General features: G+C 61.6%; 49 protein-coding genes and 3 tRNA genes (1 of these 52 running past the window's edge). 27 read left to right on the top strand and 25 right to left on the bottom strand.

The annotated features are described in order from the left end of the window. The 7 genes from lon to FBY03_RS13920 all read right to left on the bottom strand — a co-directional run. On the bottom strand, positions 1–499 hold the beginning of the coding sequence (gene lon, locus FBY03_RS13950; RefSeq protein ID WP_147172975.1) for an endopeptidase La. The gene continues 1,898 nt to the left of window position 1, outside the view; 499 of the gene's 2,397 nt are visible here — the first part of the coding sequence; its start codon is at positions 497–499; the stop codon falls past the left edge of the window. Positions 500–649: 150 nt separating this feature from the next. Next, the gene (clpX, locus tag FBY03_RS13945; RefSeq protein ID WP_147172974.1) at positions 650–1,930 is read right to left on the bottom strand and encodes an ATP-dependent Clp protease ATP-binding subunit ClpX; all 1,281 of its coding nucleotides are present in this window, start codon (positions 1,928–1,930) and stop codon (positions 650–652) included. Between the two features lie 109 nt (positions 1,931–2,039). Further along, on the bottom strand, positions 2,040–2,681 hold the full coding sequence (clpP, locus tag FBY03_RS13940) for an ATP-dependent Clp endopeptidase proteolytic subunit ClpP (RefSeq protein ID WP_147172973.1): 642 nt from the start codon (positions 2,679–2,681) through the stop codon (positions 2,040–2,042). 92 nt (positions 2,682–2,773) lie between these two features. Beyond that, the gene (tig, locus tag FBY03_RS13935; protein WP_147172972.1) at positions 2,774–4,084 is read right to left on the bottom strand and encodes a trigger factor; all 1,311 of its coding nucleotides are present in this window, start codon (positions 4,082–4,084) and stop codon (positions 2,774–2,776) included. Between the two features lie 127 nt (positions 4,085–4,211). Beyond that, a tRNA-Leu gene (locus FBY03_RS13930) sits at positions 4,212–4,296 on the bottom strand. 54 nt (positions 4,297–4,350) lie between these two features. Then, positions 4,351–4,426 (bottom strand) — tRNA-His (locus FBY03_RS13925). 33 nt (positions 4,427–4,459) lie between these two features. Beyond that, a tRNA-Arg gene (locus FBY03_RS13920) sits at positions 4,460–4,536 on the bottom strand. Between the two features lie 269 nt (positions 4,537–4,805). On the opposite strand from FBY03_RS13920, the gene folD reads away from it, so the two are divergent. After that, entirely contained in the window at positions 4,806–5,660 is an 855-nt protein-coding gene (gene folD, locus FBY03_RS13915) for a bifunctional methylenetetrahydrofolate dehydrogenase/methenyltetrahydrofolate cyclohydrolase FolD (protein WP_147172971.1), read from the top strand. Positions 5,661–5,723: 63 nt separating this feature from the next. Here the strand turns inward: folD and FBY03_RS13910 are convergent, their stop codons facing one another. From FBY03_RS13910 to FBY03_RS13885, 6 genes are all read right to left on the bottom strand, one after another. After that, entirely contained in the window at positions 5,724–7,466 is a 1,743-nt protein-coding gene (locus FBY03_RS13910; protein WP_147172970.1) for an ABC transporter substrate-binding protein, read from the bottom strand. Positions 7,467–7,564: 98 nt separating this feature from the next. Then, positions 7,565–7,837 carry a DUF2160 domain-containing protein gene (locus FBY03_RS13905; protein ID WP_147172969.1) on the bottom strand — a complete coding sequence of 91 codons (273 nt, stop codon included), beginning with the start codon at positions 7,835–7,837 and terminating at the stop codon, positions 7,565–7,567. 12 nt (positions 7,838–7,849) lie between these two features. Continuing rightward, entirely contained in the window at positions 7,850–8,650 is an 801-nt protein-coding gene (locus tag FBY03_RS13900) for a carbohydrate ABC transporter permease (protein ID WP_147172968.1), read from the bottom strand. 10 nt (positions 8,651–8,660) lie between these two features. Next, positions 8,661–9,527, bottom strand: a complete 867-nt coding sequence (locus FBY03_RS13895; protein ID WP_147172967.1) for a carbohydrate ABC transporter permease — start codon at positions 9,525–9,527, stop codon at positions 8,661–8,663. Beyond that, a complete protein-coding gene (locus FBY03_RS13890; protein WP_147172966.1) occupies positions 9,524–10,621 on the bottom strand; it encodes an ABC transporter ATP-binding protein in 1,098 nt (365 codons plus the stop codon). The genes FBY03_RS13895 and FBY03_RS13890 overlap by 4 nt, the downstream gene beginning before the upstream one ends. After that, entirely contained in the window at positions 10,621–11,715 is a 1,095-nt protein-coding gene (locus tag FBY03_RS13885) for an ABC transporter ATP-binding protein (protein ID WP_147172965.1), read from the bottom strand. Before FBY03_RS13885 ends, FBY03_RS13890 begins: the two co-directional genes overlap by 1 nt. 318 nt (positions 11,716–12,033) lie before the next feature. Here FBY03_RS13885 and FBY03_RS13880 point away from each other — a divergent pair, with 318 nt between their 5' ends. Next, the gene (locus tag FBY03_RS13880; protein ID WP_147172964.1) at positions 12,034–13,899 is read left to right on the top strand and encodes a sigma-54-dependent Fis family transcriptional regulator; all 1,866 of its coding nucleotides are present in this window, start codon (positions 12,034–12,036) and stop codon (positions 13,897–13,899) included. Positions 13,900–14,013: 114 nt separating this feature from the next. On the opposite strand, the gene cysS is transcribed toward FBY03_RS13880, so the two are convergent. Both cysS and FBY03_RS13870 read right to left on the bottom strand, forming a co-directional pair. Beyond that, positions 14,014–15,396: a cysteine--tRNA ligase gene (cysS, locus tag FBY03_RS13875; protein WP_178090661.1), complete on the bottom strand. Its 1,383-nt coding sequence runs from the start codon at positions 15,394–15,396 to the stop codon at positions 14,014–14,016. Positions 15,397–15,458: 62 nt separating this feature from the next. Continuing rightward, positions 15,459–17,123, bottom strand: coding sequence for a glutamine--tRNA ligase/YqeY domain fusion protein (locus FBY03_RS13870; RefSeq protein WP_147173028.1), 1,665 nt, complete (start codon positions 17,121–17,123; stop codon positions 15,459–15,461). A gap of 122 nt (positions 17,124–17,245) precedes the next feature. Between FBY03_RS13870 and FBY03_RS13865 the strand changes: the two genes are divergently transcribed. Together FBY03_RS13865 and lpxH are read left to right on the top strand one after the other, a co-directional pair. Then, positions 17,246–17,740 (top strand): peptidylprolyl isomerase, encoded by a 495-nt coding sequence (locus tag FBY03_RS13865; RefSeq protein WP_147172962.1) that lies wholly within the window; start codon positions 17,246–17,248, stop codon positions 17,738–17,740. Beyond that, positions 17,737–18,459 (top strand): UDP-2,3-diacylglucosamine diphosphatase, encoded by a 723-nt coding sequence (lpxH, locus tag FBY03_RS13860; protein WP_147172961.1) that lies wholly within the window; start codon positions 17,737–17,739, stop codon positions 18,457–18,459. The genes FBY03_RS13865 and lpxH overlap by 4 nt, the downstream gene beginning before the upstream one ends. 66 nt (positions 18,460–18,525) lie before the next feature. On the opposite strand, the gene FBY03_RS13855 is transcribed toward lpxH, so the two are convergent. Beyond that, positions 18,526–19,377 carry a LysR substrate-binding domain-containing protein gene (locus FBY03_RS13855; RefSeq protein ID WP_147172960.1) on the bottom strand — a complete coding sequence of 284 codons (852 nt, stop codon included), beginning with the start codon at positions 19,375–19,377 and terminating at the stop codon, positions 18,526–18,528. Between the two features lie 130 nt (positions 19,378–19,507). Here FBY03_RS13855 and FBY03_RS13850 point away from each other — a divergent pair, with 130 nt between their 5' ends. Continuing rightward, positions 19,508–20,713: an MFS transporter gene (locus FBY03_RS13850; RefSeq protein ID WP_147172959.1), complete on the top strand. Its 1,206-nt coding sequence runs from the start codon at positions 19,508–19,510 to the stop codon at positions 20,711–20,713. Between the two features lie 51 nt (positions 20,714–20,764). Here the strand turns inward: FBY03_RS13850 and FBY03_RS13845 are convergent, their stop codons facing one another. Next, the gene (locus FBY03_RS13845) at positions 20,765–21,367 is read right to left on the bottom strand and encodes a tRNA-(ms[2]io[6]A)-hydroxylase (protein ID WP_147172958.1); all 603 of its coding nucleotides are present in this window, start codon (positions 21,365–21,367) and stop codon (positions 20,765–20,767) included. A 164-nt stretch (positions 21,368–21,531) separates the two neighbouring features. Between FBY03_RS13845 and FBY03_RS13840 the strand changes: the two genes are divergently transcribed. From FBY03_RS13840 to FBY03_RS13830, 3 genes are all read left to right on the top strand, one after another. Continuing rightward, complete coding sequence (locus FBY03_RS13840; protein ID WP_147172957.1) at positions 21,532–22,395, top strand: universal stress protein; 864 nt, start codon at positions 21,532–21,534, stop codon at positions 22,393–22,395. A 564-nt stretch (positions 22,396–22,959) separates the two neighbouring features. Beyond that, positions 22,960–23,892 carry a universal stress protein gene (locus FBY03_RS13835; RefSeq protein ID WP_147172956.1) on the top strand — a complete coding sequence of 311 codons (933 nt, stop codon included), beginning with the start codon at positions 22,960–22,962 and terminating at the stop codon, positions 23,890–23,892. Positions 23,893–24,054: 162 nt separating this feature from the next. Further along, positions 24,055–24,924: a universal stress protein gene (locus FBY03_RS13830; RefSeq protein WP_147172955.1), complete on the top strand. Its 870-nt coding sequence runs from the start codon at positions 24,055–24,057 to the stop codon at positions 24,922–24,924. A 53-nt stretch (positions 24,925–24,977) separates the two neighbouring features. On the opposite strand, the gene FBY03_RS13825 is transcribed toward FBY03_RS13830, so the two are convergent. Further along, positions 24,978–25,454 carry a DUF1289 domain-containing protein gene (locus FBY03_RS13825; RefSeq protein WP_147172954.1) on the bottom strand — a complete coding sequence of 159 codons (477 nt, stop codon included), beginning with the start codon at positions 25,452–25,454 and terminating at the stop codon, positions 24,978–24,980. Positions 25,455–25,859: 405 nt separating this feature from the next. On the opposite strand from FBY03_RS13825, the gene acnB reads away from it, so the two are divergent. The 5 genes from acnB (at position 25,860) to alaC (ending at position 33,509) form a co-directional block, all read left to right on the top strand. Continuing rightward, complete coding sequence (acnB, locus tag FBY03_RS13820; protein ID WP_147173027.1) at positions 25,860–28,469, top strand: bifunctional aconitate hydratase 2/2-methylisocitrate dehydratase; 2,610 nt, start codon at positions 25,860–25,862, stop codon at positions 28,467–28,469. 287 nt (positions 28,470–28,756) lie between these two features. Next, on the top strand, positions 28,757–29,971 hold the full coding sequence (locus tag FBY03_RS13815; RefSeq protein ID WP_147172953.1) for a CmpA/NrtA family ABC transporter substrate-binding protein: 1,215 nt from the start codon (positions 28,757–28,759) through the stop codon (positions 29,969–29,971). 22 nt (positions 29,972–29,993) lie between these two features. After that, complete coding sequence (locus FBY03_RS13810) at positions 29,994–30,572, top strand: ANTAR domain-containing response regulator (RefSeq protein ID WP_147172952.1); 579 nt, start codon at positions 29,994–29,996, stop codon at positions 30,570–30,572. Positions 30,573–30,765: 193 nt separating this feature from the next. Next, a complete protein-coding gene (locus FBY03_RS13805) occupies positions 30,766–32,130 on the top strand; it encodes a pyridoxal-dependent decarboxylase (RefSeq protein ID WP_147172951.1) in 1,365 nt (454 codons plus the stop codon). Positions 32,131–32,267: 137 nt separating this feature from the next. Continuing rightward, complete coding sequence (gene alaC / locus FBY03_RS13800) at positions 32,268–33,509, top strand: alanine transaminase (protein WP_147172950.1); 1,242 nt, start codon at positions 32,268–32,270, stop codon at positions 33,507–33,509. A gap of 210 nt (positions 33,510–33,719) precedes the next feature. Here the strand turns inward: alaC and FBY03_RS13795 are convergent, their stop codons facing one another. Next, the gene (locus FBY03_RS13795) at positions 33,720–34,112 is read right to left on the bottom strand and encodes a hypothetical protein (protein WP_025165723.1); all 393 of its coding nucleotides are present in this window, start codon (positions 34,110–34,112) and stop codon (positions 33,720–33,722) included. A 212-nt stretch (positions 34,113–34,324) separates the two neighbouring features. Between FBY03_RS13795 and FBY03_RS13790 the strand changes: the two genes are divergently transcribed. Then, entirely contained in the window at positions 34,325–34,645 is a 321-nt protein-coding gene (locus FBY03_RS13790; protein ID WP_025165724.1) for a hypothetical protein, read from the top strand. 171 nt (positions 34,646–34,816) lie between these two features. On the opposite strand, the gene FBY03_RS13785 is transcribed toward FBY03_RS13790, so the two are convergent. The 6 genes from FBY03_RS13785 to FBY03_RS13760 form a co-directional block, all read right to left on the bottom strand. Next, positions 34,817–36,622 (bottom strand): monovalent cation:proton antiporter-2 (CPA2) family protein, encoded by a 1,806-nt coding sequence (locus FBY03_RS13785; RefSeq protein WP_147172949.1) that lies wholly within the window; start codon positions 36,620–36,622, stop codon positions 34,817–34,819. 264 nt (positions 36,623–36,886) lie between these two features. Continuing rightward, complete coding sequence (locus FBY03_RS13780) at positions 36,887–37,447, bottom strand: NADPH-dependent FMN reductase (RefSeq protein WP_147172948.1); 561 nt, start codon at positions 37,445–37,447, stop codon at positions 36,887–36,889. An 11-nt stretch (positions 37,448–37,458) separates the two neighbouring features. Next, entirely contained in the window at positions 37,459–37,866 is a 408-nt protein-coding gene (locus FBY03_RS13775; protein ID WP_147172947.1) for an OsmC family protein, read from the bottom strand. A 101-nt stretch (positions 37,867–37,967) separates the two neighbouring features. Beyond that, positions 37,968–38,594 carry an isochorismate family cysteine hydrolase YcaC gene (gene ycaC, locus FBY03_RS13770; protein WP_025165727.1) on the bottom strand — a complete coding sequence of 209 codons (627 nt, stop codon included), beginning with the start codon at positions 38,592–38,594 and terminating at the stop codon, positions 37,968–37,970. Between the two features lie 66 nt (positions 38,595–38,660). After that, the gene (locus FBY03_RS13765; protein ID WP_147172946.1) at positions 38,661–39,347 is read right to left on the bottom strand and encodes a hydrolase; all 687 of its coding nucleotides are present in this window, start codon (positions 39,345–39,347) and stop codon (positions 38,661–38,663) included. Between the two features lie 132 nt (positions 39,348–39,479). Next, a complete protein-coding gene (locus tag FBY03_RS13760) occupies positions 39,480–40,346 on the bottom strand; it encodes a pirin family protein (protein WP_147172945.1) in 867 nt (288 codons plus the stop codon). Between the two features lie 98 nt (positions 40,347–40,444). On the opposite strand from FBY03_RS13760, the gene FBY03_RS13755 reads away from it, so the two are divergent. The 13 genes from FBY03_RS13755 to cobA all read left to right on the top strand — a co-directional run bounded on the left by FBY03_RS13755 (position 40,445) and on the right by cobA (position 57,525). Then, the gene (locus FBY03_RS13755; RefSeq protein WP_147172944.1) at positions 40,445–41,335 is read left to right on the top strand and encodes a LysR family transcriptional regulator; all 891 of its coding nucleotides are present in this window, start codon (positions 40,445–40,447) and stop codon (positions 41,333–41,335) included. A 540-nt stretch (positions 41,336–41,875) separates the two neighbouring features. After that, complete coding sequence (locus FBY03_RS13750) at positions 41,876–43,264, top strand: CmpA/NrtA family ABC transporter substrate-binding protein (protein WP_147172943.1); 1,389 nt, start codon at positions 41,876–41,878, stop codon at positions 43,262–43,264. A 60-nt stretch (positions 43,265–43,324) separates the two neighbouring features. Continuing rightward, on the top strand, positions 43,325–44,314 hold the full coding sequence (locus FBY03_RS13745; RefSeq protein ID WP_147172942.1) for an ABC transporter permease: 990 nt from the start codon (positions 43,325–43,327) through the stop codon (positions 44,312–44,314). Positions 44,315–44,386: 72 nt separating this feature from the next. Further along, positions 44,387–45,181, top strand: coding sequence for an ABC transporter ATP-binding protein (locus FBY03_RS13740; RefSeq protein ID WP_147172941.1), 795 nt, complete (start codon positions 44,387–44,389; stop codon positions 45,179–45,181). A gap of 225 nt (positions 45,182–45,406) precedes the next feature. Continuing rightward, the gene (locus FBY03_RS13735) at positions 45,407–46,096 is read left to right on the top strand and encodes a polysaccharide lyase family 7 protein (RefSeq protein WP_147172940.1); all 690 of its coding nucleotides are present in this window, start codon (positions 45,407–45,409) and stop codon (positions 46,094–46,096) included. A 150-nt stretch (positions 46,097–46,246) separates the two neighbouring features. Further along, positions 46,247–46,690 carry a thioesterase family protein gene (locus tag FBY03_RS13730; protein WP_147172939.1) on the top strand — a complete coding sequence of 148 codons (444 nt, stop codon included), beginning with the start codon at positions 46,247–46,249 and terminating at the stop codon, positions 46,688–46,690. Between the two features lie 95 nt (positions 46,691–46,785). Beyond that, positions 46,786–47,271 carry a cytochrome C gene (locus FBY03_RS13725; RefSeq protein WP_147172938.1) on the top strand — a complete coding sequence of 162 codons (486 nt, stop codon included), beginning with the start codon at positions 46,786–46,788 and terminating at the stop codon, positions 47,269–47,271. A 503-nt stretch (positions 47,272–47,774) separates the two neighbouring features. Continuing rightward, positions 47,775–48,986: a NarK/NasA family nitrate transporter gene (locus FBY03_RS13720; protein ID WP_147172937.1), complete on the top strand. Its 1,212-nt coding sequence runs from the start codon at positions 47,775–47,777 to the stop codon at positions 48,984–48,986. A gap of 214 nt (positions 48,987–49,200) precedes the next feature. Then, on the top strand, positions 49,201–50,868 hold the full coding sequence (locus FBY03_RS13715; protein ID WP_147172936.1) for a bifunctional protein-serine/threonine kinase/phosphatase: 1,668 nt from the start codon (positions 49,201–49,203) through the stop codon (positions 50,866–50,868). Positions 50,869–51,177: 309 nt separating this feature from the next. After that, positions 51,178–53,634 (top strand): nitrite reductase large subunit NirB, encoded by a 2,457-nt coding sequence (gene nirB, locus FBY03_RS13710; RefSeq protein ID WP_147172935.1) that lies wholly within the window; start codon positions 51,178–51,180, stop codon positions 53,632–53,634. Beyond that, positions 53,631–53,960 carry a nitrite reductase small subunit NirD gene (gene nirD, locus FBY03_RS13705; RefSeq protein ID WP_025165741.1) on the top strand — a complete coding sequence of 110 codons (330 nt, stop codon included), beginning with the start codon at positions 53,631–53,633 and terminating at the stop codon, positions 53,958–53,960. The genes nirB and nirD overlap by 4 nt, the downstream gene beginning before the upstream one ends. 96 nt (positions 53,961–54,056) lie before the next feature. Next, entirely contained in the window at positions 54,057–56,777 is a 2,721-nt protein-coding gene (locus FBY03_RS13700; RefSeq protein ID WP_147172934.1) for a nitrate reductase, read from the top strand. Positions 56,778–56,787: 10 nt separating this feature from the next. Continuing rightward, entirely contained in the window at positions 56,788–57,525 is a 738-nt protein-coding gene (cobA, locus tag FBY03_RS13695) for a uroporphyrinogen-III C-methyltransferase (RefSeq protein ID WP_147172933.1), read from the top strand. Positions 57,526–57,671 lie beyond the last annotated feature (146 nt).

Genomic DNA, 57,671 nt, shown 5'->3' with positions numbered 1-57,671 from the left:
CCGCCATGGTATCGACCAGGCGACTCGGGTCATCGATGCCGTTAAGCGAAGACAACACCTCAGCAGGAACTTTCTTACCCAGCTGTACATATTGCTCGAACTGGCTGAGCAGCGTACGCACAAAGACCTCGGCCTCGCGCCCGACAGCATCGGACTCATCGATCAGCTGCACTTCAGCGCGACAATGTCCCTCCACCTCGATAAAACGTTCGATTTCGCCACGCTGCTCGCCTTCGACCAGCACCTTGACTGTGCCATCTGGCAGCTTGAGCAGTTGCAATACCGTTGCGACTGTACCGACACGATAGAGCTCTTCTTCGCCAGGATCGTCGTCCGCAGGGTTTTTCTGGGCGAGCAGCAGAATCTGCTTCTCACCTTTCATCGCCGCCTCCAGGGCTTCGATGGATTTCTCGCGCCCAACAAACAACGGGATGACCATGTGCGGATAGACCACGACATCGCGCAGCGGCAGGAGAGGTAACTCGATGGTTGTCTTCATGATTTCGGCTCTACTGCGGCCTTACGGCCGTAAACAGATGGGATGACCCTTGCCCCTAAGATGGGGGTAGCCTCCGCAAAAAACAAGCACTACAACTGGAAATGCAAAGGGGCCCGCAGGCCCCTTGCTTTAACCATGTAACGAACGTGTTTACGCGTCAGGCGCAGCCTTGGCTGGCGGCTCGCTGTTTTCGTAAATGAACAACGGCTTGGATGTGCCATCGATAACACTCTCATCGATGACCACTTTACTGACTTCCGACTGCGAAGGAATCTCGTACATGGTGTCGAGCAAGATCCCCTCGAGGATCGAGCGCAAACCACGCGCGCCAGTCTTGCGCTCCAGAGCCTTGTTCGCCACGGACTTCAGGGCATCTGGACGGAATTCCAAATCGACACCTTCCATCTCGAATAACTTGGCATATTGCTTGGTCAAGGCATTCTTCGGCTCAGTGAGGATTTGCACGAGCGCAGCCTCATCCAGCTCATCGAGGGTGGCAATCACCGGCAGACGCCCGACAAACTCGGGAATCAGGCCAAACTTGACCAGATCATCCGGCTCCACTTCGCGCAGCGATTCGCCAATCTTTTTGCCGAGGTCCTTGCTGCGGACTTCAGCATTGAAACCGATGCCGCCCTTGGTCGAACGTCCCTGAATGACCTTCTCCAGGCCGGAGAACGCACCGCCACAAATAAACAGGATGTTGCGCGTGTCGACCTGCAGGAACTCCTGCTGCGGATGCTTACGACCACCCTGCGGCGGAACGGAAGCCACAGTACCTTCAATCAGCTTCAACAAGGCCTGCTGCACGCCCTCGCCCGAGACATCACGGGTAATCGACGGATTGTCGGACTTGCGCGAAATCTTATCGATTTCATCGATATAGACGATACCCATCTGGGCCTTTTCTACATCGTAATCGCACTTCTGCAGCAGCTTCTGAATGATGTTCTCGACATCCTCCCCCACATAACCGGCCTCGGTCAGCGTGGTGGCATCTGCGATGGTGAAAGGCACATTGAGTAGGCGCGCGAGCGTTTCGGCCAACAAGGTCTTACCTGAACCAGTAGGCCCCATCAGCAGGATATTGCTCTTACCCAGTTCGACGTCGTCTTTCTTTTCACGCTGATTGAGGCGCTTGTAATGGTTGTATACCGCTACCGCCAGAACCTTCTTCGCACGCTCCTGACCAATCACATACTGATCCAGGATGGTGCTGATTTCCTTGGGCGAAGGGAGCTTGTGCGCACTGCTTTCGGCCTGAGCTTCCTGCACCTCCTCGCGGATGATGTCATTGCACAGGTCGACGCACTCGTCGCAGATAAAGACCGAGGGGCCGGCAATCAATTTGCGCACTTCATGCTGGCTTTTGCCGCAGAAGGAGCAATAAAGCAACTTGCCGTTGTCCTCGCCGTTGCGGGTGTCAGTCATTCGATAAATCCAATACGGTAGGCTTGAAACACAAGATGAAGGCAAATGCGGGCATTTTCAAGCCCACACCGTGACCGACAGCCTGTCGGTCACGCGCGATCAGCGCTGATTAGCTGGATGCTTGGCGCTTATCGAGAACCTTGTCGATAAGCCCGTAGGCCACTGCCGTCTCACCACTCATGAAATTATCGCGATCGGTGTCTCTAGCAATCACATCAAGCGGCTGGCCAGTATGGTCAGCCAGTACTTTGTTTAGGCGTTCGCGGATAGTCAGGATTTCACGGGCATGAATCTCGATATCCGAGGCCTGCCCCTGGAAACCACCCAGCGGCTGATGAATCATCATCCGCGAATGCGGCAGACAGAAGCGCTTACCCGCGGCGCCAGCGGTCAGAAGCAGCGCACCCATACTGCAGGCCTGGCCGATACAGATGGTGGATACGTCGGGCCTGATGAACTGCATGGTGTCGTAGATCGACATACCCGCAGTGACCGAGCCTCCCGGCGAGTTGATGTACAGATGAATATCCTTATCGGGATTCTCTGCCTCGAGGAACAACAGCTGAGCGGCTACCAGATTGGCCATATAGTCTTCGACCGGACCGATCAGGAAGATCACTCGCTCCTTGAGCAAACGCGAATAAATGTCGTAGGCGCGCTCACCACGGGCCGTTTGCTCGATAACCATGGGCACCAAGCCGCCAGCGGCTTGGATGTCAGGCATTTGCTGCATCAGAGGATTACGGGACATGTCTTGCAGTTGCTCCCTAAATAGTCACGTCTCAAATACGCATAAGCCAGCGCGGAGGCTGGCTTATGGCATGTTCGAACGAGGTAAAGAAATCAGGCGGCGGGCGGTGCTTCTACCGGCTTGACAGCTTCTTCGTAAGAGACCGCTTTATCGGTCACATTGGCCTTCTGCAAAACAGTATCTACAACTTGCTCTTCCAGCACAACCGAACGCACTTCGCTCATCTGCTGGTCGTTTTTGTAGTACCAGGCCACAACCTGCTCAGGTTCTTGGTAAGCGGATGCCATTTCCTTGATCATCTCACGTACGCGGTCTTCATTCGGCTTCAGCTCGAATTGCTTGACCACTTCAGCGACGATCAAACCCAGCACCACACGACGCTTAGCCTGCTCTTCGAACAGTTCTGCTGGCAGCTGCTCTGGCTTGATGTTGCCACCGAACTGCTGAACAGCCTGAACTCGTAGGCGGTTGACTTCGTTAGTCAGCAGCGCCTTTGGCACTTCGATCGGATTGGCTGCCAGCAGACCATCCATTACCTGGTTTTTCACCTTAGAGGTAATGGCCTGACGCAGCTCGCGCTCCATGTTCTTACGCACTTCGGCACGGAAGCCTTCCAGACCGCTTTCCTTGATGCCAAACAACGCAAAGAACTCTTCGTTCAGCTCCGGCAACTGCGGGGCGGAAACGCTGTTAACCGTCACGTTGAACTCAGCCGTCTTACCGGCCAGATCGAGATTCTGGTAGTCAGCCGGGAACGTTGGATTGATCACCCGCGCCTCGCCTGCCTTGGCACCTACCAGGGCATCCTCGAAGCCTGGAATCATACGGCCGGAGCCGAGAACCAGCTGAGTCGCCTTAGCCGAACCGCCAGCGAAGACTTCGCCGTCGATCTTACCTTCGAAGTCGATGTTCAGCTGATCGCCATCTTCGGCAGCGCGCTCAACAGCTTCAAAGCGCGTATTCTGCTTGCGCAGAATTTCCAGCATGTTGTCGAGGTCTGCATCAACCACTTCAGCCTGCAGGCGCTCGATGGCAATGGACTCGAAACCCGTCACCTGGAACTCAGGGAACACTTCGAATGTAGCGACGTACTCCAGATCCTTGCCCTTCTCGAAGGATTTAGGCTCAACAGCCGGAGCACCGGCTGGGTTGAGCTTCTGCTCGACAACGGCTTCATAGAAAGTCGACTGGATCAGATCGCTCAGGGCTTCCTGACGAGCGGCGTCTTCGTAGCGCTGGCGAATGACGCTCATTGGCACCTTGCCAGGACGGAAACCAGGAACCTTGGCGCGACGGGCGGTCTGCTGCAGACGCTTGTTGACTTCAGTCTCGATGCGCTCGACGGGAACGCCGACGGTCATGCGACGCTCAAGAGCAGAAGTGTTTTCAACAGAAACTTGCATTGATAATCCTCGTTGCACAGACATTAAGCCGGCCGTTTTCGGCCCCAGATCAAGGGCATGCATTCTAGAGGGTCAATTTACAGAAGTCACCCTAGATGCAAGCGGCAAACGGGAGAGAAGATAAAGATGGTGCGGACGGAGAGACTCGAACTCTCACACCTTGCGGCGCTGGAACCTAAATCCAGTGTGTCTACCAATTCCACCACGTCCGCAGGGTAAGGCGTTGAAACATAAGCGCCAGGCCTTAGGCCTGGCACTTTGGAATATGGGGTGGACGATGGGGATCGAACCCACGACAACAGGAGTCACAATCCTGTGCTCTACCAACTGAGCTACGCCCACCATATTGCATTTGCTTGTGCCAAAGCTGCCAAATGGCACGCCCGGCAGGACTCGAACCTGCGACCATCCGCTTAGAAGGCGGATGCTCTATCCAGCTGAGCTACGGGCGCCTATCCATCTGCAAGTGCAGATTTAAAGCGTTCGACATCTGCAGGAGCCTTGAGCCTCTGCGTTTGCCGTCTTACCCAGTGTTTGGCTGTACTCGACAAGCGGGGCGAATCTTATAGAGGCACTTACCAGCCGTCAACACTAAAAGTTAAAAAAATCAGCGAGATAAAGGAGTTACGCGAAATTACCGGGCTCGCGCCTTTGCCCACCCGCCTCACCATGCGAGAATGCGCGTCCTTTTTCAGTCCTTTCCAATGGTTAACCAAGCGCAATGACCGCACAACTGATCGACGGTAAAACGATCGCCGCCAACCTCCGCCAACAGATAGCCCAGCGCGTCGCCGGGCGACGCCAGCAGGGCAAACGCGCGCCGGGTCTGGCGGTAATCCTGGTCGGCAACGACCCTGCCTCTCAGGTCTACGTCTCGCACAAGCGAAAAGATTGCGAAGAAGTTGGCTTTCTCTCTCAGGCTTACGACCTTCCCGCCAGCACCAGCCAAGCGGAGCTACTGGCCCTGATCGACCGTTTGAATGAAGACCCGAACATAGATGGCATCCTCGTTCAACTGCCACTGCCGCAGCACCTGGATGCCTCGCTGCTCCTGGAGCACATTCGCCCAGATAAAGATGTCGACGGCTTTCACCCCTATAACATCGGCCGCCTGGCCCAACGCATGCCGCTCCTGCGCCCTTGTACCCCGAAAGGCATCATCACCTTGCTGCAGAGTACTGGTGTCGACCTTTATGGGATGCATGCCGTGGTGGTAGGCGCCTCGAACATCGTCGGGCGCCCCATGGCCATGGAGCTACTGCTCGCTGGTTGCACTGTGACCATTACCCACCGCTTCACCAAGGACTTGCCCGGCCATGTTGCGGCCGCAGATATCCTGGTGGTTGCCGCCGGTAAGCCAGGCCTGGTCAAGGGCGAATGGATCAAGGAAGGCGCTATCGTTATCGACGTCGGCATCAATCGCCAGCAAGACGGCAAGCTGATCGGCGACGTCGTCTATGAAACCGCCCTACCCCGCGCGGGATGGATTACCCCGGTGCCTGGCGGGGTCGGCCCGATGACCCGCGCCTGCCTGCTGGAAAACACCTTGCATGCAGCCGAACACCTGCACAGCTAAGCCTGTTCGCGCCCAACAAAAAACGGCACCCGAAGGTGCCGTTTTTTATGCCGGGCAGAACACTTACTTACGCGCCTGCTCCCAGGACTTCAGCAGTTCGTTGTAGTTGATGGTTTCACCCTTAGGTTTCTCGTTGGCCAGTTTCGGCTTAGGAGCACCCGGCTGATCCAACCAGTATTGCGGGTCTCGTGGCTCGTTCAACTTCGGACCACAGTCACCCTGCACCCCGGCACGCTCCAGACGCCCCATCATGGTGTCCTGCGCCGCTGCCAGGCCATCCAGCGCCTCTTGCGGTGTTTTATCCCCGCTCGCTGCTTCGGCAATAAACTGCCACCACAACTGAGCCAAGCGTGGGTAATCCGGCACGTTGGTGCCTGTCGGCGTCCACTGCACCCGCGCCGGGCTGCGATAGAACTCAACCAAACCGCCCAGCTTCGGCGCCGCATCGGTCATGGCCTGGGAGTTGATATCTGACTCACGAATCGGCGTCAGCCCAACCAGGGTCTTCTTCAGCGAGACGGTCTTGGAGACCACGAACTGTGCATACAACCAGGCAGCCAGACGCTGTTTTTCCGGAGTGGACTTGAGGAAGGTCCAGGAGCCGGTGTCCTGATAGCCCAGCTTCATGCCCTCCTCCCAATACGGACCTTTCGGCGATGGCGCCATGCGCCACTTCGGCGTGCCATCCTGGTTAACCACCGGCAGCCCAGGCTTGGTCATGTCTGCAGTGAAGGCGGTGTACCAGAAAATCTGCTGGGCGATATTGCCCTGAGCAGGCACCGGGCCCGACTCCGAGAAGGTCATACCCTGAGCTTCCGGCGGCGCGAACTTGCGCATCCAGTCGACATATTTAGCGGTGGCGAAAACTGCCGCCGGGCCGTTGGTATCACCACCACGGGCAACGCTGGAACCCACAGGGCGGCAACCTTCGACGCGAATACCCCACTCGTCGACCGGCAGGCCATTAGGCAGACCTTTGTCGCCGGCACCGGCCATGGAGAACCAAGCATCGGTGAAGCGCCAACCGAGCGATGGATCCTTTTTACCGTAATCCATATGACCGTAAATACGTTGACCGTCGATCTCCTTGACCTTCTCGGAGAAGAATTCGGCGATGTCTTCGTAGGCGGACCAGTTGACCGGCACGCCCAACTCGTAGCCATAGATTTCCTTGAACTTGGCTTTCAGCTCGGGGCGCTCGAACCAGTCGGCGCGGAACCAGTAGAGGTTGGCGAACTGCTGATCGGGCAGCTGGTACAACTTACCATCCGGCCCCGTGGTAAAGGACAAGCCGATAAAATCCTTCAGGTCCAGGGTCGGCAGGGTGTAGTCCTTGCCATCGCCGGCGATCATGTCGCTGATCGGTACCACCTTGCCATAACGGAAGTGCGTGCCGATCAGGTCCGAGTCATTGATATAGCCGTCATAGATGTTCTTGTCCGACTGCATCTGGGTCTGCAGCTTTTCGACGACGTCGCCCTCCTGGATCAGGTCGTGCTTGATCTTGATCCCGGTGATCTCGGTGAAGGCCTTGGCCAGCACCTTGGACTCATATTCATGAGTGGCAATGGTTTCCGAGGCGACATTGATGTCCATGCCGCGAAACGGCTCGGCCGCCTTGATGAACCATTGCAATTCCTGCAATTGCTGCTCTGGCGTCAGGGTCGACGGCGCGAACTCCGAACCGATCCATTTCTTCGCCGCATCCTCGTAAGCATCGGCCCAGGCAGAGCCACTCAAGCCCGACAAGGCGAGCAAAGCCGCCAACGCCGCACTATGTCGTGTCTTGTTGTTATTGTTGAACATAGACATCTCCTTTCTGATTGTTAGATCGGCAACCGACAGATCGAAACAGCCATCGGCGCCCTTGCAGCAGCACACATCCTCGCCAGCTGATTTCTGCCTCAGCCCCAACGCATCACAGCAAACAACCACAACATGGACAGCAGCGACGCTATCCAGATCGACCAATCGGTTACGCCCAGTATCAGCAGATGCCAATAGGCGCTTCCGAGCAGCCCGATAAACAGCCGATCACCGCGCGTCGTCGCGATCGGCAGGAAACCCCGCCGCTCGGCGCAGGGTGAGCGAATTTCCCACACGGTCATGCCCACCAGTACCAACGCGATGGCGCCGAAAAAAGCTGCTGTGGGTAAGGTCCAAGCCATCCATTCCATAGTCTTATCTCCTCAAACCCGGCCAAGGGCGAAGCCCTTCGCCACATGATTGCGGACGAACCAGATCACCAGCATGCCCGGCAGGATGGTCAGCACCCCGGCCGCTGCGAGCACCCCCCAATCGATTCCCGACGCCGATACGGTGCGGGTCATGACCGCCACGATCGGCTTGGCATTCACCGAGGTCAGCGTGCGCGCCAGCAGCAGCTCGACCCAGGAGAACATGAAGCAGAAGAACGCGGTGACGCCGATGCCCGAGCCGATCAACGGGATGAAGATCTTCACGAAGAACTTCGGGAAGCTGTAGCCGTCGATATAGGCCGTCTCATCGATTTCCTTCGGCACCCCGGACATGAAGCCTTCCAGGATCCACACCGCCAACGGCACGCTGAACAGGCAATGGGCCAACGCCACGGCGATATGGGTGTCGAACAGGCCGATAGAGGAATACAGCTGAAAGAACGGCAGCAGGAACACCGCCGGCGGCGCCATGCGGTTGGTCAGCAGCCAGAAAAACAGGTGCTTGTCGCCGAGAAAACTGTAGCGCGAGAACGCATAGGCAGCCGGCAAGGCCACGGTCAGCGAAATCAGGGTGTTCAGGCACACGTAGTACAGCGAGTTGAGATAGCCCTCGTACCAACTGGGGTCGGTGAAGATCACCTTGTAATTGGCCAGGGTGAAGTCCTGCGGCCAGAGCGTCAGGCTGCCGAGAATCTCGGTATTGCTCTTGAACGACATGTTCAACAGCCAATAGATCGGCACCAGCAGAAACAGGATATACAGCGCCAGCACCATTTTCTTACGTAGGGTCATGGTCGAGGCCTCAGCGGTTCTTGTCGGCGTGGGTCATGGCGGTATAGAACAGCCAGGACAACAGCAGAATGATCAGGAAATACACCAGCGAGAAGGCCGCCGCGGGACCCAGGTCGAATTGTCCGATGGCCATCTTGGTCAACGTCTGACTGAGGAAGGTCGTCGCATTGCCCGGCCCGCCCCCGGTAAGCACGAAGGGCTCGGTGTAGATCATGAAGCTGTCCATAAAGCGCAGCAGTACCGCGATCAGCAGCACGCTTTTCATTTTCGGCAATTGGATATGACGAAACACCGCCCAGGCAGACGCGCGATCGATCCGCGCGGCCTGATAGTAGACATCGGGAATCGCTCGCAACCCGGAATAGCACAGCAGCGCCACCAGCGACGTCCAATGCCAGACGTCCATGACCAGCACCGTCACCCAGGCGTCCATGGTGTTGGAAGCGTAGTTATAGTCGACCCCCGCTTCGTTCAGGCTCCAACCGAGCAGGCCGATGTCGGCGCGACCGAAGATCTGCCAGATGGTGCCAACCACGTTCCACGGAATCAGCAGCGGAATGGCCATCACGATTAAGCACGCCGAGGCCCAGCGCCCTTTAGTCGGCATGGTCAAGGCGATGGCAATGCCCAGGGGAATCTCGATCAGCAGCACACAACCCGAATAAATGAACTGACGTAACAGCGAGTCGTGCAGGCGCGGATCCTGCAGCACCTGCTTGTACCAATCGAAGCCGACGAAAATACGCGTCGAGGGGTCGAAAATGTCCTGCACCGAGTAGTTGACCACCGTCATCATCGGCACGATGGCACTGAATGCCACCAGCAGAAACACCGGCAGCACCAGCCACCAGGCTTTATTGTTATGCACCTTGTTCATGGCGCCACCTCCACCAGGTAGTCATCGGCATAGAGCATCAGCCACTGCGCCGGAAAGCTCAGGTAGACCTGCTGCTGCGGCACCGGCTGGTCCTCTTGCAGGCGCACCTTGAGCAACTGGCCATCGAGGCGCAGGGTGAGGATCTTGTAGGTGCCCAGGTCCTCGACATGCACCACCTCGCCACACAGGGCGTCCTCGTAGGGGCCATCCCAGACATGCACGAACTCGGGGCGGATGCCGACTTTCAAGGTCTGCCAATTCATGCCGGCGAGGCGCTTGTTCAGCGCCGGGCTCAGCGGCAGGCGAGTGTCGGCGAAGCGCACCCCGCCGTCACAGGGGCTGACGTCGATCAGGTTCATTCCCGGACTGCCGATGAAATAGCCGACGAAGGTGTGACTGGGCCGCTCGAACAGCTCACGCGGCGTACCGAACTGCACGATCTGCCCGCCGTACATCACCGCGATCTTGTCGGCGAAGGTGGAAGCCTCCAACTGATCGTGGGTGACGTAGACCATGGTGATGTTGAACTGCTCATGGATCTGCTTGAGCTTGCGCCGCAGCTTCCACTTGAGGTGCGGGTCGATCACCGTCAGCGGCTCATCGAAGAGAATCGCCGACACATCGTCACGTACCAGGCCACGGCCCATGGAGACCTTCTGCTTCTCGTCGGCGGTCAGGTTGCTGGCCTTCTTGTGCAACAGCGGGTGCAGGTCGAGCACCTCGGCGATCTCGTGCACCTTGCTCATCACCCGCGGCTCGGCCATGCCTTGATTGCGCAAAGGAAACGCCAGGTTGTCGAACACCGTCATGGTGTCGTAGACCACCGGAAACTGGAAAACCTGGGCGATATTGCGCTCCTGCGGCGACAGCTCGTTGACCTCGCGCATGTCGAACATCACCTGGCCCTCGGACGGCACCAGCAAGCCGGAAATGATGTTGAGCAGGGTTGACTTGCCGCAACCCGAGGGGCCCAGCAAGGCATAGGCACCGCCCTGCTCCCAGACATGGGTCATCTCACGGATCGCGTAATCTTCCGGCCCTTGTGGTTCACGGCTGTAGCTGTGCGCCAGGTTCTGCAAACGAATCTCGGCCATCAGGCACTCCTCCCTACGCGGCGGCTCGGTGCCTGCACCAGCTGACCTTGAGTGTCGAACGCGAACAGTTTGTGCGTGGGGATATAGATCAGAATCGGCGTGTCGACGTCGTACTCATGCACCCCCGGCAGGTGCAGCACCAGGACGAACTGATCGTTGCTCACGTGCAGAAAGGTTTCCGAACCGCTGATTTCGGCCAGATCGACCGTCACCGCCAACTCAAGATCGTCGTCGTTCGACGGCACCAGGCCAATGTGGCTAGGACGCACGCCAAAGCGGTACTCCCCTTCGGCAATATCCTGCAGATCCGGGTTGAGCGGAAAATGCACGGCACCGGCGAAACTCACTTCGGTGCCCGTGATCCGCCCCGGCATCAAATTGATCGGCGGCTCGGAGAACAACTCGGCGGCCAATACCCGTTGCGGGCGGTGATACACCTCGGCAGTTTTACCGCTCTGAATCACCCGCCCCTCATGCAGCACCGTGGTGGTGCCGCCCAAGGCAAGGGCCTCGTTAGGCTCCGTCGTCGCATAAATAGCGATGGTCTGACGGGTCTTGAACAACTCGCGCATTTCCTGACGCAGCTCTTCGCGCAGCTTGTAGTCGAGGTTGACCAAGGGCTCGTCGAACAGCACCACCTCGGCATCCTTGACCAGTGCGCGGGCCATCGCCGTACGCTGCTGCTGACCGCCGGACAGCTCCAGCGGATGGCGCTGCAGTAATGCTTCTATATGCAGCATCCGCGCAGTCTCCAGCACTTTGCTGGCAATCTCGTCTTTACCGATGCCGGCCTGACGCAGCGGCGAGGCGATGTTCTCGAACACCGTCATAGTCGGGTAATTGATGAACTGCTGATAGACCATCGAGACGTTGCGCTTGCGCACCGGCACTCCGGTCACGTCCGCGCCATTCATCAGAATGCGCCCACTGGTTGGCCTGTCCAGGCCAGCCAACAGACGCATCAGGCTGGTCTTTCCAGACAAGGTGCGGCCTAGTAAGACATTGAAAGAACCAGGTTCGAAACTCAGACAGGCGTCGTCGATATACAGCTGGTTATCGACGACTCGAGTGACATGCTCGAGGGTAAGCGACATGGCGTGCCCTTATTATTGTTGTGCCCTGCGGTCGAAAAAACCGCGTTGCATTCCTTTAAGCGACTTCTGTGCCAGCCTGCCTACAGCACCATGAAAAACAACTTAACTTATTGATATAAAATACTTTTTTACAAAAACAAGACAATCGAACGGCACCTGCAACGCAGACTGTTCAGTGTTCAATCTGAACAACTGAACACTTTCAACATTGACAGTGAACACATCTGAACAACACTCTGTAGGCTGCGCTGGTTGCCGAGTACTCGCCCAGCGACTGATAAAAACAAAAGATACGCAGACTAACGGAACACCCTTCTTATGGCTGAAGCTGCCCAAGCGCCGTCCCACGAAACCGTCATTCAAGACTCCTGGGCGCGCTGCCGCGAGTTTGGCCTGACTCACCACAGCGCCCCCAGCTTTGTCCGCCCCGGCCAGGGCGAAGTGTCCGCGTTACTGGAGAGCCAACACGCCCTGGTGCAGACCACGCACAAGGAGGTGCTGCCTTACTACGGCAACATAATGGCCAACTCCAACTGCCTGATCATGCTGGCCGACAGCCAGGGGCAGTTGCTGCAATCCTGGGGCGATCAACGCTTCATCGAACCGGCGCACGCCCCCGGCTTCGTCGCCGGTGCCAACTGGCTGGAACGCTACACCGGCACCAACGCCATCGGCACCGCGCTGACCTGCGGCCAGGCCGTGCATATCGAACATGACGAGCACTTCCTCAAGGCCAACCGCTTCATGACGGGCTCGGCCTCGCCGATTTTCGATGAGCAGCGACAGATGATCGCGGTGCTGGACGTCTCCAGCGACAGTTACCTGCCGCCCTCCCATACCCTTGGCATGGTCAAGATGATGAGCCAGTCGGTGGAGAACCGGCTGATTCTCAATCTGTTCAGGCAGCACTATTTCCAGTTGACCTTCAACACCAGCCTGAACAACCTCAACAGCCCCTGGGCCGGGCTGCTGGTATTCGACGAGACGGGCCAGATCGTTTCGGCTAACCGCCGCGCCGACAGCCTGCTCGGTGTCGGCCTGGCGCGAATGAATATCGAAAGCCTGTTCGATGTACCGCTGCAGCAGCTGCTCAACCAGCCCGAAGCGCAACCCTTCAACTTGCGTGCGAGTGGGCGCTTTCGCTTTCATGCCCAGGTCAATCGTCCGCAGCAACCGGCGCCGATCCAGGCCCGAGATTTTCGTCCGAGCGCATCAGCGGAGCAGGCCGGCAAAGACTTTACCCTGGCCTCGATCAATCTGGGCGACCCGCGGGTCGATAAAGCCGTGCGTCAGGCCGAACGCCTGCTGGAAAAAGACATTCCGATCCTGGTGCATGGCGAAACCGGGGTCGGCAAAGAAGTCTTCGTCAAAGCCCTGCACCACGCCAGCTCGCGTAGTAAACAGGCGTTCATTGCAGTGAATTGTGCGGCCATCCCCGCCGAACTAGTGGAGTCCGAGCTGTTCGGTTACGAAAAAGGCGCGTTTACCGGCGCCAACCAGAAAGGCAGCATCGGCCTGATCCGCAAGGCGCATAAAGGCACGCTGTTTCTCGATGAAATCGGCGACATGCCCCTGCGGGTCCAGGCCCGCCTGCTGCGCGTATTGCAGGAACGCTGCGTGCAACCGCTGGGCAGCAGCGAGCTGTACCCGGTAGATATCCGCCTGATCTCGGCCACCAACCGCCCGCTACGCCAGGACGTCGACAGCGGCCTGTTTCGCCAGGACCTGTACTACCGCATCAGCGGTCTGAACCTGGAACTGCCGCCTCTGCGCGAACGCACGGACAAGGCGGCGATGTTCCAACGCATCTGGGATTACCACCGCGAGGCGCAACAAGCCGCCGGGCTCAGCCGCGAAGTCGTGACCCTGTTCCAGCGCCACCCCTGGCCCGGCAACCTGCGGCAACTCAGCAGCGTACTGCAGGTCGCCCTGGCCATGGCCGACGAACAACAGATTCGGCCCGAGCATTTACCGGATGATTTTTTTGCAGACCTGCAGGAGATGGCCACAGCGCCCGAACCAATCAGCCAAGCCCCACAGCCGGCACTAACGGCGACCTGCGAGGAGGATTTGGCCAGCCAGTTTCAGGCCTGCGGTGGGAATATTTCCTATTTATCCAGGAGCCTGGGCGTGAGTCGTAACACCTTGTACAAGCGCCTGCGCGAGCAAGGTTTGAAGGTATAAAAGCTTCATCAACCCTGCCAAGCAGCCTGGTACTCGACATTGGCGGGCAACCGCAGATGTCGAGTACCAATGAACAGGCCGCTCGAAAGCGGCCCGTTCAATTTAGCGAGTAACTTACTCAGCCAGGCGCCAGGTTGTACCGCCTTTGCCGTCTTCCAGTACCACGCCCATGGCGCTTAGCTGGTCGCGGATGCGGTCTGACTCGGCCCAGTTCTTCTCGGCGCGGGCTTGCAGGCGCGCGGCGATCAGAGCGTCCACTTCGGCGGCATCGACCTTGCCTGCGGCGCCGGCCTGGAGGAAGGCATCGGGCTGCAGTTGCAACACGCCGAGCACGCCAGCCAACTCTTTCAAGCGCGCCGCCAGACCGGCCGCCGCCTGCTGATCGGTTTCGCGCAGGCGATTGATCTCGCGGGCCAGCTCGAACAGCACGGCGCAGGCTTCGGGCGAGTTGAAGTCGTCGTCCATCGCCGCACCGAAACGTTCGACGAAGGCTTCGCCGCCGGCTGCCGGCACTTCGGGCAAGCCGCGCAGCGCGTGGTAAAACCGCTCCAGGGCGCCCTTGGCTTCCTTGAGGCTGTCTTCGGAGTAGTTGATCGGACTGCGGTAGTGGCTGGAGACCAGCAGGTAACGCACTACTTCCGGATGGTACTTTTCCAGCACCTCGCGGATAGTGAAGAAGTTGCCCAGGGATTTGGACATCTTCTCGCCGTCCACGCGGACCGCACCGGCGTGCATCCAGGCGTTGGCGTAGAGCTTGCCGGTGGCCGCCTCGCTCTGGGCGATTTCGTTCTCGTGGTGCGGGAACACCAGATCCGGGCCGCCGCCGTGGATGTCGAAGGTCTCGCCCAGGCAGCAGGTCGACATCACCGAGCATTCGATGTGCCAGCCCGGCCGGCCGACGCCCCAGGGCGACTGCCAACTCGGCTCGCCGGGCTTGGCGCCCTTCCACAGGACGAAGTCCAACGGATCCTGCTTGGACTCGTCGACTTCGATACGCGCACCGACGCGCAGGTCTTCGATCTTCTTCCTCGACAACTTGCCGTAGCCGACAAACTTGCCGACCCGGTAATAGACGTCGCCGTTGCCCGGGGCGTAGGCGAAGCCCTTGTCGATCAGGCTCTGGATCATCGTGTGCATGCCGGGGATGTGCCCGGTGGCGCGCGGTTCCTGATCCGGACGCAGCACACTGAGGCGCGCTTCGTCTTCGTGCATCGCGGCGATCATCCGCTCGACCAGCGCCTCGAAGGGCTCGCCATTTTCCTGGGCACGCTTGATGATCTTGTCGTCGATGTCGGTAATGTTGCGCACGTAGTTCACGTCGTAGCCGCGATGGCGCAGCCAGCGGGTAACTACGTCGAAGGCCACCATCACCCGCGCATGACCGATATGGCAGAAGTCATAGACCGTCATGCCACATACATAAAGGCGCACCTGGTTGCCCACCAGCGGTGTGAAGAGGTCTTTGCTTTTGGTCAGAGTGTTGTAGATCGAGAGCATCAGGATTCCTTGGCAATCACGGGCCAGCGCGCTGGCCCGGTTTCAATCAGTCCTCCAGGGCGTCAGGCCCAGGAGTCGCGCAGGGTCACGGTGCGGTTGAACACCGGCGCGCCCGGCTTGCTGTCCTTGATGTCGGCGCAGAAGTAGCCCTCGCGCTCGAACTGGAAGCGTTCCTCAGGCTGGGCCTGGGCCAGCGATGGCTCGGCGCGACAGCCCTTGAGCACCACCAGCGACTCGGGATTGATATTGTCGAGGAAGCTGGCGCCCTCTTCGGCCTTCTCCGGGTTGGCCGAGCGGAACAAACGGTCGTACAAACGCACTTCGCACTCGACGCTCTCGGCAGCCGGCACCCAGTGGATCACGCCCTTGACCTTGCGCCCTTCGGGGTTCTTGCCGAGGGTGTCCGGGTCATAGGAGCAGCGCAGTTCGACTATGTTGCCGTCGGCATCCTTGATCGCCTCGTCGGCGCGGATCACGTAGCTGCCACGCAGGCGCGCCTCGCCGCCCGGGACCAGACGCTTGAAGCCGGCCGGCGGCACTTCCTCGAAGTCGCCGGCGTCGATGTAGATCTCGCGGGCGAAGGGCAGCTGACGCACGCCCATGTCCTGTTTCGGATGACGCGGCAGCTCGAGGTTTTCGACCTGGCCTTCCGGGTAATTGGTGATCACCACCTTGAGCGGCTTGAGCACGCACATGGCGCGCGCGGCGTTGGCGTCCAGGTCATCGCGGATACTGAACTCCAGCATGCCGACATCGACCACACCGCCGGCCCGGTTGACGCCGATCATGTCGCAGAACTTGCGGATCGACTGCGGGGTGTAACCGCGACGACGATAGCCGGTCAGGGTCGACATGCGCGGGTCGTCCCAGCCCTGCACGTGGCCTTCATCGACCAGCTGTTTGAGCTTGCGCTTGCTGGTGATGGTGTAGTTCAGGTTGAGGCGGGCGAATTCATACTGGCGCGGCTTGGCCGGCACCGGCAGGTTGTCGAGGAACCACTCGTACAGCGGGCGGTGATCCTCGAACTCCAGGGTGCAGACCGAGTGAGTGATGCCTTCGATGGCATCCGATTGACCGTGGGTGAAGTCATAGCTCGGGTAGATGCACCACTTGTCACCGGTCTGGTGATGGTGGGCATGGCGGATGCGATAGAGGATCGGGTCGCGCAGGTTCATGTTCGGCGAGGCCATGTCGATCTTCGCCCGCAGCGCGCGCGCGCCATCGGGAAACTCGCCGGCCTTCATGCGCGCAAACAGGTCAAGGTTTTCCTCGACGCTACGCTCGCGGAACGGGCTGTTCTTGCCCGGCTCGGTGAGGTTGCCGCGGTACTCGCGTGCTTCGTCAGGAGACAAGTCATCGACGTAGGCCTTGCCAGCCTTGATCAGCTCCACGGCCCAGTCATGCAACTGGTCGAAGTAGTTGGAGGCATAGCGCTCCTCCCCGGCCCACTGAAAGCCCAGCCAGAGCAGGTCGTTCTTGATCGCCTCGATGTATTCCTGGTCTTCCTTGGCCGGATTGGTGTCGTCGAAGCGCAGGTTGCACTCGCCACCGAATTCCTTGGCCAGGCCGAAATTCAGGCAGATCGACTTGGCGTGACCGATGTGCAGGTAACCATTGGGCTCCGGCGGAAAACGGGTAATGATCTTCGCATGCTTACCGCTCTCCAGGTCGGCCTGGACGATGGGACGAAGAAAGTTCGTAGCGGCGGCAGTCTCTGGCTTGCTCATGGGGTCCTTGATCATGCTGGTGCGCGGCGCGGGGTAGGCCGGCTAAAACAAAGCGCTTATCATAGCCGAAGCGGTCAATCCCCTGACAGACCTTCGACTTTCTCGACAGAGCGATTATTTCAATGATCAAGCTGCACACCAACCACGGCGTCATCACCCTGAACCTGTTCGAAGACAAAGCCCCGGAAACCGTGGCCAACTTCAAGGCCTACGTGAAAGACGGCCATTACGACAACACCGTGTTCCACCGCGTGATCAGCAACTTCATGGTCCAGGGCGGCGGTTTCGAGCCGGGCATGAAGCAGAAGACCACCCGCGCAACGATCAAGAACGAAGCCAACAACGGCCTCTCCAACAAAGTCGGCACCGTCGCCATGGCCCGCACCATGGAGCCACACTCGGCTTCCGCGCAGTTCTTCATCAACGTGGCCGATAACACCTTCCTCGACCACAGCGCACCGACCGTACAAGGTTGGGGCTATGCGGTATTTGGCGAAGTGGTTGAAGGCATGGACGTGGTCGAGAAGATCAAAGGCGTTGCCACCACCATGAAGTCCGGCCACCAGGACGTACCGGTCGACGATGTGATCATCGAGCGTGCCGAGATCGTTGAGTGATTCTACTGATCTCCGATCTGCATCTTGAACAGGAGCGCCCGGACATTAGCCGGGCGTTCTTGCATTTCCTGCATAGCCGCGCACACCAGGCCGAGGCGCTGTACATCCTCGGCGACTTCTTCGAGGTGTGGGTCGGCGATGATGCCATCACCCCCTTTCAGCGCACCATCGCCCAGGCCCTGCGGCAACTGAGCGACAGCGGCACGAAGATTTACCTGATGCATGGCAACCGTGACTTCATGATCGGCAAGGCGTTTTGCCGCGAAGCCGGCTGCATCCTGCTGAGCGACCCCAGCCTGGTCGAACTGGCGGGCGAGAAAGTCCTGCTGATGCATGGCGACAGCCTGTGCACCCAGGATCGGGCGTACATGCGCATGCGCCGCTGGCTGCGTAACCCGTTGAGCCTGTTCATCCTGCGCAACCTGCCACTGACCACCCGCCATAAACTGGCGCGCAAGCTGCGCAACGAAAGCCGCGCACAGACCCGCATGAAGGCCAGCGACATCGTCGATGTCACCCCGGCAGAAGTACCGCGCATCATGGCCGCGCACGGCGTGCATACGCTGATACACGGCCACACCCATCGCCCCGCCACTCACCAGTTGCAGATCAACGGCTCAGCGGCGCGACGCATCGTCCTCGGCGATTGGGACCAGCAGGGCTGGGCGCTGCAAATCGACGGTTCGCACTGGCAGTTGGCACCCTTCCCCCTCGGCTGACCCGCTCCACCGGTTCTACCCTTACCGCCGGAACCACCCTTAGCGCTGCATCGCGGCGTGCTGCTCCTAACGCCGGTATTGCGGGCTCGCCTCGATGGTCTGCGCCAGACGCTGGGTCGCCTCGTTGACCTGATCGGCGACGAACAGAGTGATGTCCGTGCCCGGCAGCGGCGGCAATCCGTCCTCGATCACCTGCAGGCCAGGCTCCAGAGTCGAACGCGGAATGATGCCGACACCTATCCCGGCGCGCACGGCTGCCAGCACCCCGGCCCGACTCTGACTAGTGAAGGCAATGCGGTACGGAATCTGCGCCTCGACCAGCGCCTTGCGCGCGGAATCTCGGTGATAACAGCCCTCGACAAACACCGCCAACGGCAAGGGCTCGCGCTCGTGGGTCGAGTGCGCCTCGGTGCGCACCCAGACCAGCTCATCACGAAACAGACGGCGGCCACCCTCCGACAAGGCCGGCATCTCGACCAGGGCCAGGTCCAGCTTGCCCTCGGCCACCAGCGACGCCAGGTGAAAGGGCCGATGGTCGCAGACCACCTCCAGACTGGCTTCTGGATAACTCAACACGAACGTTTCCAGCAGCGGAGTGAGGCTGCGCGTGGCGTACTGATCATGGGTGCCGAAGCGCACCTGACCGCCTACGTCGGCATGCTGGAAGCTGCCGAGGATGCGGTCATGCAGGTTGAGCAGCTGCTGCGCGTGGCTCTTCAGCTGCTCACCGGCTTGGCTCAGCCTGACGCCATATTGGCCGCGCTGCAGCAGCTCGGCCGACACCAGAGCCTCCAGCCGGCTGAGCTGCATGCTCACGGTCGATGGCGCACGATGCAGTCGCACGGCCGCACTGGTCAGGTTGAGCGTCTCGGCGACCACGACGAAGGTACGCAGCAGGGCTATCGGCAGGTCGCGCATGGCAGAATTCAACCTTCTTGAATGAGGTGATCAATATTTATCGTTTTGCTGAATTCTGGCAAGCCACTATGTTAGCCAGCATCGAGCTCACCCCATGTGGATTCCCGGCGAGCTGTCACGGAGCGAAAAGATGCGGATGCCCACCACCTTCGGCCTCAACCAGATTGTCAGCCACGGCTTTGGCATGTTTCTGTTCGCCGCCCTGATGCCGCACATGCGCGAAGCCATCGACATCAGCCCCTGGCAGCTGGCGACCATCGGTGCCCTGACCCAGCTGTCCTATCTGGCCGGGGCCATGCTCCTCGGCCTGCTCGGCCATCGCCTCGGCACCGGCCGCCTGGCCCTGATCACCGGCGTCACCACCAGCAGCCTGCTGTTCAGCATGTCGCAGCTGCGCGACCCCGTGCTGATCACGCTGGTACTGACCTGCCTGGCCGCCAGTGCGGCGATCAGCTGGGGCTGCATAGTCGAGATCATCAGCCGCTGCGCTCGCGCCGAATTGCGCTCGACCTACCTGTCCTGCGCCTCGAGCGGTACGGCCTGGGGCTATGCCATCAACGGTCTGCTGATTCTTCTGGTAGTACCGTTACTCGGCTGGCAGAGCAGCTGGCAGCTGGCCAGCCTGTTCGGTGCCCTGGTGGTGGGCTTGACCTGGCACTTGCTGAGGAATCTGCAGAGCCTGCCGGTCACTCAAATCGACACCCGCGAGGCGGTGATCCCGACGTCCCGCCTGTTCGCCACCATCATCGGCGAGCGCACCGCGCTATTCGCCTGTCTGATCTGCCTGCTGGTGGGCTTCACCAGCATGCCCTTTTCCTACTGGCTCAATAGCTATCTGGATGAACTCAGTCTGCCGGCGGCACTGGGCGGCTACACCTGGGCGACGGTCGGTGGCACGGGCATGGTCGCCGGTTTCGTCACCGGCAAGCTGGCCGATCGCAAAGGTCATGGCACGGCCTTGATGGTGATCTTCAGCGGCTTTGCCCTGGGACTGCTGGCGTTCGTCTACGACCCGAGCAAATACGCGCTGTTCGCCGGTTTCGGCTATGGCTTGATGTACTTCCCCATGTGGGGCATCGTCGCCGGCTGGGTCAATCAGCAGTATTCGTCGACCGCAACCATGCAGATCAGCGGTATCTGCATGGTCGCCTTCGGTCTGGGCGGAACCCTGGGTAACCTGCTGGCCGGCTACATCCGCGAAACCAGCGGCTCGCTGCAGCCAGTGTTCTTGGTGCTGAGCATTGCTGCCCTGCTGCTGGTAGCGCTGGCCATGGTCATCCTGCGCAGCAATCGCAAATCGTCGCCGGCCATCCCGCCAACGGTAAATGCCTGCTGATCGAGAGGAACGGCTGCCTCAGCCCAACTCGCGGCAGCCGCTGCGGGCCGATTAGGCCGCCGCACCGCTGTGAAAGCGGAATTCCGTGTCAGGGGTGAGAATCGCATCGCGCTCGATCTCAGCGAAGAAGGCGATCCGTCCATCGATCGACTCTCCAGCATAGTCCCGGGCCATTTTCAGGTAGCCCTGATAATGCCGCGCCTCGGACTTGAGCAACGAGCGATAAAACTGCCCCAGTTCCTCGTCGAGGTGCGGTGCCAGGCGAAAGAAGCGCTCACAGGAACGCGCCTCGATAAAGGCACCGACGATCAAGGTGTCGACCAGCTTATGCGGCTCGGAGGTGCGCATGTGCTTGTGCAGACGCTGGGCATACAGCGCAGCGCTGACCGGACGATAGGTAATCCCGCGTTTCTTCATCAGCGCCGCGACCTGTTCGAAATGGCGCAGTTCCTCACGCGCCAAACGTGACAAGTTGTGCTGCAAATCGGCCTTCTCGATATAGCGAAAAAGCAGAGTCAAGGCGGTAGAAGCGGCCTTCTTCTCGCAATTGGCATGATCGATCAACATCACGTCCTGATTTTGCAACGCCTGGGCGATCCAGGTGTCAGGTGTAGGACAGAGCAAGAAGGCTTCTATTTCGGGTAGCAGTTGCATAGGCTCACAAGGTTTGATGGCAGCAGTGGCTGACGCGCTGGGCGGGCCATTATACGAATGACCGCGGGAACAACCAGCCATGCCGTTGATACCGGTCAAGAACACGTTTTACTGGGTGCATCTATAGTTGTTTGCAGTACAACTCATTTCGTATGGAGTCGATCATGCAAGCTATACGCAGCATTTTGGTGGTAATGGAACCCGGTCAGCAGGAGGGCCTTGCACTCAAACGCGCCAAGTTGATCGCGGGGGTCACCCAGTCGCAACTCCACCTACTGGTCTGCGATAAAAAAAATGATCACTCGACCTACCTCAGCGACCTGTGCGCCACCCTCAACCAAGAGGGCTTCAATACCTCCAGCCAGCAGGCTTGGCATGAAAACCTGCACCAGACCATCATCAGCGTGCAACAAGCCGAAGGCTGCGGCTTGGTGATCAAGCAGCACTTCCCTGACAACCCACTGAAGAAAGCCATCCTCACACCGGATGACTGGAAACTGCTGCGTTACTGCCCCAGCCCGGTATTGATGGTCAAGACGGATAAACCCTGGAACGCTGGCGTTATCCTCGCCGCTGTAGACGTCGGCAACGCCGATGGCGAGCATCGCACGCTGCACGCCAGCATCATCAGCCACGGCTACGACATCGCCGCCCTGGCCAAGGCCAACCTGCATGTAATCAGCGCCCACCCCGCACCCATGCTGTCAGCCGCCGACCCGACCTTTCAGTTGAAAGAAACCATCGAGGCGCGCTACCGCGAGCAGTGCAAAGCATTCCAGGCCGAATTTGACGTACCCGACGAGCGCTTGCATGTAGTCGAAGGCCCAGCCGACTCATTGATTCCGCAAGTTGCGCATCAATTGAATGCCGCAGTCACGGTGATTGGCACTGTCGCCCGTACAGGCCTCTCCGGCGCACTGATTGGCAATACCGCCGAGGTGATCCTCGATTCCCTGGAGAGTGATGTCCTGGTGCTCAAGCCGGATGACATCATCGGCCACCTTGAGGAGCTGGTTGCCCAGCGCTGAGCGCCATTCCAGCGGCGGGCACACAAACGCCCGCCTCTTCATATAACAGACAGCTACATACTCAAGGCGTAAAGAGAATACTCAAGCCGACCGAATACCTTGGCATATTGATCGACGGCAACCAGACTCTCGCTGGCCCTCACGACTTACCCCCGCCATCCCAGGCCCGATGCTTATCGCAAAGCGGTCATGAGCGCCCTGTATAGCCACAGAGTGCCCCGTTAGCTACGGAAAGCATGCTCAAGACAGCGACCACCACGCGCCCGCTGATTGACCCGCATACGAAATGAAGGGAATTGCCTCTTTGGAGATTGTTGCCAGAGGGCGACTTGTTGCCCGCCCTTGATCCAGACGCACTAGAACAACGCATGCCGCTCCCGTGTGAACACGACGTGCAGCTGCCTGTGTTTTTGCCCGCTATGTGGGCGATGCCCTTCGAGGAACCTTCAGCCATGCAGGCACACGTCTTAGCTCATGCCGCACCTTCGGTGCCGAACAGGCATAAAGCCCTTGGCTGCTTGATTTCATTTGTCAGAACCTCGCAAAAAAACTATCGAGATAAAAATGAAAACTATCCACAGAACACTTGTGGTAATCGATCCCCTGCAATCCGAAGCGCAAATATTGGAGAGGGCCAAGTCGATTGCCGACCTGACCCAATCACACCTGCACCTTTTAACCTGTAACAAGAAGTCTGATCCTTCATCCCACCTGTTCGACATGCAGGACGCCCTTATTGAGCAAGGTTTCAGCGTCAGCGCTCAACAGGCCTGGAATGGCAACCCGCACAAAACCATCATCGCCGTTCAACAAGAGCAAGGCTGCAGTCTTGTCATCAAACAACACCAGCCGGACAACCCACTGACTAAATCCTTTCTCTCGCCAGATGATTGGGCGCTTCTGCGTTATTGCCCCTGCCCCATTCTGATCGTCAAAGCAGCTGTTTCCTGGACCGGCGGCGCCATTCTCGCAGCCGTCGATGCGGGTAGCAGTGATATCGAACACCGTATTCTGCAGACCGGGATCGTCAGCCATGGCTTCGATCTCACTCAGCTAACCGGTGGCAGTTTGCACCTGGTCAGCGCCTGTCCCTCCCCCACGCAGTCCTCTGCCGACCCGGTGTTCCAACTCAGGGAAAGTATCCAGTCCTATTACCGCGAACAGTGCCAAGCCTTCCAGGATGAGTTCAACATCGACGAGCAACATCTTCACATCGAGGAAGGTCCGGCCGAACTCCTGATCCCGCAGCTCGCACACCGGCTCAAGGCCGCAGTTACGGTGATTGGTAGCGTTGCCCGAACCGGTCTAGCCGGTGCGCTGTATGGCAACACCTCAGAGATGATCCTCGACGCCATGGAAAGCGACGTACTGGTACTCAAAGCAAACGACGTCATCACTCATCTGGAAGAATTGACTGCACCCCCCTTAAGAAACGCATCGATAGACGCCCAAGCCCACACTTGGCCGTACAACCATCCAATACGGGCTTCTAACTAAATCGACTGCGGTAGCCGACTGATTGTCTTGGTTAAGTAATCTAGCCGATGAGTCGGTCGGCTCATCCACCCCCTAGGCTAGGCCTGCTGTCTTTTTAATCAATGCACAGAAGTAAGACAGGCCAGCCCGCAATCACGCCTCCATTCGTTGAAGGAGATTGTCATGCGTACGATTGAGAAAATCCTGGTCATGCTGCATGTCGACCCTGCCGAAGACTTGGCCCTGGCACGCGGCAAACAACTCGCACAGACCTTAGGTGCCGAACTGCAGTTATTACTCTGCGATCCACACGAGGGGCATACCCAATACCTCGAAGGGCTGCTGACCACGCTGCGCAGTGAAGGCTTCCGGGTCCAGGGCGAGCAGGTCAAGGGGCAATCGCACCACGCCTGCGCCGCTATTCTCGCGGCGCACCAGCGTCACGCGTGCGACCTGGTGATCAAGCAGCACCATCCCGACTCCACTTTGACCCAGCTGTTCACGCTCCCGGACGACTGGCAACTATCGCGTGAACTGCCGACGCCCTTGTTGCTGGTCAAAACACCGCGCGCATGGGCAGGCAATACCGTCCTGGCCGCCATGGATGTCGATCATCAGGATTCGGAGCACCAGGCGCTGCAGGGCCATGTCATCGACTACACCGCCGAATTGTGTCGTCTGTTCCAGGCTGAGCTACATGTGGTCAGCGCCTACGCTGCCCCAGCCCTGGCCGATCCGACTATTCACATCGACCAAGCCATTGCCCAACATTGTCACGACCAGTGCCAGTGGTTCCAGCATGAATACGAACTCGCCGAGCACCACTTGCATATCGGCGAAGGCCCCGCCAAAACTTTGATCCCACGGATCGCCAGCGATCAGGGGGCGGTACTGACCGTGCTGGGCACGATTGGTCGCAGCGGACTGAGCGGCATCCTGGTCGGCAATACCGCGGAAACGGTGCTTGAGCGGCTGAACTGCGACGTGCTGATACTCAAACCCCATGAAATGCCGGCAAAACGGGTTGAGCCCAGAGGCCACCGGGCAGCGTGAGACGTGAGACGTGAGACGTGAGGGTATCCCTCAAGACTACAGCTGCCGGGTGGCTAAACGCGCAGCTGCATGCCCTCGAGCAGAAAGCGAGGGGCTATATAGCGCTCGTAGTGCGCCTCTGACAGCAGGAAGAACTCGCGATCGATGGCGTCTCGCAGCTCCGGCAGGCCCCAGTCACGGAATTCGGGGAGCAAGACCATGCCATAGGCGTCCAACTGATTGATCACCCGGGCACCTCGAGCGATCAGCTGGTATGCCCAGCAATAGGGCGACTGCTGGGGCACGAAACGAATCTTGCGCTGTTCCAACTGGTTGCGCAGACGAACGGCATCGAAAACTTCCAGCTTGGCCGCCATCACCTGCACCAGGAGCACCTCGAGACGCAGCCAGACGGCGCGTTTTTCCTCGTCGTTGTAACGGTTCCAGCTGATGACTTCATGGTGGAAACGCTTGCAGCCACGGCAGACCAAATCACCGTAAACAGTGGAGCAAAGACCGACACAAGGTGTTTTGATGCGCTGATTGGACATAGCGAGGACAGATACATGCAAGCGAACAGCCTGGCATCTTAGCCCTTTGTCTATATCAGTTCACCCCTACATACCTCAGGGCTTTGGCTTAACTTTATCCGAGCTTTGCAGTAGAATCGGCCCGCCTTTTATAGGCGCCAATGTCCGTTGGAAGCTGTTTTCAAAGCGTCACGAGCACAGTTAATCCTGCAGGTACGATGTTGGCGCAGGCCCCTGGAGCACTCCAGGAGCCCGCGCCAGCCCTCATCTACCTCGTCCTGCCGGCGTAAAACTTTGAAAACAGCTTCTGGAAGAAATCCCTGAAACCTTGGCTAAGTGGCTCATAAAGCCACCAAGCGCATGGTTCAGTGTTTTCTGGATCGCGTCCCGGACAACCCTTTGGGACCACTGATGAGGGTAATAACTGTGCTTGAAGCCTATCGCAAACATGTAGCAGAGCGTGCCGCTCAGGGTATCGTGCCCCAGCCGCTGAACGCCGAACAAACCGCAGGCCTGATCGAACTGCTGAAAAACCCGCCAGCTGGCGAAGAAGCCTTTCTGCTCGACCTGATCACCAACCGTGTGCCGCCGGGCGTCGATGAAGCCGCCTACGTCAAGGCCGGTTTTCTCTCTGCCATTGCCAAAGGCGAAGCCTCTTCCCCACTGATCGACAAGCAACACGCTGTTGAACTACTGGGCACCATGCAAGGCGGTTACAACATCGCCACCATGGTCGAGCTGCTCGACGACAGCGAACTGGCTGGCGTGACCGCCGAGCAACTGAAGCACACCCTGCTGATGTTCGACGCCTTCCACGACGTCGCCGAGAAAGCCAAGAATGGCAACGTTCACGCCCAAGGCGTACTGCAGTCCTGGGCCGATGGCGAGTGGTTCAAGAACCGCCCGACCCTGGCTGACAAGATCAGCCTGCGCGTGTTCAAGGTGACTGGCGAAACCAACACCGACGACCTGTCCCCTGCACCCGATGCCTGGTCGCGCCCGGACATCCCGCTGCACGCCCTGGCCATGCTGAAAATGGCCCGCGACGGCATCGTGCCGGACGAGCAAGGCGTCACCGGTCCGATGAAGCAGATCGAAACCATGCGTGGCGAAGGCTTCCCTATCGCTTATGTGGGTGACGTGGTCGGTACCGGCTCCTCGCGCAAGTCCGCCACCAACTCGGTGCTGTGGTTCTTCGGCGACGACGTGCCAAACGTGCCAAACAAGCGCGCCGGCGGCTTCTGCTTCGGCAACAAGATTGCGCCGATCTTCTACAACACCATGGAAGATGCTGGCGCTCTGCCGATCGAATTCGACGTGTCGAACATGCACATGGGCGATGTGATCGACCTGTACCCGCATGCCGGCAAAGTCTGCAAGCACGGCAGCGACGAAGTCCTGACCACCTTCGAAATGAAGACCCCGGTGCTGCTCGACGAAGTGCGCGCTGGCGGCCGTATCCCGCTGATCATCGGTCGCGGTCTGACCGAGAAAGCCCGTGCCGAACTGGGCCTGGGTCCAACCGACCTGTTCAAGCTGCCTGAGCCGCCTGCTGCCAGCACCAAGGGCTTCACCCTGGCGCAGAAGATGGTTGGCAAGGCCTGCGGTCTGGCTGAAGGTCAAGGCGTACGCCCTGGCACCTACTGCGAACCGAAGATGACCACCGTCGGCTCTCAGGACACCACTGGCCCGATGACCCGCGACGAGCTGAAAGACCTGGCTTGCCTGGGCTTCTCCGCCGATCTGGTGATGCAGTCGTTCTGCCACACCGCGGCCTACCCGAAGCCGATCGACGTCACCACCCACCACACCCTGCCGGACTTCATCCGCACCCGTGGCGGCGTGTCCCTGCGTCCGGGCGACGGCATCATCCACAGCTGGCTGAACCGTATGCTGCTGCCGGACACCGTCGGCACCGGTGGCGACTCGCACACCCGCTTCCCGATGGGTATTTCCTTCCCGGCCGGTTCCGGCCTGGTCGCCTTCGCCGCCGCCACCGGCGTCATGCCGCTGGACATGCCGGAATCCATTCTGGTGCGTTTCAAGGGCAAGCTGCAGCCGGGCGTCACCCTGCGTGACCTGGTCCATGCGATCCCTTACTACGCGATCCAGAAGGGTCTGCTGACCGTCGAGAAGAAGGGCAAAGTCAACGCCTTCTCCGGCCGCATCCTGGAGATCGAAGGCCTCGACGAGCTGACCGTGGAACAAGCCTTCGAGCTGTCCGACGCCTCGGCCGAGCGTTCCGCCGCCGGTTGCACCATCAAACTGCCGGAAAAGGCCATCGCCGAATACCTGCAGTCGAACATCACCCTGCTGCGCTGGATGATCAGCGAAGGCTACGGCGATGCGCGCACCATGGAGCGTCGCGCTCAGGCGATGGAAGCCTGGCTGGCCAACCCGCAGTTGATGTCTGCCGACAAAGACGCCGAGTACGCCGAAGTCATCGAAATCGACCTGGCCGAGATCAACGAGCCGATCCTCTGCGCGCCGAACGACCCGGACGACGCCCGTCTGCTGTCCAGCGTTGCCGGCGAGAAAATCGACGAAGTGTTCATCGGTTCGTGCATGACCAACATCGGTCACTTCCGTGCGGCCGGTAAGTTGCTGGAAAAAGTCGACGGCAGCCTGCCGACCCGTCTGTGGCTGTCGCCGCCGACCAAGATGGACCAGCATCAGCTCACCGAAGAAGGCTACTACGAGATCTACGGCAAGGCCGGTGCGCGCCTGGAAATGCCCGGCTGCTCGCTGTGCATGGGTAACCAGGCACGGGTAGAAGCCAAGGCCACCGTAGTGTCGACCTCGACCCGTAACTTCCCCAACCGTCTGGGCGATGGTGCCAATGTGTACCTGGCCTCTGCCGAACTGGCAGCGGTCGCCTCGATTATCGGCAAACTGCCGACCGTCGAGGAGTACATGGTCTACGCGAAAGACATCGACAGCATGGCGGCCGACGTTTACCGCTACCTGAGCTTCGATCAGATCGCCGAGTTCCGTGAAGCCGCTGCCAACGCCCAGATCCCGGTCGTTCAAGCCTAAGCGTTACCCCGCGTGAAGAAGAGCCCCGCCCCGTGCGGGGCTTTTTCTTTTCCAGGTTTAATCAGCAACCCCGCGGCACCTCCGTATCGAGCATCGGGCCAGCCAGTCAGCCCGCGCACAGGCTAAGTGTTCAAGCGATTGCCCTGCACTGGCATATCGATTGCTTTAACTCACTCATCAAGGTCACACCCGCAACGAACAACCTTATAGACAATGGTGTCGTGCCAGTCGCCGCCTCAGGCAGCCACTGGCACGGCGCTCTTTGCTGTTGAGATGGGAAAAGCACAATGAGCGAGCAGAACACTCCCCGTACCGATGCGCTGGCCTGGGTTACGGGAAGCGACGCACCGGAAAAGAGCGCGCTGGACCTGGGGTTCATGGCCCTGAGCGACTCGGCCTCACTGATCGTCGCCGCCACCCAGGGCTTCGCCCAACCCTACGGTCTGACCCTCAACCTGCAGCGCCAAGCCTCCTGGGCGACCCTGCGCGACAAGCTGTTGAGTGGTGAGTTGGACACCGCCCAGATGCTCTATGGACAGGTCTACGGCATTCACCTCGGGCTCAGCGGCCCGGCTACCGACATGGCCATCCTCATGGGATTGTGCCAGAACGGCCAGGCAATCAATCTCTCCGAGCCACTCAAACGCGCCGGCGTGACCTCTGCCGAGGCGCTCGTCGCCCGCGTGCGCCAAGCTGGTGCAAAACTGACCTTCGCGCAAACCTTTCCCTGTGGCACCCACGCCATGTGGTTGTACTACTGGCTGGCCAGCCAGGGCATCCACCCGCTGGAAGACGTCAACACCGTGGTCGTACCGCCATCGCAGATGGTCGCTCACCTCAAGGCCGCGCGCATCGACGGCTTCTGCGCTGGCGGCCCCTGGGGCGCGCTGGCCGTGGAAGAAGAACAAGGATTTACCCTCGCCACCAGCCAGATGATCTGGGCCGATCACCCGGAAAAGGTCCTCGGCGTTACCCGCGAATTCGTCGAGCAGTACCCCAACACCAGCCGCGCCCTGACCATGGCCGTGCTCGAAGCCAGCCGCTTCATCGACCAGAACGAAGCCAACAAGCGCAGCACTGCGCAACTGATCAGCGGCAGTGACTATGTCGATGCGCCACTGTCGGCGATCCAGCCGCGCTTTCTCGGCCAGTATCAGGATGGCTTGGGCAATGCCTGGCTCGACCCCCATCCGCTACGCTTCTTCGCCGACGGTCAGGTGACCATGCCCTGGCTATCCGACGGCATCTGGTTCATGACCCAGTTCCGCCGCTGGGGCCTGCTCAAGGATGACCCGGACTACCTGGCGGTCGCCCAGCGCATTCATCAACTGGATCTCTACCGGGATGCGGCCAGCGCCTTGGACATTGCCGTGCCCGCCAGCACCATGCGCAGCTCGGTACTGCTCGATGGCACGCGCTGGGACGGCTCCGATCCCGCCGGTTACGCCAACAGCTTTACAATAAGAACACTGCGCGACAGCGTCGCCCCCTTAGCCCTGTAAAACCCTTGAGGCTATTGCCAACATGCTGCGAATCCTTCTGATCAACGACACCCCGAAGAAAGTCGGCCGCCTGAAAAATGCGCTGATCGAGTCGGGTTTCGAGGTCATCGACGAGTCAGGGCTGACCATCGATCTGCCTGAGCGGGTCGAGGCCGTCCGCCCCGATGTCATCCTGATCGATACCGAATCCCCTGGCCGAGACGTAATGGAACAGGTGGTGCTAGTGACCCGCGATCAGCCACGCCCCATCGTCATGTTCACCGACGAACACGACCCGGCCGTCATGCGCCAGGCCATTCAGTCCGGCGTCAGCGCCTACATAGTCGAAGGTATCCATGCCCAGCGCCTGCAGCCGATACTCGATGTGGCCATGGCGCGCTTCGAGAGCGATCAGGCCCTGCGCGCCCAGCTGCAGGCTCGCGATGCCCAACTTGCCGAACGCAAGCGCATCGAACTGGCCAAGGGCCTGCTGATGAAGATGAAAAGCTGCAACGAGGAAGATGCCTACACCCTGATGCGCCGCCAGGCCATGAGCCGCCAGCAGAAACTTATCCAGGTCGCCGAACAGATCATCGCCATGCACGACATGCTTGGCAGCTAGTGCACCCACCCGGGTGTGCGCTACGCCCCCTCGGCATGGCTAACTGTACCGCCCGGCGGCGCACTGTTATGCCTCCACGCGCGACCCGCCGCGCCACTGTATGACTGCCTCACTGGCCGGGTGTATCTGCAGCGTCGGCAACAGGCCGACTAGAGTAGACGCACTCTGCACAGCAGCCGACAGTGAGCACCACATGAGTACGCACAGCGAAGAACGCCAACTCCTGGCCGAGGCCGATCAACGCGCCCTGAGCTATTTCGACAGCACGCCTACCCGTCCGGTCTTTCCTCCGAGCGAGGCCATCGCCGGGCTCGCGGCCCTCGACCAGCCGCTGAGCGAACAGGGTTATCCGGCCACGGAAGTGCTGCGGCGCCTGGATCAGATAGCCTCGCCAGCCACGGTGAGTTCCAACGGCCCACGCTATTTCGGCTTTGTCATCGGCGCCACACTACCCGCCGCCGCTGCCGCCGAGCGCCTGGTGCTGGCCTGGGATCAATGCGCCTCCTCGTTCGACAACTCGCCGGCGGCCGACGCCCTCGAACGCATCGCCGGCCGCTGGGTCATCGAGCTGCTCGGCCTGCCGCAAGACAGCGCCGTCGGCTTCGGCACCAGCGCCACTGCCTGCACCCTGACCTGCCTGTCGGCGGCGCGACGCGCCCTGCTGGCGCGCAAGGGCTGGGATTTCGACGGCGATGGCCTGATCGGTGCCCCGGAAGTCCGCGTGGTGGTCTCCGCCAGCGCGCACATCACCGTGAAGAAAGCCCTGCGGATTCTCGGCTTTGGCATCAACCGGCTGATCGTCGCGCCCACCGACGAACAGGGTCGGGTCGACCCACTGCAACTGCCGGCGCTGGATGATATGAGCATCCTCTGCCTGCAGGCCGGCGAGGTGAACACCGGCGAATTCGATCCCTTCAGCGACCTGATTCCCCGCGCCAAAGCCGCGGGCGCCTGGGTGCATATCGACGGCGCGTTCGGCCTCTGGGCCCGCGCCTCCTCAGCGGCCAATCTGGCCGAAGGCGTAGAACTGGCCGATAGCTGGACCACCGACGGACACAAGTGGCTGAACACCCCCTACGACGGCGCCATGGCCATCTGCCGCGACGCCGACGCCCTGGCCAGCGCTATGAACAGCGATGCGGCCTACGCCACGGCTTCCAAGGATGCGCAGAAGAACCTCACCCTGGAGTTCTCCCGCAGGGCCCGCGGCATCCCGATCTGGGCCGCGCTGTCGTCCCTCGGCCGCGACGGCCTGCGCCAGATGATCGACCGCCACCTGCGTCAGGCCAGCCATCTGGCGGCCCGCCTGCGCGAAGGCGGTTTCCAGGTGCTCAACCGAGTGGTGCTGAACCAAGTGCTGGTGCGCGCCGACAGCGATGAACAGACCGTCGCGATCCGCCACGCCGCACAGCGCTCGGGACAGGTCTGGTTCGGCCCCACGCTATGGCAGGGACGGCCGGCCTTCCGCCTGAGCATTTCCTCCTGGCGCACCACGGACGCGGACATCGACCTGCTCGGCGACCTGCTGCTCTCGCTCAAGCAGCGCACCGCGCCCTGAAGGCTCGGCAAAAACGCAGCCGAACCCACACAAGCCACTCGACAACTGCGCGGCGCTGCGTTTATCTTCGCCACCTGGCCACCGCAGTGGCCAACGTCGCTCGGACGGTTCCGGGCGCTTACGTTTCCGAGGAAAGCATGGCTGACCAAGCTCCGCGCCGCTTTGCGCGCATCGATCGACTCCCCCCCTACGTATTCAATATCACCGCCGAGCTGAAGATGGCCGCCCGCCGCCGTGGCGAGGACATCATCGACTTCAGCATGGGCAACCCGGACGGCGCCACCCCGCCGCATATCGTCGAGAAGCTGGTGCAAGTCGCGCAGCGCGACGACACCCACGGCTATTCCACTTCGCGCGGCATTCCGCGCCTGCGTCGGGCGATTTCCCGCTGGTACCAGGATCGCTACGACGTCGAGATTGATCCGGAAAGCGAAGCTATAGTCACCATCGGTTCCAAAGAAGGCTTGGCCCACTTGATGCTGGCCACCCTCGACCACGGCGACACGGTGCTGGTGCCCAACCCCAGCTACCCGATCCACATCTATGGCGCGGTGATTGCCGGCGCCCAGGTGCGCTCGGTACCGCTGGTACCCGGTGTGGACTTCTTCGCCGAACTGGAACGCGCCATTCGCGAGACCATTCCCAAGCCGAAGATGATGATCCTCGGCTTCCCGTCCAACCCCACCGCGCAGTGTGTGGAGCTGGATTTCTTCGAGCGGGTGGTGGCGCTGGCCAAGCAGTACGGCGTGCTGGTGATCCACGACCTGGCCTACGCCGACATCGTCTACGACGGCTGGAAAGCCCCGTCGATCATGCAGGTGCCGGGTGCCAAGGACATCGCCGTGGAATTCTTCACCCTGTCCAAGAGCTACAACATGGCCGGCTGGCGCATCGGCTTCATGGTCGGTAACGCGGAGTTGGTCAACGCCCTGGCGCGGATCAAGAGCTACCACGACTACGGCAGCTTCACCCCGCTGCAAGTCGCCGCCATCGCCGCACTGGAAGGTGATCAACAGTGCGTGCGCGATATCGCCGAGCAGTACCGCCAGCGCCGCAACGTCCTGGTCAAAGGGCTGCATGAAATCGGCTGGATGGTCGAGAACCCCAAGGCGTCGATGTACGTCTGGGCCAAGATCCCCGAACCCTACGCCAAGCTCGGCTCGCTGGAGTTCGCCAAGAAGCTGCTGCTGGATGCCAAGGTCTGCGTCTCTCCCGGCATCGGCTTCGGCGATTATGGCGACGACCACGTGCGCTTTGCCCTGATCGAGAACCAGGACCGCATTCGCCAGGCCGTGCGCGGCATCAAGGCGATGCTCCGCGCCGACGGACTGGTCGAATCCCCGACGCCGAGCAAAACCCGCAAGGCGCCCGCAAACTAGGCAGTCCATACCCACGGTAGGCTGGGTAGAGGCGTTGTTTGCCGAAACCCAGCTGACTGAAGGGTGTCATCCGGTGCATCCCTGCACCCGCCCTGCGAACTACTAAATCAATGCAAAGCAGCGTCCTGCCGTTTTGTCATGGTGTGCTACACCCGCGTACATCGTTTGCGGCTAGCGTCAGATGAAAGCCAACTGGCCGGCACTCACGCATCACCCCGAATAATCCAACACCGTCCATACCCGGCTCAGCGCTTCGCCAAGCACGCAACCGGAGTCACTCAGCCGTGCGTTGTAGTGCAGCGACATCAAGGTGGTCGCGCCGTCCACGGCATCCTGCCGCTCGGTGAGCCATTGCACCTTGCCGCAATTGGGCGTTTCGATCACATAGCTGGCGGCGACTGCCGAGTGCTGGCTGGGCAACTTGATCACATCGAGCACCGTGCCGCGCTCTTCCACCCGTTTACCGTCGGACACCAACACCGCCCACGCCTGGCCGTTCTCGATCACCAGATAAGTGCCATTGGCCTTGGGTTGCTCCACCTGAGGCTGGGCACAGCCTGCCAGCAGAACCGACAGCACAATCGTCATCAACATCTGTTGCATTACTAGGTGCTCCTCTACAGCGCTCAGGGCCAACTGCTGTGTGGCTGTTTGACCCTGGCGGATGAGTGAATCCTTGGACGAGATGGGCCTACTATTATCAAATACTGTTTATTTGTACAGTACTTTTAGCTTACCCTTGAAACTCATCACCCGGTCAGCTCATCGAGCCGTCAAGACCTGCCCTATCCGCAACGTCAATCAGGAGCTCCGCCATGCTCGACGTATTGCAGCTAAAACACACAGTGAACCGAATGCCTCTGGAAAAAGTCCGCACGACAGTCGCTGAATTGCAGCTGGAAGGTATCGTCACCGAAGGCAAAACACCCTTCACCCGCGTGCACTTCAATACCTGCTTCGCCGAGATCGAAGCCCTGCTGCAACGCGCCGGGTACCACAAGCAACTGGACGTGGTCGGTTATCAGGGCCAGGCCTATGCCATGTTCGACCCCACCCGCTGGGAAGCCGTGGAAGTGCTCAAGTGGCTGAGGGACTTTGTCGAAGAGGCGCAGCTACGGCCTGCCCGTATTCGATGAGCGATCAATCGCCCTGAACGATCGAGCCTGGTGCTGGCCGTAACCCGCGCAGCGATTGTCATAAGCAACCGGACCAAGCTACGACGTGCAGGCGCTGGCACCTGAAGAGGTCAATGAACTCTGGTCGGGGAACCTTACTCGATAGCGATAGCCCCTGAGCGAGCGACGTTCCTACTTCACGCCCCACTCTTCAATCTGGTCGGCGTCGAACAGGGTCTCCAGTTCGGCACGTGCCTCCCTGGCGGTCTGCAACACCGCGGCCTTGTCGTTGTAGACCCGATGCTGGGCTTCAAGCACCTCTTCGTCATGCTGCTTGAAGCGCCTGATTCGGGCAGTCGCCTGTTCTTGATTGAGTCCCAGGCCGACCAAGGTCTGGTGGCTCATCTCCAGGCTGGAGTGGAAGGTTTCCCGGATCGGAATCGCCCCCAGATCCAGCAGGCGGTGCACATGCTGGCGATTGCGCGCCCGCGCGATGATCTTCATGTGTGGATAGAGGCGGCGTATCAGTTCGGCGGTCTTCGAGCTGATCTCTGGGTCATCGGTTGCAATGATGAACAGTTCAGCCAGCTCGACCTTGGCCGCGCGGAGGATTTCCGGGCGCAGGGGGTCGCCATAGAAGATCGGCATGCGCCCGAGGCTACGGGACAGTTCGATGGTCTCGACTTCGGTGTCCAGGGCCACGAAAGGTACCCGCTGGGCGCGCAGGATCCGCGCGACGACCTGCCCCATACGGCCCATGCCGGAGATCACCACACGCGGGGCATCGCTGTCGATGTCCTGGTACTCGGGTGGAACGACCTGAGGCAACGGTTTGGACTTGAGCAGTCGCGCCATCAGCAGCATCAGCAAGGGTGTGACAGCCATCGACAGGGTGATGGCGAGCACCAGAAAGCTGTGCACGCGCGGCTCGAACAAGCCTTGATCCCGCCCCATCTGGAACACCACGAAGGCGAACTCGCCCCCCGCCGCCAGGACGATGCCCAGGCGCAGGGCACTCTGTGCGCCGAGGCCACCGGCCAGCCTGCCAACCAGAAACAACAGCGGCAGCTTCAGCACAATCAGTAAAGCGGTGAGCGCCAGGACCACCAGCGGCTGGCTGAGCAGCAGGCCGATCTCCGCAGTCATGCCCACACTGATAAAGAACAGGCCGAGCAGCAGCCCTTTGAACGGCTCGATCTGCGACTCCAGTTCGTGGCGATACTCCGAGTCCGCCAGCAGCAACCCGGCGAGGAAAGCCCCGAGCGCCATGGAGATGCCCGCCAGTTCCATCAGCCAGGCCGTGCCGATCACCACCAGCAACGCGGTGGCGGTAGAGACCTCCTGCAGGCCGGTTTTGGCCACGATGCGAAACACCGGACGCAACAGGTAACGTCCGCCGACAACCACCAGGCCGATGCTGCCCAGCACCTTGAGCAACTGCCCCAGGTCGCCCCCTGTGCTCGCCGCCGCGCTGGCGCCGCTGAGCAGCGGCACCAGGGCGATCAAGGGAATCGCGGCGATGTCCTGAAACAGTAGAATGGCGAACGCCAGGCGCCCGTGCGGGCTGGTCAGTTCCTTGCGCTCGGCGAGAATCTGCAGGCCGAACGCGGTCGACGACAGCGCCAGCCCCAGGCCGAGCACCACAGAGGTGTTCAACGGCTGGTTAAACCCCAGCATGGCCACCGTGCCGATCAGCAGCCCCGTGAGCAGGACCTGCGCCAGGCCAACGCCGAACACCGACTTGCGCATCACCCAGAGGCGTCGCGGCGACAGCTCCAGACCGATGATGAACAGCAGCAGCACCACGCCGAGTTCGGAAATATGGCTGACGCTCTGCGGGTCATCGATCAGGCTCAGCACCGCCGGTCCGATCAGCACCCCGGCCAACAGATAGCCCAGTACCGCCCCCAGTTGCAGTCGCTTGGCCAGTGGCACGGCCACTACCGCCGCCAGCAAGAACACCACCGCGGCCTGTAGCAGGCTGGTTTCATGGGGCATGGTCGACTCCTGGTCAAGGGAACTGGGGTAAATAAAATGCATTCAATGGCGCGGCGAGAAAACGGCTCAGCGCGCGGACCAGAGTAGCGCTTCACCCCACGCCAGGCACCATCGCCCACCATGGCAAACCACAGCGTGGCTACGTGCCCCGGGGCTGCACCACGCCCCATAGCGACAGCAATGCCCTACGGGACTTTCAGCGGGCAGTCGACGGCTGACGGCAGCTGTTACCGGCTCTCGTACAGGCTCCTGAGGGTCACCCTGTCAGCCGCGGTGTTTCAGGGTCCAGACGTAGAGTGCTTCGAGCAGGCCACGGATATGGACGCGGGTCGGCTCATCGGTCAGCGTGCCCTGCGGGTCGAAAAGCTTCTGCGCCCCGGCGATCATCACCTCCGGACGGTTGAGCAGGTGGACGTCGAGAAACACCATGCTTTGCCGTAGGTGGTACTGCGCCCGCGCCGTGCCGAAACGGCCGGGACTGGCGCCCATGATGGCCGCGGGCTTGCCGGCGAAGGGTTGCTCCGGTGGCCGCGAGACCCAGTCGATGGCATTCTTCAGCACCCCGGGCATCGAGTAGTTGTATTCCGGGGTCACCAGCAGCAAGCCATCGGCGGCGCGGATCTGCTCGCGCAAACGCTCGACCGCCGGGGGAAAGCCCTGGGCGTAATCATCCTCGTTGTACAACGGAATGCCGGCGATATCCGCCATCTCGATCTGCATCCCGGCCGGCGCCAGACGCAGCGCCTCGCGCAGGACGGCCGTGTTGTAGGAACCACTGCGCAGGCTGCCGGAGATGCCCAGCACCTTGACTTCTCGATCAGTCACGTCGGTACTCCTCAGTCGACCAGCTGGCTGTCGATCAGAATCTCGCCGCTCAGCAGCTTATGGATGGGACAGGCGTTGGCAATTTCCAGCAGGCGCTGGCGCTGCGCATCGCTGAGGTCGCCAGACAAGTGGATGTCTCGACCGATACGGGTCTGCGGATGCTGCGCACTGGGCGCTTGCAGCAGGCGCAGTTGTACATCGATGGCCTGCAGCGGCATGCCCTTGCGGTGCGCGTACATGGCCACGGTGATCGAGGTGCAAGCGCCCAGGGCCGATAGCAGCAGCTGATGCGGCGAAGGTCCTGTGTCGCCACCACCGTGTGCCTGTGGTTCGTCACCCAGCCACTGGTGCACACCATCGCTAAGTTTGACCTGATAGGCCTGCCCGCCGAGGGAGGCCGTCACTGACGCTGCGCTCATTGCAAACTCCTATTCTGCTGGACTGCCAAGGCTGTTAAGAACAGCTGTAAGTGGCGCAAAGATCAAGGACTGCGCGCCGAGCGCAGCCCTTGTCGGCGCGCTTACTTGCCCGCGGTCAGCGTGGTGTAGCTGTTGATCAGGTTGCGGTAGTCGGGGATGTGGTTGGAGAACAGCGTGCCGAGGCCCTCGATGTCGTTGCGCCAGTCGCGGTGCAGCTCGCAGGCCAGACCGAACCAGGTCATCAGCTGGGCGCCGGACGCGGACATGCGGTCCCAGGCCGAGTGGCGGGTGATCTCATTGAAGGTGCCGGAGGCATCGGTGACCACGAACACCTCGAAACCGGCCTCGATCGCCGACAGCGCGGGGAAAGCCACGCAGACCTCGGTGACCACCCCGGCGATGATCAGCTGCTTGCGCCCGGTGGCCTTCACCGCCTTGACGAAATCTTCGTTGTCCCAGGCGTTGATCTGGCCTGGGCGGGCGATATAGGGCGCATCCGGGAACTGCTCCTTGAGCTCCGGCACCAGCGGGCCGTTGGGGCCGTTCTCGAAGCTGGTGGTGAGGATGGTCGGCAGTTCGAAGTACTTGGCCAGATCGGCCAGGGCCAGTACGTTGTTCTTGAACTTGTCCGGGTCCAGGTCGCGCACCAGCGAGAGCAAGCCGGTCTGGTGGTCGACCAGCAATACCGCGGCCTGATTCTTGTCGAGACGTTTGTAGGCAGTGCTCATGACGGTTTCCTCGTGTTTGCATGAAGGTCGGACACCCAGATTAGGCGCCCGGTGGAGCAGCGCGGTTTAACGCTGCGAATCCAGAACTTCCTGGTTGCTCACCACGGCTTGCGCCTTGAGGTAGCTTTCGATCAGCAACTGGTAGTGCGGGAAAATATGACTGTAGGCTTCGGCCCACTGCTGGGCGTCCGGACGGTTCCAGGTTTGCTGGATCTCCGAGCAGACCGCTGCGGTGTCCATGGGCACCACACCGGCCTGGACCACCCGGGCCAGGGTGACTTCCTGGGCCATCTTCGAGTAGGTGCCCGAGGCGTCGATCACCGCAAACACCCTGTAGCCGGCAGCCACCGCGCTGATGCTGGGGAAGGCCATGCACACGCTGGTGATGGTGCCGGCGATGATCAGGGTCTTCTTACCGGTGGCTTCCACGGCCGCAACGAAATCCGGGCTGTCCCAGGCGTTGATCTCGCCCTTGCGCGCCACGTACCGGGCGTGCGGCGCGGCCTCATGGATCTCGGGAATCAGCGGGCCGTTGGGTCCCTGGGGCACCGAGGCAGTGGTAATCACCGGGATCTTCGCCAGGCTGGCAATCTTCGCCAGGGTGATGGCGTTGGCGCGCAGCTCGGTCATCGGCATGTCTTTGACCGTCTGAAACAGGCCGCTCTGGTGGTCGATCAGCAGCATCGCCGTGTCGCTGGGGTCGATCGTCGGTTTCTGGCCGTTGAAGTTGGCAATATTCGCGAAGGAATGCATGCGCGGATCCTCTTGCAAGGTTGAGGGACCCGGGCCGTTTCGACGGTCAGGGTCCGGGTGACGTGTTAGGCCACGGGTCCTGGGTGAGCCGGTCTATTGAGACTAGGTGGTGAGACCGGCGGCGGATGACCGTTAGGCCGGTAGTTGGCCGAACGAGCCACTCTGGAAGTCCTTAACCGCCTGGGCGATTTCGGCCTTGCTGTTCATCACGAAAGGGCCGTAACCGACCACCGGTTCATCGATGGGCTCGCCACTGAGCAGCAGCACCAGCGCCTGGTTGTTGGCTTCCAGCAACAGCTCGTCGCCAGCGCGGTCGAGCAGCACCATCTGCGCCTCCCTGACCAACTGGCTGCCATTCACCTGCACCGTGCCACGCAGCACGATCAGCGCAGTGCTGCGGCCCTCGGTGACGGGCAAGGACAGCGGCTTATCGGCATTCAGGCGGATATCCCACACGTCCATGGCGGTGAAGGTGCGTGCCGGCCCCTGTTGCCCGGCAAACTCCCCGGCGATAAGGCGCAGGGAACCGGCGCCGTCGTCAAGCGGCACCAGCGGGATGTCCTGATCGAGAAGGGTCTGGTAGCCCGGCGCGGCCAGCTTGTCGCGGGCCGGCAAGTTGACCCACAGCTGCACCATCTCCAGGGTGCCGCCCTGCTCGGTGAACGCGGCGGAATGGAACTCTTCATGCAGAATTCCTGAGGCGGCGGTCATCCACTGCACGTCGCCAGGGCCGATCAGGCCGCCGCTGCCCGTCGAGTCACGGTGCTCCAACTCGCCCTGGTAGACGATGGTCACGGTTTCAAAACCGCGGTGCGGGTGCTGGCCGACGCCGCGCGGCTGCTGCGTCGGGGCGAACTCATGCGGGCCGGCATAGTCGAGCAGCAGGAACGGGCTGATGTGCTGGCCCAGGCTGTCATAGGAAAACAGCGAGCGAACCGGAAAGCCGTCACCGACCCAGTGCTGCTTGGGGCTGCTGTAAAGACCGAGAATCTTTTTCATGAGATGCCTCCTCTGTGCATGGACAACAGCTTATGAGTGCAACAGCTATCCCGGTAGACTCAGCAAATCACTCTCAGCGTTCTATAAGGAGAACACTGATGGACGACCTCAACGACCTCTACTACTTCGCCCAAGTCGTCGAGCACGGCGGTTTCGCGGCGGCAGGCAGGGCGCTGCATACGCCCAAGTCCAAGCTCAGCCGGCGCATTGCCCTGCTCGAGGAACGCTTGGGTGTGCGCCTGCTGCAGCGCTCGACCCGGCACTTCTCGGTCACCGAAATCGGTCAGGAGTACCACCGGCACTGCCTGGCCATGCTGATCGAGGCGCAAGCCGCGCGGGAGGCGATCGAACGCACCCGCTCGGAACCCCAGGGCATCGTGCGCATGAGCTGCCCCACCACCCTGCTGCAGTACCGGATTGGCGAGCTGATCAGCCGCTTCATGGTCCTCTACCCCAAGGTTCGGGTGCACCTGGACGCCACCAACAGGCACGTCGACGTGATCGGTGAAGGGCTCGACCTGGCCCTGCGCGTGCGTTTCCCGCCGCTGGAAAACAGCGACCTGGTGATGCGCGTGCTGGCCGACAGCCCCCAACGACTGGTCGCCAGCCCCGAGTTTCTCAAGGGCCGCGCCCTGCCCTTGCTGCCCGCCGACTTGAGCGGCCTGCCCAGCCTCGACTGGCGGCAACCGGGCGATCATCTGTGGCGCCTGGAGGGCCCCAATGGCGCCATGGCCGAGGTCAGGCATCAACCGCGCCTGATCAGCGACGACATGACGGCCCTGCGCCAGGCGGCGCTGCTCGGTGTCGGCGTGGTGCAACTGCCGTGCATGGTGGTCGAGCAGGAGCTGGCGCAAGGCCGGCTGCTGGACATCATGCCGCAGTGGGTGCCGCAAGGCGGCATCGTGCATGCGCTGTTCCCTTCACGTCGCGGCTTGCTGCCATCGGTGCGCACGTTGATCGACTACCTGGCCGAGCACCTTGAGAAATAGCCAGCCGCGGTCGAATCCTGGGACTTGCGCACGGGCTGCCTCGCTCTGGATAGCTGCACCTGTGTCAGCAAAACGGCCCCTCAAGCATGCAGGCGCTGCGCAGCCGCTTAGCGCCCACCGTTAGGTCGCGCTACAGCGGGCTGCAAAGCGAACCAAAAGCGCTCAAGCCAGCCGCGGCGTGCACGGCAATGGCTCAAAAATAGCCGAGCGCACGCCGTATTCGGCCTGCAGCTGATCGCCTCGAGCCAGTACCAACAACGCCAAACACGTTCAACATATCGTCTTAACCATCTGATTTTAAACACTCTAAGCGGCTATCCAAGAACCACTCGAGCAGCCGTGAAGGCCGCCGGGCCGCATTCAGGTCGCTCACTGAGACAAAGCTGGCAAGCCCCTTGCAATTCCCCTGTCAGCAAACGTCATCGGATCGCCAACGGCGGTGATCGGGACGAATAGACAAAGACGTCAAAGGCACCCTGCCCGTAATGGCAGCGTTGTCCGCGACGTCTTTTTTTCGTTTCTGAGACCTGAGGGACCACCATGCAAAACTTCACCGTTCGCCGCTTCTTGCTGAAAAAGACCCTGGCCGGCCTCGGCTGCGCCGCCGTCATGTTGCTCTCGCCCTTGAGCGTGCAAATCGCCCAGGCCGCCGAACTCGAGAAGGAGGAGCTCAAGCTGGGCTTCATCAAGCTCACCGACATGGCGCCACTGGCCATCGCCTATGAGAAAGGCTTCTTCGAAGACGAAGGCCTGTACGTCACCCTGGAGGCTCAGGCCAACTGGAAAGTCCTGCTGGATCGGGTGATCGACGGCGAACTGGATGGCGCCCACATGCTGGCCGGGCAACCCCTGGGCGCGACCATCGGCTTCGGCACCAAGGCCGACGTGGTCACCGCCTTCTCCATGGACCTCAACGGCAACGGCATCACCATGTCCAACGCCGTCTGGGAGGAAATGAAGAAGCACGTGCCGATGGCGGACGGCAAACCGGTGCACCCGATCAAGGCCGATGCACTCAAGCCGGTGATCGAGCAGTACAAGGCCGCTGGCAAGCCGTTCAACCTGGGCATGGTGTTCCCGGTCTCCACCCACAACTACGAACTGCGTTACTGGCTGGCCGCCGGCGGCATCAACCCCGGTTATTACGCCCCGGCCAAGGGCGACATCAGCGGCACCCTGAATGCCGACGCCCTGCTCTCGGTGACCCCGCCGCCGCAGATGCCCGCGACCATGGAAGCCGGCACCATCAACGGCTACAGCGTGGGCGAACCGTGGAACCAGCAGGCCGTATTCAAGGGCATCGGCGTACCGGTGATCACCGACTACGAAATCTGGAAGAACAACCCGGAGAAGGTTCTCGGCGTATCCAAGGCCTGGGCCGACGCCAACCCCGAGACCCATAAGCGTCTGGTCAAGGCGTTGATCCGCGCCGGCATGTGGCTGGACGAAAACAACAACGCCAACCGTCAGGAAGCCGTGGAGATACTGTCGCGTCCCGAGTACGTCGGCGCCGACGCCAAGGTGATCGCCAATTCGATGACCGGCACCTTCGAGTACGAGAAGGGCGACACCCGTGCAGTGCCGGACTTCAACGTGTTCTTCCGGCACAACGCCACCTACCCCTACTACTCCGACGCCATCTGGTACCTGACCCAGATGCGCCGCTGGGGTCAGGTCGGCGACGCCAAGCCGGACAGCTGGTACTTCGACGTGGCCAAGCGGGTCTACCTGCCCGAGGTGTACATGAGCGCCGCCGCCGAACTGGTCAAGGAAGGCAAGGCCAAGGCCGAGGACTTCCCGGCCGCCAGCGAGGAAGGCTTCCGCGCGCCGAGCAACGAATTCATCGATGGCCTGACCTATGACGGACGCAAACCGAACGAGTACATCAACCAATTCAAGATTGGCTTGAAACCCGACTCCGTTCTGTAACGCATCCATTGCCCCAGGGAGCCGGACACGCCGGCTCCCCTTTGCTTCGAGGACAAGACGATGAGCAACCCCGCCGTCGCCCAGCCCATCCAAGACACCCTGAAGTCCGCGCGCAGTGCGGCGATCAAACGCTGGCTGCCCAGCGTATTGATGCCGGTGATCGGCCTGCTGGCCTTCCTGCTGTTCTGGCAGATGGTTGCCGGCAGCATCGACACCAGCCTCGGCAAATTCCCGGGGCCTACTCAGGTCGCCAGCCAGTTCAGCGGCCTGATCGACGAACACCTGCGCGAACAACGCCGAGCCGATGCCTTCTTCGAGCGCCAGGAAACGCGTAACGCGGCCAAACTGGCGAAGAACCCGGATGCCAAGGTGAGCGTGCGCCCCTACACCGGCAAGCCGACCTTCTTCAAACAGATCTTCACCAGCCTGTACACGGTGCTGACCGGCTTCGTCATCGCCTCGCTGATCGCCATCCCGCTGGGCATCGTCTGCGGCCTGAGCAAGCCGATCTACAACGCGATCAACCCGCTGATCCAGATCTTCAAACCGGTCTCGCCGCTGGCCTGGCTGCCGCTGGTGACCATGGTCGTCAGCGCCGTCTACACCAGCAGCGACCCCCTGTTCGCCAAGTCCTTCGTCACCTCGGCGATCACCGTGGCGCTGTGCTGCCTGTGGCCGACCGTGATCAACACCACCGTGGGCGTGGCCAACCTGGACAAGGACCTGCAGAACGTCAGCCGCGTGCTCAGCCTGTCGCCGCTCAGCCACGTGCGGCGCATCGTCCTGCCGGCCGCCATCCCGATGATCTTCACCGGCCTGCGCCTGTCCCTGGCCACCGGCTGGATGGTGCTGATTGCCGCGGAGATGCTGGCGCAGAACCCGGGACTGGGCAAATTCATCTGGGACGAATTCCAGAATGGCAGCTCCAACTCGCTCGGCCGGATCATGGTCGCCGTGGTGGTGATCGGCCTGCTCGGCTTCATCCTCGACCGCCTGATGCTGCTGCTCCAGCGCCGCGTCAGCTGGGACAAGAACGCCGACCTGCGCTAACAGAACTTCGAGCACCACGGCGCTCGCCAGGTGCTCAGCGCTCTGTGCACCCTAGATTTCCTGGAGAACAGCATGAACATTCCACACCTCGAACTGAGTGGCGTCGGCATCAGCTTTCCCACCGACATGGGCCTGTATTGCGCCCTGCAGAACGTCAACCTGAAGATCGCCAAAGGCGAGTTCGTCTCGCTGATCGGCCATTCCGGCTGCGGCAAGTCGACCGTCCTGAACATCGTCGCCGGCCTCTATCAGGCCACCACCGGCGGGGTGATTCTCGACAGCCGCGAAGTCAATTCGCCCGGCCCGGAGCGCGCCGTGGTGTTTCAGAACCACAGCCTGCTGCCCTGGCTCTCCTGCTACCAGAACATCGAACTGGCCGTGCGCCAGGTGTTCCAGGGCCAGAAATCCAGGGCGCAAATGCGCGAATGGATCGAGCACAACCTCGACCTGGTACACATGAGCCATGCCCGCGACAAACGCCCCAGCGAGATCTCCGGCGGCATGAAACAGCGTATCGGCATTGCCCGCGCGCTGGCCATGCAACCCAAGGTGCTGCTGATGGACGAGCCGTTCGGTGCCCTCGACGCGCTGACCCGTGCCCACCTGCAGGACTCGCTGATGGAGATCCACGCCGAACTCGGCAACACGGTGATCATGATCACCCATGATGTCGACGAGGCCGTGCTGCTCTCCGACCGTATCGTCATGATGAGCAACGGCCCGGCGGCCAGCATCGGCGAGATTCTTCAGGTCGAGCTCGAACGCCCCCGCGAACGCATGGCGCTGGCTCACGACCCGCGCTACCACGAGTACCGCGCGGCGGTGCTGGAGTTCCTCTACCAGAAGCAGCAGCGGCCTGCGGCCTGAGGACGACCTGAAACTGCGACAACCTGGCTTAAATCACAGGTTGTCGCGTTCCTGCTGTCTCACACCGCAGACACGATTTAGCGATGTGCCATTCATCAATCGCGGCGTGGCGCGCCGTTCAGCCCTCCCCCAGCTCCCGACCCACCGGTCAGCCCGACTGAACTTACTGCCCTGACAGCCACCGAAGGTGGGCTTTTCATCCCAGAACAGAATTAAGGATCAGTCGTGCTCGATCTCACCACCTGGAATCTGTCGATTCCCACGGACCCCGCCCCTACCACCATCGAAACCGCGCAACTGAACAATGGCTATACCAGCCGCTACTTTCGTCGCAATGCGGACGACAGCATCACCTTCTGGGTACCGGTCAACGGCTCGCATACCCGCAACGCCCGCTACCCACGCAGCGAACTGCGCGAAACCCAGGCCGACGGCGCGCTGAGTAACTGGTACCACCACAGCGCCGATAACTATTTGAGCGCGGTGCTGTCGGTGCAGCAGGTACCGAGCAAGCACAAGATCGTCATCGGCCAGATCCACAGCACCAATCAACCGGGTAGCAACAACGATCCGCTGATCAAGCTGCAGTACCATTACCGCCGCGGGGTTGGCCGCCTGGAACTGCTCCTGCGCAAACGCCCGGGGGACAGCGAAGTGCAGAACATCCTGTTGGCGGAGAACGTGCAGCTCAACGAACGCTTCGGCTATGACCTGCGCATCACCCCCAGCGGCAAACTCGGCGTCAGTGTCAACAGCAGCGATGGCGACCGCGGCTCCTACTATCAACAGCTGAGCGGCTACTGGGGCAAGCAGCAGCTGTACTTCAAGGCCGGCGCCTATATACAGGACAACTACGGCCCCGCCGATGAAGGCGGGCGGGTGACCTTCTACTGGCTGAACAGCCTGCATCGCTGAGCCGAGCCGTTACTCGGCGCAGGACAGCCGGGGCGGGGCGGGCGGCACTTCATTCAGCGGGCAAATAGCGCAAAATCGCCGAAAGCCCACGTACAATCGCGCCGCCCGCGCCACGCGTCGCATCCTCCAGCCCGCACGAGACTCGCCCATATGGCCCGCCTGAAACTCGAATTCCCGGAACAGCAGTTCTGCTACAGCACCCACCTGACGGTGCGCGTCACCGATATCAATGCCTCCAACCACCTGGGCAACGACTCGATGATCTCGATGATTTCCGAGGCTCGGGCGCGCTTTCTGTTCGAATTCGGCATCGCGGAAACCCGCGAGGACGGCACCGGCATCATAGTCACCGACCTCGCCACCACCTACCGCACCGAAGCCCATGCGCGCGACCAGTTGCTGTTCGAGGTCGGGGTCATGGATTTCAACAAGTACGGCGGTGACATCATCTTCCGCATTAGCCGTCCGGCCGATGGCAGCCTGGTGGCGATGGCCAAGTCGGGCTTCGTCTTCTTCAACTACCAACGCCAACAGGTGGTGGCGATGCCGACAGAGTTCAGCGCCAAGTTTCCGCGGGTCAACTGGCTGGATTGAGCCGTGCCCGCGACCGGCTGACAGCGAATCCAGGCCTGCTGCGCTATACCTAACGGCAGCGTCCATCGACGCTGCTCTGCGCAGGAGGTATTGCCATGTCCGCCAAGCGCCCACAGCCCACCCCGACCGTACTACTACTCGGCCTGCTGAGTAGCCTGCCTGTCCTCGCCGACGACGCTCAACTCGAGCGCGGCCGCTACCTAGTCAATATCGGCGGCTGCAACGACTGCCATACCGCGGGCTACCTGATGGCTCCCGGCTCCATCCCTGAAGATGAATGGCTCAAGGGCGATAGACTCGGGTGGAGCGGACCCTGGGGCACCACCTACCCCAGCAACCTGCGCCTGCTGCTGCCACGTCTCAGCGAAAGCCAGTGGCTGACGCTGGCGCGCGGCGCCAACTACCGTCCGCCCATGCCCAACGAGAAGCTCCACATCATGAGCGACGAGGACCTGCTGGCCATCTATCACCTGGTCAAGCACCTGGGCCCGGCAGGAGAACCGGCGCCACCCGCCCTGCCACCCGGGCAGACGCCGCCCGAGCCGGTGATCCTCTTTCCGGCGCAGCCCCCGACCGACTGAGCCGCGATTGAGCCAAGCCGGCGCGACACGCCACGAAGCGAATTCGCTGCATTCCAGTGAGTACTCGGCGCCCCAGATCAGGCCGATGTGCCCAATCACAGCGCACGTGCAGCCCGCACGCCCCATTTTGATTCGCCTGCCGGCACCGACAGGCTGCTATGCCCCTGATTACTCGCGGCTCAAGCTGTTGGCTCAGCTCTTGCAATGACCCAACTACCGGTAGCCAAAGGCGGCTACCCCACAAACGACACAGACGTCGCTTCATCCGCGCTTTCGAGCGTTGCGGTGATGCGGCGTTTTTTTCGTTTCACCCCAGCGTTTGGGGTTGGTGGTGCCTCTGCGATCCAGAGGCCTCGCTTGCAACTCTCTCAACCCAGCTGTGGCTCAGGCCGCAGGGCGCTGCATCACAAGTGCGGCGCCTCCCCGGCGGGCTGCGCACGGTGTGTCCACGACCACACCGCACGCAACCCGACCGGGACCCTTTTTTGCTGATGAGGTGTTCGATGAATACAAGTTTCTGGAAGGCTGGCCATACGCCGACGTTGTTCGCCGCTTTTCTCTATTTCGATTTGAGCTTCATGGTCTGGTACCTGCTCGGCCCACTGGCGGTGCAGATCGCCACCGACCTGGACCTGACTGCGCAACAGCGCGGCCTGATGGTCGCCACACCGATTCTGGCCGGCGCCATACTGCGTATTTTCATGGGCCTGCTGGCCGATCGCCTGTCGCCGAAAAGCGCCGGCCTGATCGGCCAGGTGATCGTCATCTGCTCGCTGTTCGCCGCCTGGCAGATCGGTATCCAGACCTATGAGCACGCGCTGCTGCTCGGCCTGTTCCTCGGTTTTGCCGGCGCCGCCTTTGCCGTCGCGTTGCCCCTGGCCTCGCAGTGGTATCCCGCCGAGCATCAGGGCAAAGCCATGGGCATTGCCGGCGCCGGTAACTCCGGCACCGTGCTGGCGGCCCTGTTCGCCCCAGGCCTGGCCGCGTTGTTCGGTTGGCAGAACGTGTTCGGCTGGGCTCTGATTCCCCTGCTGATCGCCTTGCTGGTGTTCGCCCTGCTGGCCCGTAACGCGCCGCAGCGGCCACAGCCAAAATCCATGGCCGACTACCTCAAGGCCTTGGGCGACCGCGACAGCTGGTGGTTCATGTTCTTCTACAGCATCACCTTCGGCGGCTTCGTCGGCCTGGCCAGCGCCCTGCCCGGCTACTTCAACGATCAGTACGGCCTGAGCCCGGTCACCGCCGGCTACTACACCGCCGCCTGTGTCTGTGCCGGCAGCCTGATGCGCCCACTCGGCGGCGCATTGGCCGACCGTATCGGCGGTATCCGCTCGCTGCTGATGATGTACACCGTCTCCTCGCTGTGCATCGCCGGCGTGGGTTTCAACCTGTCCAGCTCGACCGCAGCCCTGGCGCTGTTCGTCACCGCCATGCTCGGTCTGGGCGCGGGCAACGGCGCGGTATTCCAGTTGGTGCCGCAGCGTTTCCGTAAGGAGATCGGCGTGATGACCGGCCTGATCGGCATGGCCGGCGGCGTCGGCGGCTTCTTCCTGGCGGCTGGCCTCGGCACAATCAAGCAGCACACCGGCGACTATCAACTGGGCCTGTGGCTGTTCGCCAGTCTCGGCGTGCTGGCCTGGGTCGGTTTGTACGGTGTCAAGCAGCGCTGGCGCACCACCTGGGGCTCCGCTGCGGTGACTGCCGCTCGAGTCTAACTCCCACGCACGCAGGTGGGTTGAGACAGAGGCGGGGTTCTGCGAAACATCCCCGCACTGGTCAGGTAAAGCTGGCGTGGGCGTGCTTAACGATGCCCTCGCCAAGGGAAGCCGAGTGGGCTTCGCCTTTGTCTCAACCCACCTGCCGCGTACCATCAGGGCGATGTTTATCGCCCTTGCGCGTTTCTGCCACTCCCGCCCACGAGAACCTCTGATGGCCCTGCAGTTAACCTTCGGCGAAGCCACGGCAACCGGCCCCCGGCAAGAAAACCAGGACGCCATTCGTGTGGTCACGCCAGCGCCGGCGCTGGCCGTCAGCAAGGGTTATCTGTTCGCCCTGGCCGATGGCGTCAGTCAGTGCGCCGATGGTGGCCTGGCGGCGCGGGCGACCTTGCAGGCCCTGGCGCTGGATTACTACGCCACCCCGGAAACCTGGGCGGTGGCGCAATCGCTGGACCGCCTGCTGGTCGCGCATAATCGCTGGCTGCAAGCCAATGGCGGCGGCCAACCCTTGCTGACCACCCTCACCGCCCTAGTGCTGCGTGGCCGGCGCTTCACCCTGGCGCATGTCGGCGACTGCCGCGCCTATCGCTGGCATGCGGGTCAACTCGAGCGCATCACCGAAGACCACGTGTGGGAGCAACCGGGCATGCAGCACGTGCTCAAGCGCGCCCTGGGTCTGGATCAGCACCTGGTGGTGGATTACCTGGACGGCGAGTTGCGTGAAGGCGAGAGTTTCTTGCTGGTCAGCGACGGGGTCTGGGCGGTGCTCGGCGACAGCGGCATCCAGCGCATCCTGCATGACGAAGCAGACGCGGCCGCCGCCACCCGCGCCCTGGTCAGCGCGGCCCATTTGGCCGGCAGCCAGGACAACGCCAGCGCGCTGCTGGTCCAGGTCGACCGCTTGCCGCAAAGCGCACTGGCCGACACCCTGGCGCAACTCGAACACTGGCCCCTGCCACCCAAGTTGCGCGACGGGCAACTGTTCGAAGGCTGGCAGGTCGAGCGTCTGCTGGCCGAGTCGCGGCAATCGCTGGTGTACCGCGTGCGCGATGGCCAGTCGCGCCGCTGGCTGCTGAAAACCCTGCCACCCAGCCGCACCGATGAGCCGCAAGCCGGCCCTGCACTGCTGCTGGAGGAGTGGTTTCTGCGTCGCGTCGCCGGGCGGCACTTTGCCGAAGTCCATCCACTGCCGCAGCGCCAGCATCTGTATTACCTGCAACGCGAATATGCCGGACAAACCCTGGCCGAGCATATCCGCCTGTCCGGCCCTATGGTGCTGCCCGAGTGGCTGGACGTCGCACCGCGCCTGCTCAAGGCCCTGGGCATGCTGCACCGGCGCAATATCCTGCACCGCGACATCAAGCCGGAGAACCTGCTGTGGGGCGATGATGGCGAGCTGCGCGTACTGGATTTCGGCCTGGCCTATTGCCCGGGACTGTCCCGCGACGAGGCCAACGCCCTGCCCGGCACCCCCAGCTATATTGCCCCGGAGGCCTTCGCCGGCGCGGTGCCCAGCCCGCAGCAGGATATCTATGCGGCGGGCGTGACCCTCTACCATCTGCTCACCGGCCATTACCCCTACGGCGAGATCGAAGCCTTCCAGCATCCGCGCTTTACCAGTCCGACCCCAGCCAGCCGCTATCGCCCCGACCTGCCGAGCTGGCTGGACGAGAGCCTGGCTCGCGCGGTCAGCGCCGACCCGCAGCAGCGCTATGAAACCGCCGAGGAGTGGCTGCTGACCCTGGAACAAGGGGAGCGTCAAGCCCTCAGCAGCCGGCCCAGGCCGCTGCTGGAGCGCGAACCGCTGCTGGTCTGGCGCACGGTGGCGCTGGTGGCCCTGCTGCTGAACCTGTTCCTGCTGGTGCTGCTGATCAAGTAACGCGGTGAAGTGCGCCGCGCCGCTGCAGAAGTCGCACCAGAACAGAGCAGCTCGCCTTAAACCGGTGCGCACAAGACCACAACAACCCACCTGGCGGAAACCTGAAACAGGCTCAAGCCCGCCAATCGCCTGCCCCCTGGAGAGTTGGCACAGCCTCTGCATTAGTCACTGCACAAATTATTAAAGCGCGCCCTTCAACGATGAAGGTTGCACTTCCCGAATAGAACGGGACTTGGACAAAGGTGTCCTCGCTAGGTGACTAGCGGGACGCCTTTTTTATTTTCCGGTTATGCGTGACGGTGAGGAATCATGAAAAAACTCAAGTTGGTGATGATCGGCAACGGCATGGCCGGGGTCCGAACCCTTGAAGAGCTGCTCAAGCTCGCCCCCGACCTGTATGAAATCACCGTGTTCGGTGCCGAGCCGCACCCGAACTACAACCGCATCCTGCTCTCGCCGGTGCTGGCCGGCGAGCAGACCTTCGAGGAGATCGTGCTCAACGATCTCCAGTGGTATGCCGATAACGGCATCAACCTGCTGCTCGGGCGTAAAGCGGTACAGATCGACCGTAAGGCGCGTCGGGTGATTGCCGACGACGGCAGCGAGGCCGAATACGACCGCCTGCTCATCGCCACCGGCTCCAACCCCTTCATCCTGCCGATTCCCGGCAAGGACCTGCAGGGCGTGATCGGTTACCGCGACATCGCCGACACCCAGATGATGATGGACACCGCCAAGACCCACCCACATGCGGTGGTGATCGGCGGCGGCCTGCTCGGTCTGGAAGCGGCCAACGGCCTCAAACTGCGCGGCATGGACGTCACCGTGGTGCACCTCGGCGACTGGCTGATGGAGCGTCAACTCGACCGCACCGCCGGCGAACTGCTGCAGAAGTCCCTGGAAGACCGCGGCCTGAAGTTCCTCCTGCCCAAGCACACCGCCGAACTGCTGGACAACGGTGAAGGCCGGGTCTGCGCGGTGAAGTTCAAGGACGGCGAGGTGATCCCCGCCGACCTGGTGGTGATGGCCGCGGGCATCCGCCCCAACAGCGACCTGGCCGAACAGTCGGGGATCGCCTGTAACCGCGGCATCCTGGTCAACGACACCCTGCAAACCTACGACCCGCGGGTGTACGCCATCGGCGAATGCGCCAGCCATCGCGGCATCGCCTACGGCCTGGTCGCCCCGTTGTTCGAGCAGGCCAAGGTCTGCGCCAACCACCTGGCCCAGCTCGGCTTCGCCCGCTATCAAGGCTCGGTCACCTCGACCAAGCTGAAAGTCACCGGCATCGACCTGTTCTCCGCCGGCGAATTCATGGGCGCCGAAGGCACCGAGACCATCACCCTGTCCGACCCGATCGGCGGCGTGTACAAGAAGCTGGTGATCAAGGACGACATCCTGGTCGGCGCCTGCCTGTACGGCGACACTGCCGACGGTGGCTGGTACTTCCGGCAGATCCGCGAGAACCACAACGTCGGCCAGATCCGCGACCACCTGATGTTCGGCGAGAACGCCATCGGCGACGTCGGTCACCAGGGTGCCGAGAAGACCGCCAACATGCCCGACAGCATGGAGGTCTGCGGCTGCAACGGCGTGTGCAAGGGCACCATAGTCAAGGCGATCCAGGAGAACGGCCTGTTCTCGGTCGACGAGGTGAAGAAGCACACCAAGGCCGCCAGCTCCTGCGGCTCCTGCGCCGGCCTGGTCGAACAGATTCTGATCAGCACAGTGGGCGGCGCCGCCGACGTCAAGCCGAAGAGCGAGAAGGCTATCTGCGGCTGCAGCGACCTCAATCACGGGCAGATCCGCAAGGCGATCCGCGAGCAGCACCTGATCAGCATGGGCGAGTCCATGGCCTTCTTGAACTGGAGCACGCCGAACGGCTGCGCCACTTGCCGCCCGGCCTTGAACTACTACCTGATCTCCACCTGGCCGGGCGAGGCCAAGGACGATCCGCAGTCGCGTCTGATCAACGAGCGCGCCCACGCCAACATCCAGAAAGACGGCACCTACTCGGTGGTGCCGCGCATGTGGGGCGGCGTAACCAACCCGTCCGAGCTGCGGCGCATCGCCGACGTCGCCGACAAGTACAACGTACCCATGGTCAAGGTTACCGGCGGCCAGCGCATCGACCTGCTGGGCATCAAGAAGGACGACCTGCCGGCCGTGTGGAAGGATCTGGACATGCCCTCCGGGCATGCCTACGGCAAATCCATCCGTACCGTGAAGACCTGCGTCGGCAGCGAGTTCTGCCGCTTCGGCACGCAGAACTCGACCCAGCTGGGCATCGAGCTGGAACACGACCTGTTCAACATGTGGTCGCCGCACAAGGTCAAGCTGGCGGTCTCCGGTTGCCCGCGCAACTGCGCCGAGGCCGGCATCAAGGACGTCGGCATCATCGGTGTGGACTCCGGCTGGGAGATGTACATCGGTGGCAACGGCGGGATCAAGACCGAGGTCGCCGAGTTCTTCGTCAAGCTGAAAACCGCCGATGAAGTACGCGAATACAACGGCGCCTTCCTCCAGCTGTACCGCGAGGAGGCCTTCTACCTCGAGCGCACCGTGCACTACATGCAGCGCGTGGGCATGGATCACATCAAGAAGGCCGTGCTGGAAGACGCCGAGAACCGCAAGGCGCTCAATGCCCGCCTGCAATACGCCCTGTCCTTCGAGCAGGACCCCTGGAAAGAGCGCATCGAGCAGCCGCAGTTGAAGAAAGAGTTCGATCGCATCGCCATTGTTCAAGTCGAGGAGGCCTCCGTATGAGCTGGCTGGATATCTGCGCACTGGAAGAAATAAACGTGCTGGGCTCGCGCATCATCAAAGGCCCCAAGGGCGACATTGCGATCTTCCGTACCAGTGACGATGAGGTCTTCGCCCTCGACGACCGCTGCCCGCACAAGGGCGGTCCGCTGTCCCAGGGCTTGATCTATGGCAAGCGCGTGGCCTGCCCGCTGCACAACTGGCAGATCGAGCTGGCCAGTGGTGAAGCCGTCGCTCCGGATGTCGGCTGTGCGCACAAGCATGAGGCAAAAGTCGAGAACGGCCGCGTCTGGCTGGCCCTCAAAGCGACTGCCGCCGAGTGCGCCTAAACCCGTAGGAGCCAGCTTGCTGGCGATGCTTTTCGCGACCTGGATCGCCAGCACGCTGGCTCCTACAACAGGTCGCAAACCACGGAGTCGAGCGCCATGCCCACCCCCAATCAAATCACCGCGTCGACCTGCTGCTACTGCGGCGTCGGCTGCGGCGTGCTGATCGAACACGACGGCGAGAAGATTCTCGGCGTCAAAGGCGATCCGAATCACCCAGCCAACTTCGGCAAGCTCTGCAGCAAAGGCTCGACCCTGCACCTGACCGGCGACCTCGACGCGCGCGGTCTGTACCCGCAGCTGCGCCTGGGCAAAGGCCTGGCCCGCTCGCGCACCGACTGGGACAACGCCCTGGAGCATGCCGCCAACGTCTTCGCCGAGACCATCCGCGAACATGGCCCGGACAGCGTGGCCTTCTACATCTCCGGCCAGTTGCTGACCGAGGATTACTACGCCTTCAACAAGCTGTCCCGCGCCCTGGTCGGCACCAACAACATCGACAGCAATTCGCGCCTGTGCATGTCCAGCGCGGTGGTCGGCTACAAGCGCAGCCTCGGCGCCGATGCGCCACCCTGCAACTACGAGGACATCGAGCAGAGCGACTGCCTGCTGATCGCCGGCAGCAACATGGCTTACGCCCACCCGGTGCTGTTTCGCCGCCTGGAAGAAGCCAAGGCCAAACGCCCGGAGATGAAGGTCATCGTCATCGACCCGCGGCGCACCGATACCTGCGAGCTGGCCGACTTGCACCTGGCCATCCTGCCCGGCACCGACGTGGCGTTGTTCCACGGCATCCTGCACATCCTCATGTGGGAAGGCTGGATCGACCGGGACTATATCGACCAGCACACCGACGGCTTCGACGCGCTGAAGAAGCTGGTGCGCGACTACACCCCAGGCACCGTGGCGGACATCTGCGGCATCTCCCTGGAAAATCTGCAGGCCTGCGCCGAGCTGATCGGCAAGTCGCCCTCCTTTCTTTCGCTGTGGTGCATGGGGCTTAACCAGTCCAGCGCAGGCAGCGCGAAGAACAGCGCGCTGATCAACCTGCACCTGGCCACCGGTCAGATAGGCCGGCCCGGTGCCGGACCCTTCTCCCTGACCGGCCAACCGAATGCCATGGGCGGCCGCGAAACCGGCAGCCTGTCCAACCTGCTGCCCGGCCACCGCGACGCCGCCAACGCCGAACATCGCAGCGAAGTCGCCGCTTACTGGGGCGTCGATGCGCTGCCGCAGACGCCCGGCCTGACCGCTATCGAGCTGTTCGACGCGGTGCACGCGGGCAAGATCAAGGCCCTGTGGATCGCCTGCACCAATCCGGCGCAGTCAATGCCGGACCAGAACAAGGTGCACGAAGCGCTCGCCGCCTGCCCTTTCGTGGTGGTGCAAGAAGCCTTCTTCACCACCGAGACCTGCCACTACGCCGACCTGCTGCTGCCCGCCGCCAGTTGGGGCGAGAAGGACGGCAGCGTGACCAACTCCGAGCGCCGCGTCAGCCATGTGCGCCGCGCCGTGCCAGCGCCCGCAGAGGCGCGGCCGGATTGGGCGATCACCACCGAGTTCGCCCAGCGTCTGGAACCACTGCTGCGCCCCGGCCTGCCCAGCCTGTTTGCCTTCGACAGCGCAGAAATGCTGTTCGAGGAATACAAGTACCTGACCCAGGATCGCGATCTCGACCTTTGCGGCCTGAGCTACGCGATCCTGGACCACCAAGGCCCCCAGCAATGGCCCTTCCCGGCCGGCGCCAGCCAGGGAACCCCGCGCCTGTATGGCGATGGCCGCTTCCCTACCGATAACGGCCGTGCGCAGTTCCATGCCGACCCCTATCGCGCCCCGAAAGAAAAGCGCGAAGCGCGCTTCCCGCTGACCCTCAACACCGGGCGCTTGCGCGACCAGTGGCACGGCATGAGCCGCACCGGCACCGCCGCCCGCTTGTTCGGCCATGTCGAAGAGGCCGTGCTCAGCCTGCACCCGGACGAAATGCGCCGGCGTCGCCTGCAGGCCGGCGACCTGATCAAGGTGCGCAGCCGTCGCGGCAGCCTGATCGTCCCGGTGCAGGCAGACGACGCCATCCGCTCCGGCCAGGCCTACCTGCCGATGCATTGGGGCGACCGCTTCCTCAAGGGCCGGGGCACCAACGTGCTGACCCTGCCGGCCTTCGATCCGCTGTCCAAACAGCCCGAGCTGAAACACGCCGGCGTCGAGGTGGAAAAGGTCGACCTGCCCTGGCAGTTGTTCGCCCTGGTCGAAGGCGACGTGCAGCGGCGTTTCGCCGCCCTGCGCCCACTGTTCGAAGAGTTCGCCTACGCCAGCCTGACGCTGGCCGGCCGTGAGCGCCCGGCCCTGGTGATTCGCGCTGCCAGCGCAGTGGCCCCGGATGCCGGTTTGCTGGCCCAGGTCGATGCCTTGCTCGGCGTCGATGCGGGCCCGGTGCTGGCCTATGACGATCCGCAACGCACCGTGGGCAAGCGCGTGCGCATCGAAGACGGACGCATCGTCGCCATCCGTCTGGCCGGCGAAACCGCGGCACGCCATTGGCTAAAGAGCCTGTGGAGCGAGGGCAAGGCCGATGCCGACCTGCGGCGCTGGTTGCTCGCACCCCTGTCCACGCCACCGGGTGCAACGAGTGCGAGCAGCGGCAAAACCCTGTGCAACTGCATGAACGTCAGCCAGGACGCGGTGTGCGCCGGCATCGCCCGCGGCCTCAGCCTCGATGGACTGAAACAGGAACTCGGCTGCGGCACCAGTTGCGGCTCCTGTGTCCCGGAAATCAAACGACTGCTGGCGGCACCCTCCGTGTCTGTCGCAACCAACGCCTGAGGTGATCAACATGAGCGGAAAAGTCTGGCTGGTAGGTGCAGGGCCCGGTGATCCGGAATTACTCACCCTCAAGGCGGTGCGCGCCCTGCACCAGGCGCAGGTGGTGATGATCGATGACCTGGTCAACCCAGAGGTTCTCGAACATTGCCCGAATGCCCGCGTGGTGCCGGTCGGCAAGCGTGGTGGCTGCCGTTCCACGCCACAGACCTTCATTCAACGCCTGATGCTGCGCTATGCGCGCCAGGGCAAATGCGTGGTGCGCCTGAAGGGCGGCGACCCCTGCATCTTCGGTCGCGGCAGCGAAGAAGCCGACTGGCTGAACGCCCACGGCATCGAAGTGGAAATGGTCAACGGCATTACCGCGGGCCTGGCCGGCGCCACCAATTGCGGTATTCCGCTGACCCTGCGCGGCATTGCGCGCGGCGTGACCCTGGTCACCGCCCACACCCAGGACGACAGCACGCTGAACTGGCAAGCCCTGGCTCAGGGCGGCACCACCCTGGTGGTCTACATGGGCGTGGCCAAGTTGCCGGAAATCCGTGAAAGCCTGCTGGCCGGCGGCATGCGTGATGACATGCCGGTGGCGATGATCGAGAACGCCTCCCTGCCCCAACAACGTGAGTGCCGCAGCTCACTGGCCGCGATGCACCAGGCCGCCCTGGATTTTCAATTGAAGAGTCCCGCCATCCTGGTGATCGGCGAAGTGGCGGCAGACCATCAGGTGCAGGCCATCGCCATGCATGCCTAACTGCTTCGCTCCTGCGGAGTTGTTTTTGCCCGGCCTCGGCCGGGCTTTTTTATGGCTATGTCCCAATAGCGTGTTGCATGGTGCGTCCAACCGCCTCCTGGATACAGTGAGCCGGCCGAATATGCTGCTGATAGCGCTCAAGCATG

Source organism: Pseudomonas sp. SJZ079 (genome assembly GCF_007993865.1).
Lineage (GTDB): Bacteria > Pseudomonadota > Gammaproteobacteria > Pseudomonadales > Pseudomonadaceae > Aquipseudomonas.
This window is presented reverse-complemented; position numbering and strand designations above follow the sequence as displayed.

Coding starts and splice junctions, on each gene's coding strand:
- FBY03_RS13805 (WP_147172951.1), top strand. CDS start 30,766: ATGAGTACGCACAGCGAAGAACGCCAACTCCTGGCCGAGGCCGATCAA.
- FBY03_RS13785 (WP_147172949.1), bottom strand. CDS start 36,622: ATGCCCCATGAAACCAGCCTGCTACAGGCCGCGGTGGTGTTCTTGCTG.
- FBY03_RS13815 (WP_147172953.1), top strand. CDS start 28,757: ATGAGCGAGCAGAACACTCCCCGTACCGATGCGCTGGCCTGGGTTACG.
- FBY03_RS13750 (WP_147172943.1), top strand. CDS start 41,876: ATGCAAAACTTCACCGTTCGCCGCTTCTTGCTGAAAAAGACCCTGGCC.
- FBY03_RS13725 (WP_147172938.1), top strand. CDS start 46,786: ATGTCCGCCAAGCGCCCACAGCCCACCCCGACCGTACTACTACTCGGC.
- FBY03_RS13885 (WP_147172965.1), bottom strand. CDS start 11,715: ATGTCGCTTACCCTCGAGCATGTCACTCGAGTCGTCGATAACCAGCTG.
- clpP (WP_147172973.1), bottom strand. CDS start 2,681: ATGTCCCGTAATCCTCTGATGCAGCAAATGCCTGACATCCAAGCCGCT.
- FBY03_RS13700 (WP_147172934.1), top strand. CDS start 54,057: ATGCCCACCCCCAATCAAATCACCGCGTCGACCTGCTGCTACTGCGGC.
- FBY03_RS13900 (WP_147172968.1), bottom strand. CDS start 8,650: ATGACCCTACGTAAGAAAATGGTGCTGGCGCTGTATATCCTGTTTCTG.
- FBY03_RS13740 (WP_147172941.1), top strand. CDS start 44,387: ATGAACATTCCACACCTCGAACTGAGTGGCGTCGGCATCAGCTTTCCC.
- FBY03_RS13755 (WP_147172944.1), top strand. CDS start 40,445: ATGGACGACCTCAACGACCTCTACTACTTCGCCCAAGTCGTCGAGCAC.
- FBY03_RS13765 (WP_147172946.1), bottom strand. CDS start 39,347: ATGCATTCCTTCGCGAATATTGCCAACTTCAACGGCCAGAAACCGACG.
- clpX (WP_147172974.1), bottom strand. CDS start 1,930: ATGACTGACACCCGCAACGGCGAGGACAACGGCAAGTTGCTTTATTGC.
- nirD (WP_025165741.1), top strand. CDS start 53,631: ATGAGCTGGCTGGATATCTGCGCACTGGAAGAAATAAACGTGCTGGGC.
- FBY03_RS13840 (WP_147172957.1), top strand. CDS start 21,532: ATGCAAGCTATACGCAGCATTTTGGTGGTAATGGAACCCGGTCAGCAG.
- FBY03_RS13910 (WP_147172970.1), bottom strand. CDS start 7,466: ATGTTCAACAATAACAACAAGACACGACATAGTGCGGCGTTGGCGGCT.
- FBY03_RS13810 (WP_147172952.1), top strand. CDS start 29,994: ATGCTGCGAATCCTTCTGATCAACGACACCCCGAAGAAAGTCGGCCGC.
- tig (WP_147172972.1), bottom strand. CDS start 4,084: ATGCAAGTTTCTGTTGAAAACACTTCTGCTCTTGAGCGTCGCATGACC.
- FBY03_RS13830 (WP_147172955.1), top strand. CDS start 24,055: ATGCGTACGATTGAGAAAATCCTGGTCATGCTGCATGTCGACCCTGCC.
- folD (WP_147172971.1), top strand. CDS start 4,806: ATGACCGCACAACTGATCGACGGTAAAACGATCGCCGCCAACCTCCGC.
- ycaC (WP_025165727.1), bottom strand. CDS start 38,594: ATGAGCACTGCCTACAAACGTCTCGACAAGAATCAGGCCGCGGTATTG.
- FBY03_RS13745 (WP_147172942.1), top strand. CDS start 43,325: ATGAGCAACCCCGCCGTCGCCCAGCCCATCCAAGACACCCTGAAGTCC.
- cobA (WP_147172933.1), top strand. CDS start 56,788: ATGAGCGGAAAAGTCTGGCTGGTAGGTGCAGGGCCCGGTGATCCGGAA.
- FBY03_RS13790 (WP_025165724.1), top strand. CDS start 34,325: ATGCTCGACGTATTGCAGCTAAAACACACAGTGAACCGAATGCCTCTG.
- nirB (WP_147172935.1), top strand. CDS start 51,178: ATGAAAAAACTCAAGTTGGTGATGATCGGCAACGGCATGGCCGGGGTC.
- FBY03_RS13730 (WP_147172939.1), top strand. CDS start 46,247: ATGGCCCGCCTGAAACTCGAATTCCCGGAACAGCAGTTCTGCTACAGC.
- FBY03_RS13865 (WP_147172962.1), top strand. CDS start 17,246: ATGATCAAGCTGCACACCAACCACGGCGTCATCACCCTGAACCTGTTC.
- FBY03_RS13870 (WP_147173028.1), bottom strand. CDS start 17,123: ATGAGCAAGCCAGAGACTGCCGCCGCTACGAACTTTCTTCGTCCCATC.
- FBY03_RS13855 (WP_147172960.1), bottom strand. CDS start 19,377: ATGCGCGACCTGCCGATAGCCCTGCTGCGTACCTTCGTCGTGGTCGCC.
- FBY03_RS13760 (WP_147172945.1), bottom strand. CDS start 40,346: ATGAAAAAGATTCTCGGTCTTTACAGCAGCCCCAAGCAGCACTGGGTC.
- FBY03_RS13715 (WP_147172936.1), top strand. CDS start 49,201: ATGGCCCTGCAGTTAACCTTCGGCGAAGCCACGGCAACCGGCCCCCGG.
- alaC (WP_147172950.1), top strand. CDS start 32,268: ATGGCTGACCAAGCTCCGCGCCGCTTTGCGCGCATCGATCGACTCCCC.
- FBY03_RS13880 (WP_147172964.1), top strand. CDS start 12,034: ATGGCTGAAGCTGCCCAAGCGCCGTCCCACGAAACCGTCATTCAAGAC.
- FBY03_RS13720 (WP_147172937.1), top strand. CDS start 47,775: ATGAATACAAGTTTCTGGAAGGCTGGCCATACGCCGACGTTGTTCGCC.
- FBY03_RS13775 (WP_147172947.1), bottom strand. CDS start 37,866: ATGAGCGCAGCGTCAGTGACGGCCTCCCTCGGCGGGCAGGCCTATCAG.
- FBY03_RS13850 (WP_147172959.1), top strand. CDS start 19,508: ATGCGGATGCCCACCACCTTCGGCCTCAACCAGATTGTCAGCCACGGC.
- FBY03_RS13825 (WP_147172954.1), bottom strand. CDS start 25,454: ATGTCCAATCAGCGCATCAAAACACCTTGTGTCGGTCTTTGCTCCACT.
- FBY03_RS13895 (WP_147172967.1), bottom strand. CDS start 9,527: ATGAACAAGGTGCATAACAATAAAGCCTGGTGGCTGGTGCTGCCGGTG.
- FBY03_RS13905 (WP_147172969.1), bottom strand. CDS start 7,837: ATGGAATGGATGGCTTGGACCTTACCCACAGCAGCTTTTTTCGGCGCC.
- FBY03_RS13795 (WP_025165723.1), bottom strand. CDS start 34,112: ATGCAACAGATGTTGATGACGATTGTGCTGTCGGTTCTGCTGGCAGGC.
- FBY03_RS13845 (WP_147172958.1), bottom strand. CDS start 21,367: ATGCAACTGCTACCCGAAATAGAAGCCTTCTTGCTCTGTCCTACACCT.
- cysS (WP_178090661.1), bottom strand. CDS start 15,396: ATGCTCTCGATCTACAACACTCTGACCAAAAGCAAAGACCTCTTCACA.
- FBY03_RS13890 (WP_147172966.1), bottom strand. CDS start 10,621: ATGGCCGAGATTCGTTTGCAGAACCTGGCGCACAGCTACAGCCGTGAA.
- FBY03_RS13835 (WP_147172956.1), top strand. CDS start 22,960: ATGAAAACTATCCACAGAACACTTGTGGTAATCGATCCCCTGCAATCC.